Consider the following 57,671-nt stretch of genomic DNA (forward strand, 5'->3'; position numbering starts at 1 on the left):
GTATCTTCTGAAGAAAACGCTGGATTTAATGTAAAACCTAATTTTTCATAAAACGCTGTTGATGCTTTCACATCTTTCACTGGAAAATTTACAAAGACCATTGTTGCCATACATCATCATTCCTTTTCTTTAAGATAATTCATTATAATACATCTTTATCTTTTTAGGTTAATAAAAAACACTTAAGACTTAGATTAGCCTCAAGTGTCTCAGTTTATTCAAATGTTAAGATCTCTTTTTTCTCTGCTGCTTCAAACATTGTTTCAATTAAGCATAAGACACGATAAACCTCTTCATTTTTAACAATTGGTTCTGCATTGTTTCTTACCACATCATAAAAATTATGATAGAAGCTATCGAAATCAGCTGCCACTTCTTTAATGTCTAGTGTTGTTGTCGCGTCTTCTGAAGGTGGCGCCATGGTTTTAGTTAAACCCTGACCTGCTTGAATTGGTACTAAATTATGATGATCAATGGTTCCAGTTTGTTTCACAATTTCACCAGACAAATCCCAATCCTTAATCACTGCTGCTCCTTCAAATCCTCGAACATACCATCTAGGGAGTTTAACAAAGTTAGTTGTTCCGACTTCAACAACAGCCTTCACACCATTTTCAAAAGTTAAGTAGCTGATAAAGCCATCATCCACTTCATCTCCTAAAACAAAGCTCAAATCACACGCCACTGTTTTTAACGGACTATCCACCATAAACAACATCTGATCCAGTAAGTGAACGCCCCAATCAAGTAGCATGCCACCACCATGTTGTTTTAAATGACGCCAGTCCCCTGGAATGCCGTTAGCTCCTTGAACACGTGATTCAATTTGGAATAATTCTCCCACTTGTTTCTCTTTGTATAAATCACGAATAATCAGGAAATCGTTGTCCCAACGTCTGTTTTGATGCACCATAAAGATTTTATCTTCCACTTTAGCTGTAACCATCACTTCTTCTAATTCAGCCGTATTCATCATTACTGGTTTCTCACATACTACATGTTTTCCTGCTTTGATGGCTTTAATCGCAAGTTCTTTGTGACTATCGTTTGGTGTGGCAATCAGTACCGCTTCAACTGTTTTATCTTCTAAAACACTTTCTAACGTAGGATAGACTGTAAAGTTGTTTTCTTTTGCTAAATCGAGACGCGTTTGATCAATGTCATAAACACCGATAACTTTCACGCCTTCTTTTTCTTGAATTAATTCACGGGCATGGTAACTTCCCATGCCTCCGTAGCCGATTACGACTAAATTAATAACACTCATGTTAATCCTCCTAAATTAAGCCCACCACATACCACCAGGTTGGTCTTTAATCATAATTGATTTTAAGTTAATAACCGCGCGGTCAAATCCTTCGTCAATCGACATAATTGGATCTTCATGCTCAATACTTAAAACATAGTCATAACCATATAAACGTAGGGCACTAATAATATCTGACCACTCTTGAATACTGTGACCACAACCAACGGATCTAAAGGTCCACGCTCGTGTTTGAACGTCGCTATACGGTTGCATATCCGTTAAACCATGCATGTTAATATTATCTTGATCTAAGTAAGTATCTTTAGCGTGGAAATGATTAATCGCATTTTCCTTACCTAAAATTTTAATCGCACCTACTGGATCAATTCCTTGCCACCATAAATGAGAAGGATCTAAGTTACAGCCGATATTTTTACCAGCAGCGTCTCTTAATTTAAGCATTGTGTATGGTGTATGAGCTAAGAAACCACCGTGTAACTCAATACCAATTTTAACACCTGCTGCGTCACATTCTTGATTGATTTCTTTCCAATAAGGAATTAATTTTTGCTCCCATTGGTAGTTATAAATGTCGGTATAGTCAGTTGGCCAAGGTAACACAGGCCAGTTAACACTTGTATCTGTCTCATTCCCACCAGCAACGCCTGAGAAACCATTCACAACAGGAACATTCATCATTGAAGCTAGTTTAATTGTTTTACGTAACAACTCATCTGCTTCAGTTGCTTCTGCTTTATTTGGAGAAATTGGATTATGATGGGCACTAAAAGCACTGATTTCTAATCCTTTATCTTGTAATTTGGCTAAATATTCTTTTCTAGCATCGCCACTAGCTAACAATTTATCAATATCACAATGAGCTGTTCCTGGTGAACCACCTGTGCCAATCTCAACTGTTTGTAATCCTCTTTGAGCCACTGCCTCAATCATTTCATCAAAACTTAAATTATTAAATAAAGGGGTAAATACACCTAATTTCATTGTTTATCATCCTTTCTCTTTCAATTCACGTAATGTTTTAACATTTACTTTCGCACTCTCCATCGGTGTCAGATTTTGGAAGGCTTCCTGTTCAATGACTACCCAATCTAAATCAGCATTCTTCGCCCAGTCTAAGTAAGACGTAATTGGAAGAACACCTTTACCAATTTCAGTGCTTTCTTTTTTATCTTCTGTGACTAACATGTCTTTAAGATGTAGCCAGCTTATATTTTTTTGATGCTTATCTAACCAAGGTATCACGTCAATTCCCGCATAGGACAACCAGTAAGTATCCACTTCTAATTGAATCCTTGGAATCATCTCAATCATTTTTTCTAAGATATTCACATTAGGAATATCCATGATTTCATGGGCGTGATTGTGATAACCTAAAACTAACTCTTCTTTAGCTAGTTTTTCTGATAATTCTTTTAACTGCTTGATTTTAGTTTCCCATTCTTCGACAGAATCTGCCCCAATATGAGGAACAATCACATGTTGATTACCAATTTCTTTCTCAAAAGCAACCACATCATCAAAATTTTCTAATAGTGAATCAAAACTAACATGTGAACCTGAAACGTTTAAAGATAAATCTTCTAATTTTTTTGCCAAGTCAGCAGCCTTATAATCATAATATCCTGCAAACTCAACACCATCATAACCATATTCTTTAACACTATCTAAAACATGTTCAAAATTATCTGCACACGCGTCTTGTACACTCCACAATTGTAAGCTAATTAAAGGTTTCATATTAGAAACTCCTATTTTATATTTTTTCTAAAGGCTGGTGATTACCGTAAGTTGGATAGGTACTATCCGTTGGGGTTGCCCATCTTACTGCATTTTTAATCACTCGTTGCACTTTTGGATGGTAATATGAAGGATAAGTTTCATGTCCCGGTTGGAAATAGAAAATCTTACCATTGCCACGTTTATAGGTCACCCCACCTCGGAAGACTTCTCCTCCTTTGTACCAGTTAATAAAAATTAACTCATCAGGTGCTGGAATATCAAAATGTTCCCCGTACATTTCTTCTTTTTCAAGCTCAATGTACTCACCAATACCATCTACGATTGGATGACTTGGTTTCACATTCCAAATACGACAGGTTTCATCCGCTTCACGCCATTTTAAATCACAACTTGTTCCCATCAACTTAATAAAGATTTTTGACATATGACCTGAGTGTAAAACAATCAAGCCCATGCCTTGTAAGACACGTTCATGCACGCGATTCACAATGTCATCTGAAACCTCATCATGAGCAATGTGTCCCCACCAAACTAAAACATCTGTATCATTTAAGACCTCTTCAGTTAAACCATGTTCTTCTTCGTCAAGAGTCGCTGTTCTGACGTTAAAATCTTCTTGTAAAAAATTTTTAAGTTGTTCGTGAATTCCTTCTGGGTAGACTTCACTCACTTTCTCATCTGTTTTTTCATGTCGATATTCATTCCACACCGTCACATTTATCATTTTTACACGCTCCTATTTGTTTAAGAATACTGGTTCACCAAGTTCTGATGATTTATAGATTGCTTCTAAAATTTCAGTTACCACTAACGCTTGTTCTGGTTTCACCACTGGCTCTGTGTCATTGATAATTGCGTCAATCCATGACTGAGCTTCTACAACTGCCGGATCTGATCCTGCACCGTCATAAAAATCAACGCCACCTGTTTCAAGTTCCACTTTACGTTGGTATAACAAACCACGATCTTCACCGTTAATCGTTAAACCATCCTTCATGTCTGCGCCTGCTTTCGTTCCTGAAAGACTTGTTTTCGCTTCGTCTACCTCTAAGCTGTTAATTGCCCAACTAGCTTCTAATGTGATTGACGCGCCATTTTCCATGGTAATAAATCCAAAGGCTGAATCTTCCACTGTGAATTTTTCTGGATCCCAAGGTCCCCAAGCGTTGGCTGCATTTTTAGTTGAAGATAATTTATGATACGCATTCCCTACCACATATTTTGGTTTGTAGTTATCCATCATCCATAACGTTAAATCTAAAGCATGGGTACCGATATCAATTAATGGTCCCCCGCCCTGAGCTTCTTCATCTAAGAACACACCCCAAGTTGGTACAGCACGACGACGAATCGCATGGGCTTTCCCTACATAAATTTCTCCAAGCTCACCGTCTTGGCAAATCTCATGTAAATATTGAGAATCTGTTCTAAAACGGTTTTGATAACCAATCGTTAACTTTTTGCCTGTTTCTTTCATCGCTTCTAACATACGACGCGCTTCTTCGCTTGTTTTAGCCATTGGTTTTTCACACATCACGTGTTTGTCTGAGTGAAGTCCGGCAATTGAAATTTCAGCATGTGAGTTGTTTGGTGTACACACATGAATCACATCAATCGACTCATCTTTTAATAATTCTTTATAATCTGTATAGACTTTCGCTGAATCTTTTCCAAAATCTTCTTTTGCTTTCACAGCTCTTTCCTCAATAATGTCACAAAAAGCCACCATTTCAGCTTCTGCTACTTGTTTTAAAGCTGGCATATGTTTCCCGTTCGCGATTCCGCCACATCCGATAATCCCAATTTTTAATGTCATTATAAAAACCCCCATCAATGTTTTGTTTGTACGTTCATTCTACAAAACTTTGATAGGGGTTTCTTCCTTGTTTTCTACTTAATTATTCCCGAATATTGACTTGTGAAATTTTAGGGGTGACATTCCCACTTGTTCCTTGAACACATGATGAAAGGTTTTCACACTATTAAAACCCGATTTTTCGGCGACTTCAATCATGGGAATCTTTTCGTGAGATAAAATATACTTGGCTTGATTAATCCGATAATCCGTTAAAAATTGCATAAAGGTTTGTCCGGTATTTTTCTTAAAGAACCTCGCAAAATAATACGGACTAAAACCAACCACTTCTGCCATTTCATCTAAAGTTATCAGCTCATCGTAGTGATTTTCAATGTAAATAAAAATCTCATTGAGGCGCTCCAAAGTTTCATGATTATTAGTCGCATCCACAAAATTAGCCTTTCGGTAAATCTCAGGTTTGATAGGCATGTCACGGTAATAAATCGTCATTAATCTTAGTAAATCACTAATCATGGCATGTTCGTAACCAATCTTCAACTCGTGCATCTCTTTAATTAAATCATGTAAGCAAACTAAAACTTTTTCTTTAACTTCATTTGGCCAGTGAACACTGTGATTTTCAGCTTCTGCAAACAATTTCGCCAGTTCTTTATGACTTTTATCTTTGAATAAAGAATCTCTAAATAAACTTAAGTCAAACTGAAACACGCGCCTAATACTTCCAGGTGATGCCACAAAATAATGACTCTCACCACTTCCAAAGACAAAAATTTCACCTTCATGCACTTGAATAATCTGATCATTGTAACCAATATTAACAGAACCTTTTGTCACATAAATAATCTCGATTTCTTTGTGCCAATGAGGAGGCACAATAATTTCGCCTTCATTTTCAAAGGTGCAAAACGGAAATGACAACGGCCATTCTGGTATCTCTAAAAATAAACTCACGATAAGTCCCCTTCCTGTGGATTTCTCATGAGCTTAGTATAGCAAATTAATAAAAAAAGCAGTAATATCTTTCATTCATTACTTCTGGATTTTTTTAAAAATCAAATCATAATGATGAGGAAATAGATTGGTGAAAATGGTGTTTAGCTCCAGTTGCCGTAGGAGCTGCCATTTGAACCCGGACTATATAAAGTCGCTAAAGATTCAGGTTGACAGTTATTTTATCTCTTCCTAATAAATATCTTTTTTAACCTATGTATTCCCCACCCTTCTACATTAATTTAGGTTTTCACTTTTCAAAAAAGAGTTTAGCTATTCCATTTTGGAATAGCTAGACTCTCCTTGTATCTTTATTTAATATCAAAGAATCCAAACTGCTAAGATAAACACAACTAAATCAAACAGTAACAAAGCACAAATTTTCTTTTTAATTCTCAAAACACTTATTTTCTCAATCTCTGATAAATAGCTTAACGTTCCTTTTCTTTTAAATAAATAAATTGGTAACCCCGAACCATTTTGACTAGACGCTGCTAAAAATGCCCAAAATTTTGGTTTGGCTATTTTTCGACTTGTGGCATCAATTAAAACCAGTTGATACATATAATAAGTCAAAAAAATCGCTGTAACAACAATGATTAAGACTAACAACATTAACAAATAGAAACTATTCATGACACTCACTCCAAACGGTTAGATTTTTTTAACGATTAGATAAAAAATACCTGTTGAGTTGATTCCAATTAAAGAGAATAAAAAATACAGAAAAGTTGTGTTTTTTACAAACATGCAAGAAACAATTAACACAATATTAATCACTAACAACAAACAAAAACGTTTAAAAAATTGATTCTCCTCAGCTATTTTTTGTAAATGATCCACCATCACACCATCCTCCTTCAATAACTTATCTAAGGAGATGTCATAGATATCACTGAGCATGACCAAACTTTTAATATCAGGTAAGGTTCTACCTGTTTCCCAATTAGAGATAGTTTGTCTTGAAACATGAATTTTTTCAGCCACACTCTCTTGAGTTAACTCCATTTCTTTTCTTCTGTGTTGTAATCGTTGTGATATTTCCATGATAGTCTCCTTCGTTATGATAGATTTAGTGTAACGTGAGTTGAATCATTATTCCTCCAAAACTCTTTATAAATCCTATTATATCTGAGTATAAAAGTCTTTGACATCCTTTTCTACAGTTAATTTAACAACTAAAAAAGCTTGGTCACTCCACTACGGAATAACCAAACTTTTATTTGATACGTTTTTCTTAATTAATGCCCCTTGCGCTTTTCCAGTTTTTTTAACTGAGCTTTATCAAACTTTTCTTGCTTCAAACGCTCTTTTTCAGCTTTAGAAATTTGTTTTCTTTCAATCTTCAAACTGTCTTGAATTTCTTTCATTGCGTCTTGGGACTTGGTTGAAATAACCGCTTGATTTTTTTGACGATTAATTAATCGTTGCATCCGTTTTGGATTAATCTTTTTAGTTTCTTCCACTGTTTCAGTGATATCACTAAACCGACTATTAGCCAAAATAGATGTCATTTCTTGATTAATAAAGTCGAACACTTCCGCATCTTTTGGTGCTCTACCAAATAGATGCTTATAAACAAGCAATTTATTCCTTTCCTGATATTCAATCAAACCGTACCAAAAACTACCATCAAAATAAATTGTTAATTTCATGATAGCCCTCCTTTATAAAAAATTACAATGGACGACCTGGAGGGAAGGATACTAACACGCTGTTACGTGCTTACGGACTACCAACCGTAACGTGATTTTATGTGAACTCAGTATATACGCATTTGTTTTAGAAAGCAAACAAAAAAAGAAGATAAGATTTTTAGCATCTTACCTTCCTTAATATAATTGCTTATTTAGCGTAATCAACTGCTCGCACTTCACGAACAACGGTTACTTTAATGTGTCCTGGATATTCCAATTCACTTTCGATACGTTTTCTAACGTCTCTCACTAATAATGTTGCTTCGTCATCAGTTACTTCGTCTGGTTTAACCATGACACGAATCTCGCGACCAGCTTGGATAGCAAAACTTGTATCCACACCAGGGAAGTCGTTAGCGATGTTTTCTAAGCGTTCTAAGCGTTTAATGTAGTTTTCTAAAGATTCACTTCTAGCTCCTGGTCTAGCTGCTGACAACGCGTCTGCGGCTGCCACAAGAACAGATATAACTGAAGTTGCTTCCACGTCACCATGATGTGAGGCAACAGCGTTAATAACCACTGAGTTTTCCTTATACTTACTTACTAATTCAGTTCCGATTTCAACGTGAGAACCATCCACTTCATGATCAAGTGCTTTACCAATATCGTGTAGTAAACCAGCACGTCTTGCTAAGACTGGATCTTCACCCAACTCTTCAGCTAGAACACCTGCTAATTTCGCCACTTCAATCGAGTGATTCAATACATTTTGACCATAACTGGTTCTAAAACGCATACGACCTAAAATTTTAATCAAATCTGGATGTAATGAGTGAACACCTACATCAAATGCGGCATTTTCACCATACTCACGAATTCTTTCATCCATCTCTTTACGAGATTTCTCAACCATCTCTTCAATACGAGCTGGGTGAATCCGTCCATCTTGAATTAATTTTTCTAAGGTCATTCTTGCTACTTCACGTCTGATTGGATCAAAACCTGAAAGCACCACTGCTTCTGGTGTATCATCAATGATCAAATCAATTCCTGTTAATGTTTCTAGAGTTCGAATGTTTCGACCTTCACGACCAATAATACGGCCCTTCATGTCATCGTTTGGTAAATTAACCACTGTTACTGTTAGTTCTGATACTTGATCAGCAGCACAACGTTGAATCGCTAGAGAAAGTAAATTTTTAGCTTTTCTATCGGCTTCTTCTTTGGCTCTTTGATCACTATCTTTAACAAGCATTGCTCTTTCATGAGTTAACTCTTTTTCAGTTTCATCCATGATAATATCTTTTGCTTCGTCTTTCGTTAATGAAGCAACTTTTTCAAGCTCATCTTTTTGCTTGTCGATTAATTCTGATACCTCTTGTTCTCGCTCATCAATCAATTGTCTCTTAGAATCAATCTTTTCCTCTTTTTCCTCAAGTGTGCGTTCGCGCTTTTCTAAAGAGTCATCTTTGCGATCAAGATTATTTTCTTTTTGTAATAGTCTATTCTCTTGATTTTTTATTTCTACTCTTTCTTCCTTCAGCTCACTTTCGATTTTAAGTCGGTAATCCTGATTCTGTTCCTTAGCCTCCAACAAATACTCCTTTTTCAGAGTCTCGGCATCTTTTTTAGCTTGTCCAACAATGCCAGCAGCTGTATTGTTAGCTCCTGCGATTTCCTTACTATGTTGAGACTTCGCAAAAAAGTAGCCAAGTGTTAAACCTACAATTAATCCGATGATAGTGAGGAGTATCAAATTCATAAAAACACCTCCATACTATCCTTTAATTATTTTTTTATGTGTAGATTAAAAGTAAAATATTTCTAAATCATGCTCTACAGGCATGAGTGTATAAAACAAAACTATACAACCTTCATTTTAAGCTTTGTTAAATGGAGTGTCAACTGAAATAATAGCTTATTAAAAACATAAAAAAACTGCTAAATGAAGTTTACGTTCATTTAACAGTTAATAAATTTATTTTATTCTTCTAATTCTAAAGGAATATCCTCTGATGGCTTACTTTTTTCAGGTGTTTCTGGTTCTTCTGGAGCTCCGTCAATGTTATATGCGACTCTAACTTTTTGGTAGATTTCTTCCATCATCTCTGGATGTTCAGCAAAATATTTCTTCGCATTTTCACGACCTTGACCAATTCGCTCTTCATTGTATGAATACCACGCACCACTTTTATTAACGATATCTTTCTCAGCAGCCATATCAAGTAGTTCACCTTCTTGTGAAATACCTACTCCGTACATAATATCAACTTCTGCTAATTTAAATGGTGGTGCTACTTTATTCTTAACTACTTTAATTTTTGTACGGTTACCTACAATGTCTGTTCCTTGTTTTAATTGTTCGGCACGTCTCACTTCTAATCTGACAGTAGCATAGAATTTCAAGGCACGTCCACCAGGAGTGATTTCTGGATTACCAAACATTACCCCAACTTTTTCACGAATTTGGTTAATAAAGATCGCGATTGTTTTTGTTTTATTAATCGTTCCTGATAATTTTCTTAAAGCTTGAGACATTAAACGAGCTTGAAGACCAACGTGGCTATCTCCCATTTCTCCATCAATCTCAGCACGTGGTACTAAAGCAGCTACTGAATCGACAACAACAATGTCAATCGCCCCACTTGAAACAAGTGCTTCAGCAATACTTAGTCCTTGTTCTCCTGTATCTGGTTGAGAAAGAAGTAAGTCATCAATGTTAACCCCTAATGCTTGGGCATATTTAGGATCTAAGGCATGCTCAGCATCGATAAACGCTGCTGTACCACCTTCTTTTTGAACAGATGCAATCGCATGTAAAGCAACTGTTGTTTTACCAGAACTTTCTGGTCCGTAAACTTCAACAATTCTTCCTCGAGGGTAGCCACCTACACCTAAAGCTGAATCTAATGCTAACGAGCCACTAGAAACTGTAGATATCTGTGTATCTACCTTTTCTCCTAGCTTCATAACTGATCCTTTACCAAAATCTTTTTCTATTTTTTTTAATGCTGCATCTAGTGCGGCTTTACGATTATCTGACATCAATGTGCCTCCTTCAATTTCTCTCTTCATAAGTATAATACTGTCTTTTTTATAAAAAAGCAAGATAAAAGCGAACAGATATTCGCTATTTTTTTATTACTAATTTTCTTAAGTAATTTAAACTGTGTTTCACTGCACCATCTTTAACATACTCAAAATCACGGTTAATTATCATTTTATCAAAGTAGGTTTTATCACCTACCACTAAACTGAGCAATATTGTTCCCTTTGGAAAATAACTTGTAGCATGACTTTCATCAACAACCATCACACATAAACCGTAAGTTGTTTTCATCTCTTCTTTGATTTTTTGAGCCAACAAGCGAGTCGTTTCCTCAGTATACACGCGTTTATCCTCTGTCTCTAAATAAGAACAGATAGCTTCATCAGAATACAATACTCGTCCACCTGCAAAAACTTTAGCACTATCCACTACTTTACTTAAACGACTTTGACATAATCCACCTGTTGTCGTTTCAATAATCGCTAAGGTTTTATTTTTTTCAGATAATAAAGAAATCACTGTTTCTTCTATTGTTAGGTTTTCACCATAGCCATAAAAATATTCTCCAACTTTTACTTTAATCTTTTCTTCTATTGAATCAAGTAATGCGTATCCTTCTGATTCCTTTTCACATTTCGCTGCAATTCTTAACATGACTTCATTTGATTTAGCGTAAGGTGCTATCGTTGGATTAGTTTGTGCTTCAATCAACTCACTTAACTCAGTCACCAAAAGAGATTCTCCAATTCCCATAAACCTTAAATACCTAGAAACCAATTTTGTTTTATTAGGCAATAATTGACTTAATAAGGATAATACGCCTACTTCTACCATTTTTTTCATTTCTCTAGGTGGTCCAGGTAATAATAGGAAATGAGTTTTTTCTTTTTCAATCAACAAACCACAGGCAAGTCCAGCAGGATTTTGAATCGTTGTCGCGCCCTTGATGGTTAGTGCTTGTTGCTTATTATTTTCGGTCATGGGTCTATCTGAATAAACAAAATAGTCTGTCACATGTTTCAATGCTACCTCATCATACATCAATTCAGAGTCAACATATTTAGCCACTGTTTGTTTGGTTAAGTCGTCCTCCGTTGGGCCTAAACCACCACATAATACAACTAAATCAGCTCTACTACTTGCTTCATCAATGCTACTTAACAATCTTGCTTCATTATCTCCTACCACTTGTTGATGATATAAATCAAACCCTAACTCTGTTAATACTTGTGATAAATAAGTGGCATTGGTGTTAACAATCTCACCTAATAAAATTTCTGTACCTACTGCGATAATCTCTGCTTTCATCTTTCACCCTCACAATCAATATACGATATTTTTTCTTATTTTATTTTATCACAATCAATCCCCAATCCATTTTTTTACGCCTAATTAAATATTAATAATATTCAAGGTCTAAATATAGACAAAGACGTACTTCATGATAAAATAAGTGGTAAGTAAAATACTAACATAAGGAGAATTTTTATGGCTCAATATAAAAGCGTCTTTGATATTATCGGACCTATCATGATCGGACCTAGTAGCTCTCATACAGCAGGTGCCGCACGTATTGGTAAAGTGGTTCGCCAAATCTTTGGGGAACAACCAGAAAAAGTTGATTTATATCTATACGAATCTTTCGCAAAAACATATCGTGGTCACGGAACCGATATCGCTCTTGTCGGTGGGTTACTTGATATGGAACCAGATGATGAACGTCTGTCTAATTCTTTAAAGATTGCTCATGAAGTCGGTATGGAAGTAGCTTTTGTTCCAAAAAAAGAAAAAGCTGATCATCCTAACTCTGTTAAAATTGTTGTAAAATCAGGTGAGCGTACCTTAACCTGTTTAGGTATTTCAATTGGTGGTGGTGCCATTCAAATTTCCGAATTAAACGGCTTTAAAATTAACTTGGATTTATCAACGCCAACCTATTTAACAGTTCATCAAGACAAACCAGGAATTATTGCGAAAGTAACTGGCATCTTATCTGAACATGACATTAATATTAGTACCATGACCGTCACTCGTGAAGCTAAAGGTGACAAAGCGATTATGATTATTGAAGTAGATGAACGTATTGAAGGCTTAACAGAAAAATTGAAGACCATTGATTACATAGATGAAGTAAGTTTCTTTGGCTAAGGAGGAAAATAAATGTTTCAATCAATTGAAGAATTAGTTGCTTTGGCTAATCAATGTGGATCAATTCATGAAGCAATGATTCAAACCGAAATCGAGACATCTCAACATTCTAGAGAAGTTATATTAGAACATATGGGAAAAAATTTAGATGTTATGATGGCTTCGATTGAAAAAGGCGTGAAAGGCGTAACTTCTGTTACTGGATTAACTGGAGGAGACGCGACTAAAATGAATGATTACCTTAATAAAGGTGATTTTTTAAGCGGTAAAACGATTTTAACAGCTGTTCAAAATGCTGTAGCCGTTAATGAAGTCAATGCAGAAATGGGCGTTATCTGTGCCACACCAACAGCTGGAAGTGCGGGCGTTGCGGCGGGTGTTTTATCTGCTTTAACTGAAGAACGCGGCTTAACTCGTGAACAACAAATTAATTTTCTATTTACAGCAGGCGCTTTTGGTTTAGTAATTGCTAATAACGCTTCTATCAGTGGCGCCGCTGGTGGTTGCCAAGCTGAGATTGGTTCAGCGAGTGCCATGGCGAGTGCTGCCTTAGTTGAATTTTGTGGTGGAACACCTGAACAATCAGCCCAAGCGGTTGCTATTACGATTAAAAATATGATGGGACTCATTTGTGATCCTGTGGCAGGACTTGTGGAAGTCCCTTGCGTGAAACGAAACGCTTTAGGCGCCTCACAAGCTTACGTTTCAGCTGATATGGCTTTAGCTGGTATTACAAGTGTGATTCCACCAGATGAAGTGGTAGAAGCAATGCACCGTGTGGGAATGCAAATGCCAAGTATCTTTAAAGAAACAGCTGAAGGCGGATTGGCAACTACCAAAACTGGTCTTGCCATTTCTAACAAGTTATATCCGAAAGATTAAAAAAAGTCATTGAAAATCTTTTTGATTTTCAATGACTTTTTAATTTTCATATCAAATTGTTCCTATTTTAATTCCTTTACGTTCTTTTTCCCAACGTAACAGCGTCTCTTTTTTATTACTATTTCTTGGTCTTTGACGTCCGGATAAGCCTTTGAATTCCTCATTAATTTTTTTATCATCTACTTTTATAGCTAAGTCAGCTAATGTTCCTTCAAAATCAAACATAGTCATCAACGCTCCCTTTTTTATTTCACTGCTTCTTCTTTGTACAACACACCAATACCTGTCACAGCACTCAATATAGAAAAGACTGGTGACAATAAACTGAAAAATACAAATGGTAGGTAAGTTAAAGTTGGTACACCAAAGGTACTAGCAACAAAGCTTCCTGCTATCCCCCAAGGAATTAAGTAGTTAATTACAGTTCCACCATCTTCTAAAGTTCGACTTAAGACAACTGGATCAATGTTACGTTCGTTGTAAGCATCTTTAAAAGCATTTCCTGGTAAAATCACTGATAAAAATTGTTCCCCAATAAAAATGTTAACCCCAATACTTGAAAGAAGTGTGACTACAATTAATTGCCATGTTGAATTTAATTTTTTAACTAATGATTCAATCACTGTTGTCACTAAACCAATCTCCATTAAAATCCCACCAAGTGATAACGTTAAAATAATCAAAGCAACCGTTGGCATCATACTATCAATGCCACCTCTTGAAAGCAGTAAATCAATTTGTTGATTCCCTGTTTCAGAAATGAATCCCTTTTCCACAACGGTGGCAATACTTGCGATATCTGTAGAAGGTTTTTGGATAAAAATCATGACAATTCCCACAATGACATTAAGTAAAATCGTAATAATCGCTGGAATTTTTTTCCATGCACAAATCAACATTAAAGCAATTGGAATCACTGACCAGAAAGAAATTGAAAAGTTAGATTCTAACACACTAACCACAGTGTCGATTTCACTTAAGTCTGCATTCGTGTTGCTCATTCCAAACACTGCGAATAAAATCAGCGAAATAACAAAAGCTGGAATGGTTGACCACATTAAATGTTTAATGTGTTTAAATAAATCAGCACCCACAATAGCAGAAGCTAAGTTCGTTGATTCAGATAAAGGCGACATCTTATCTCCAAAGACTGAACCAGAAACAATGGCACCCACAACAAGGGCTGGATTTAAACCAATCGTTGCACCAATTCCGAAAAAGGCAATCCCAATCGTTGACATAACTGTAAAGGCACTGCCTACAGCACTACCAACAATAGCACACACAAGGAAAACTGATGGAACGAACCATTTCACACTAATTAATTTAAAACCAACCACCATGAGTGTCGGGATAATCCCTGCTTGAATCCAAACCGCAATTAACGCTCCAACTAGTAAAAAGATAAAGATGGGGATAATCCCTGGTTTAAGTCCTGAAACAATTCCGTTATTGATAATTTCCATGGGCATTCTTTTGATTAAAACGTAAAATATACTCACACTAATCGCAAATAAAATCGTAATGTTAGGTGATAATTTTAACCCAATAACCCCAACTGAAATACTTAATATAATTAAACTTAATACAATGCTCGCTTCTAATAATCCAATTTTTTTATTCATTATTATTTTCTCCTCTATTTTTTTTCTTTCAAAAAACAGATCGACGATAACGAATAATTCCTCCACAACTTTCTTTCATGATAATTCCTCCTAAGTATATAAAAAAAAGCCACCCAAATAGCTCTACGCTATAAGGGCGACTTTGATATCGCGGTACCACCTTAAATTCAAAAACAATATGTTTTTATCTCATTAATTGTTATATTTATATGTCTTTTTTAGTGTAATTCAACAATAAGGCGGATCGATTTTCAGCAACCATCGATTTTCTTAGGCTCGACACTTATCATCTACTAGGTTAAAAAAGTAAAGCTTGTTTCATATCCTAAACGGTAACATAAAAAAAGTCAAGAAACTTTTACTGCCATAAAAATTCTGCCACGTAATCATCAACTTCTTCGTTCTTACGAAGTGAGCTATGATCTGCGTTAACGCCGTAGATAACCTCTGATTGAACCTCGATTTTTTTCTCTTTCAGTAAAGCATAAATTCCTAAAGAACTATTTAATGGAACCGTCCCATCACTCTTATCATTTTCAGAAATCTGTCCTGCTATTAGTAAAAATTTTAGTTCAGGATCTAAATTTGTCACAAGCTCTTGATAATTCGTTAATTGGGGGCTAATTTGGCGAGGTCCATTTGCTTCTATATCTTCTCTTGTTTGCTCTTTATCTTCAATAAATTCATTAAATGGTGCCCCAATCGACACGACTTTATTCACTTTAGGTTGAGTTTGATCTGAGGGATAACTTTCTAAATATAAAAAGCTACTAATCCCCCCCATTGAAAAACCAACAAGATTAACTTCTTCGACACCGTAATCTTTTTTCAACACTGCTAAAGCTTCTTTAAGCCAACTTGCTTGATCCCATTGATGAGTTTTATTCTCATCATAGGCCAAACGAATCATCGGATTATTTGCCTCAAATGTTACTTTTTTGTTACCAGAAATCGAAACCTCGCCTTCTGATGAGACAGTCATTTCCATAACATTTTTAGCGTGATTTGATTTTTCAAAGCGGTTAGTCATACTTTTCATTGTGTTATTATTTCCACTGTAACCATGAATAAACACTGTGGGAATTTTTTCTTTTTTTATCTTTTGAGTAACTGCGGCTACTTTACTTGTCTGTCCCACAATTTCGCTTCCTTTTTTACACCCTACCAAAAAAAGGCAGAGGCTCAGAAGAAGCACTATTGTTATGGATTGTTTCAATTTCATCTACGTCGCCTCTTTCCTAGTTAATAAAAAAAGGCAGAATAAAATAATCATTTTATTCTTGCCTAAAACATTTTTATAGTTTATCGATTTGTTCAAAATCTAACTCTGTACTTGTTTCACGACCGAACATGTCAATATTAACTTTTAATTTTTGTTTTTCATTATCAATTTCTGTGATTTCACCAGTTAAACCTGAGAAAGCTCCTTCGATAATCGTTACTGTTTCGCCAACTTCAACATCTAAATCAACAAGACGTTTGCTGATGCCAAGTTTGCGTAAAATGTGCTCGATTTCTTCATCTAATAAAGGCGCTGGCTTGCTTCCGGCACCGTGTGAACCAACAAAACCAGTCACACCAGGTGTATTACGAACAACATACCAAGAGTCATCAGTCATAATCATTTCAACTAAAACATAACCTGGAAAAGTTTTCTTAGCAGATACTTTTTCTTTTCCATTTTTTATTTCTCTTTCTTCTTCCTCTGGTACAACTACGCGGTAAATAAATTCATCCATTCCCATGCTTTGAGCACGTGATTCGATGTTTGTTTTAACTTTATTTTCGTAGCCTGAATATGTATGTAAAACATACCAATGTCTTTCAAATGATTCCATTAGGTTTCCCGCCTTTTCTTGATAAAATAAAAAAACCTCAGCTTTTTTGCGAAGTTTTTTCCTTTCGTACATTATAGCACTCAAACGCTGTAATTACTAGAAATTTGTTGACTAGACGAACATTTGCATAATAGCGCCAATGACTGTATCAGCTGCCCAAAAGAACGCTGCAAAAAGTAATGTTGATTGAAGAACTGTAATCACATCTTTTGTTAACTTAGTTTTTGTTGGCCATGTAACGATCTTCATTTCATCGATAACACTTTTTAAAAATTTCATTTTCTTTACTCCTTTTTCAACTAGATAATTGACTGTTTATATTTGTTTTTTACTTCTTATAAATCCGATTAGACATCTTTTATTATAACGTTAATAAGTAAAGCTTTCAAGTGAAACATTAACAAAAAAACCATCGTCATCTATCCAAACAATGGTCTATCCTGACTTATTTAGTTTCGCTATGTAACGTGTGTTTTCCGCAATATTTACAGAATTTTTTTACTTCTAATCGTTCTGTACGGTTTGTATCACTTACGGCTTTCGAGTAGTTTCTTGAACCACAAACTGTACAAGCTAAAGCTGATCTTCTTTGTCCCAACTTGGTATCCTCCTACCATTTTAATCGTTAAGTCAATTTATCATCATTTATCCTTTGTGTCAAATTTTAATAAAATGAAAAGCCCCCTCTTTCCCTGTTAAAACGTGGTTTGTTTATCAAAATAGTTGTGTTATTATTACTATGTAATGAAAAAATGAAGGGAGACTTTTATTATGTTAATCGAATCAGTTTGTATTCCAAAAAGACAGTTAACAACTGTTAATGAATCTTGTTCATTAGAAGAAGCACTAGTAATCCTTGAAGAATCAGGATTTCGTTGTGTGCCTGTTTTAGATGAAGCAGGACGTATTTTTAGAGGTAACATCTATAAAATGCACATCTATCGTCACAAAGCGAATGGCGGAGATATGACTTTACCTGTGACTCACCTAATTAAGAATGCCACAAAATTTATTCCATTAAATTCATCATTCTTTAAAATTTTCTTTACCATCAAGGAGCTCCCATATATTGCCGTTTTAGACAATGACAATATGTTTTATGGGATTTTGACTCACAGTGGCTTATTAGGAATTTTATCACAGTCATGGAATGGTAATGAAGGACGCTTCGCATTAACTGTGGCTTCAACCGGTAAAAAAGGCGACTTAGCTAGTATGACTAAAATTATTTCTAAACATTCAGATATCGCAAGTTGTATTACTTTAGATGTTGGTAAAGATGAGTACATTAGAAGAACCATCATTACTCTTCCAGCTAACACTGATAAAGAAACGTGCGACATTATTATTAAAGCCTTAGAGAAAAAAGATTTCTTTGTGGCACAAGTCGAAGATTTAAGTACAGGCATTAATTAAAAAAGGTTATCCGTGTTTGCGGATAACCTTTTTAGTTTGGATAAAAATGATAACGATTTTTTATTCACTCTATTTAGTATCGATCAAAGTGAACGACTTTATTCATGTAATAAATGACTGGTGCTGAGATACTCATGATGATGGCTTCACTTAAAAATAGTGTGCCGTAAGTTGCCCAGAAAAAAGTTGATCCAATTGCTTGGTTACTTAAAATTGAAATCATAAGAGCAATTAAAACCATACTAATTGAAAAGACGATGGTATTAAAAATCATTCTCTTCTTCGTGTCTTTGATCCATTTTTCAGAATTGGCTGTTAATAACAGTGCCATTAAGGTTTGTGAACCTCCAAATAGGACGTCCATCATGCCTCCCTGTGAAAATAATAAATTAAAGACCACTACACCTAAAAAGACACCCCACATTAATTTCTTGTTAAAAACTACGATATGATTCAAGCTTTCTGAAATTCTAAATTGAATTGGACCTTGCGCAATCGGTGCAATCGCTAAAGTTATTGCAATATATAACCCTGCTATTAGTCCATTCAAAATCAGTATTCGGGTGTTTGTTTGTACCCCTTGTTTTTCCATTCTTTCTTTCTCCTTCCTAGTTTTTGTATCGCAGGATGGTATCAACGAACTGCGGATCGTAAAATCACGAACGTTCCTATCCTACTCCCTTCCCCAACTTTTGTCAAAGCAATTTATATCTTACACACTTTCCTTTATACTAGTAATTAAAGGAGTGAAAAACATGACACTTATTTTTAAAGAAATCACTAAACTAACCCCTCAACACTTTGAATTGTTACTAGATGCCGATCCCTCACAAAATATTGTGGAAGATTACGCTAAAAGGGGAAATGCTTTTGAAGCGATAAAAGTAAATAAGTTAGTGGGAATTGTCGTACTACTTCCAACACGACCTGAAACGATCGAAATTGTTAATATCGCCGTTCATCAAGATTTTCAAAATCAAGGGATTGGACAAGATATCCTTAAGTTTGCGATACAAACTGCTAAAAAACAAAACTATGTAACACTTGAAATTGGAACAGGTTCAACAAGTTTTGGACAACTTTATCTTTATCAAAAATTGAATTTTAGAATCACTGGGATTGACCCTGATTTCTTCATTCGCCATTACGATGAAGAAATTATTGAAAATGGATTAATTTTGAAAGACATGCTTCGCTTGCAACAAGATTTATAAAAAAGGAGAGGACAGCTTTTTATAGCACATCCTCTCCTCTATTTTATTCGTGGACTTTCAATGCTTGTCCTTCATAAATAGAATCATTTTCAAGTTGATTTAATTTTTGTAAATCAGCTAATGATACTTTATTTTTCTCCGCAATTAGAGAGAGTCAATCTCCAGGTGAAACCGTATATGTTTTACCTGTCTCAACAGTTTGATCAACAACTTCATTTTCAGACAGATTATTGCTGACGTTCTCTTCCTGACCGTCAATTTTCTTAGTTATGACTTCTTTTTTAGTAGCTGTATTTGAATTGCTACTAATATTTTCTATTTTTTCTCTTATATCCAAATAAATATATGTATTGATACTAACACTTAAAAACATACACACAACCACTGCTAATATAATCCCTGTTCCCTTCGAACGATTTTTATTTGTTTTTTTATATGCCTTCCTTAAAACTAATACATCCTCTTCATCATTCGTTTTTCTCTCTCCATATCTAACAATTGATCAAAAATAACTACAAAATGCCTAAAAAGTCTATTTTAGTTAATTACGTATAATACTAACCTATTTGCAATTAATTTCAAACATATTAATTTTAAATATTTTTTTAATCATTTTTCCACATTTAAAACCCATAACTAAGTATATTACTAAAAATCATAGGATATAAGAAACAAATCAAAACTAATCAATCCTTTTATTCTTTAATCCGAACAATAAATATCCTTTAAAATAAAAAATTACTAAAATCGAAATTATTCTTTTGCTAGTTACTTATATTTTTTGGTATATTACTATTATTGGTTAAAAAGGAGATTCACTACATGAAAAAACTTACTTTACACCTCATTGTAAATAGCCAAGCAGGTGCAGGTAACGCTAAAAAAATATATAACATTTCAAAAGACTATTTAAATAAAAAAAATATCGAATTTATTCCCTATTTTACTGAATACGCAGGACACGAGAAAAAAATCACTCGCTACTTACTCAAAAAAATATTAGTTGATTGGCAACCAAACATTGATAACTTCCCACTTTTAGTTGTTTTAGGTGGTGACGGGACCCTTCACGAAGTCATTAATATCCTTCAAAATCATCCAAATATTCCTATTGGTTACATCCCTGGGGGCTCTGGTAATGACTTTGCCCGTGCTGTCTCTTTATCGAGAAAAACAGAGGTTGCCTTAGAACGTTTGACGTCGATTACTCAACCAACAACGATTAAAGTAATGGAAGCTCACTTTAAAGAAACAAATGAAACACGGTTAATTTTAAATAATATTGGTGTTGGATTAGATGCTAATATTGTGACGACTGCCAATCATTCAAAATCTAAAAAATTCTTGAATCAGCTTCGCCTCGGTTCATTAACTTATCTAGCCGCTGTCTTTAAAGTCCTTCATAAACAAGAAGCCTTTCCAATTTCTTTCAAAACAGACACTCATTATCATAGTTTTGAGAGAGCTTATCTCTGCTCAATTACCAATCATCCTTACTTTGGTGGTGGCGTTGCGATTGATCCGACAGCTAGTCCTTACGAAGATGAAATTAGTGTGGTTTTGATTGAAAAAGTCAATATCTTTAAAATTTTATACTTAGCTGTTAAAATATTAAGCAAGAAGCACTTAACTTCAAAATATGTTCATCATTTTAAATCTAGACAGTTAGAAATCACCTCAAGCACCGACCAATTTGGACAAACAGACGGTGAAATCATTGGCAAAGAACCTTATCACGTTAAGTGCCACTTAACAAATCATCTCTTTTGGTTGTAAGAGATATTGGGAGTGAAAACAAATGGATAAATTGAGAATGATTCCTTAATAACACATTATTTATTAAGGAGGAAAAAACATGATTACTTATAAAAAAGATAAAAACATTTCATCTCAACATTTAGACACCCTTTATTCAAGCGTTGGCTGGATTAGCTATACACATGATTTAGATCAGTTAAAAAGAGCTGTGGCTTATTCCCTGTTTGTTTTAAGCGCTTGGGAGGACAACACTTTAATTGGCTTAATTAGAACTGTGGGAGACGGAGAAACGATTCTTTATATTCAAGATATTTTAGTCCATCCTGATTATCAGAATAAAAAAATTGGCTCTGAATTAATGTCACAAACACTAGAAGAGTTTAAAGCAATTCGACAAAAAGTTTTACTCACAGAAGAAGCTCCTGATACACGTTATTTTTATGAAAAATTTGGATTTAACAGTTGTGATCAAGGACAATCCGTAGCCTTTTTTAAAGCTTTTTGATATTCGACTTTAACTAAATATTTAGCATAAAAAATGAGGCGACTGTCTAAGTTCGCCTCATTTTTTATGGATTGTTTTTAATTTCCTCCAGTTACTCGGAGCTAAGCGATTTTTTATTCACTCTTTATAGTCCGGGTTCAAATGGCAGATCCTGCGGCAACTTCACCACTCTTTAGTCCGGAATAAAAAATCTGCTCCTTCGGTAACTTCAAAAACTAAAATCAATCCCAAAACCATGGATTGTTTTTAGTTTCCTCCAGTTACTCGGAGCAAAACGATTTTTTATTCACTCTATTCTTAAAAGTTTAAATAATTCGTTGGGTCTAAGTACCCTTGCCATTCTTCTGTACTCACACCAAAGTGTAAATGGCTACCTGTTGAATGTCCCGTACTTCCTACTAAGCCAATTAATTGACCAGCTTTGACTGTATCTCCCACTTGTGTTTCGATCCCATTTAAATGAAAGTAATTAGTAAACAAATGATCCTCATGTTGGATAATCACATAATTCCCTGCTGATTCGTCAAAACCAGTTCCTACAACGACACCATTTTTCGCCGCTTTAACTGGTGAATTTTCAGCAATGGCTAAATCAATTCCGTCATGATGTTCTTCCCCTCTGTGACCAAAAGGACTGCTTATACTATAACCTTCCACAGGTAAAACAAATTCGTTGGTTTCTACAACTGGAGATTCTTCTTTTTCCTCTTCTTGAGGTGCTACTTCTTTTACTTCTTCAACCTTAACTTCTACTTCGTCAAAGCGCGTTAAATTGTAAGACTCGATAATACTATTTAATTTTTGATCATAGTTTTCATCTGTTGAATAAGTACTGGTTAAAGCTTTTGTTGCCTCTTCATAAGATTTGGCTTCTTTCTTATGAGCTCCTTTAAATAAATTTTTATTTTCTGCCGTGCCATTCTTTAATATTGTTACATAATCTTCCATCGCCGCTTGATGACTTGGGTATTTTCTAAATTCTGTTTGTTTTAATTTTCCAGAAACATCAGAAGCATAATAAGTAACAGACAATTGTTCATAAGACCCCTTTGTTCCAAACAAATTAAAATTAGGTGATTTAGCCAAATCACTTTGACCATTTCCAGATTCTAAAATAGCTTGAGCAATCATAACAGAAGCATACAAATTATTTTCTTGACCTAATGCACGAGCTCGCTCTCCTATTGAATCAATCAAGTCTAAAGCATCTTGATTTTTAGTTGCTTGTTCATAAGATTGACTACTATCTATTTCACTTGCCAAAGTTGTTGTATTCATCATACCTAACTGTGCGACCAATAAAGTTAATAAAAAATAAGTTTTTAATTTTTTCAAAATAATTCTCCTTTAAGGTTAAGCAACAATTTGCTTTTTATTCGTTTCAATAACCATAGTTTACAGAGTTTTTCATGAAAAAATTTATCTCTTCTGTCGTTTCATAGACACATTTATCAAAAAAAGAGTTTAAAACCAACCAAAAAAGTTAGTTCCAAACTCGTTTACATATAATCATAAGGACTTACGTCGTCCATCCCAATCATCGGATCCACCTGCTGTTTTGTCACTAACTCAATCGTTAAATCAAAACTTTTAGGTTTTTCTGACACAGGTTCTTCCTCAAATAAAGAAATTGGCTCTTCTTTAACACTGTCCTTCTCTTCAAAGGATAATTCTTTTTTTACTTCCTCAGTTTTTTCTTCTTCGTATAATTTCAACTGATTTTCTTGTTCTTCTAATTGCTCTTCTGCCTCAACTAACCGTTCTTTTAACGTCGTCTGCCTCGGAATCATTTCACTTTCAATGGCCAACTTAAAAGCTTCTTCTTCCCCTAGTAAAATCAAAAAGTCTTTACTTCTTGTGACTGCCGTATAAATTAATTTTCTTTGAAGCATACGACCGTACTGTTTAACTAGTGGTAGAATCACCATTTTAAACTCGCTACCTTGAGATTTATGGATAGAACAAGCATAAGCTAAGGTAAATTTATTCCATTCTTGACGCTTATAAACCACTTCTGTCTCATCAAATAAAAGTGTCATCTCATCAATCTTATCGTCTGTATCTTTTCCGTAGGTAATCCCGGTAATTTCACCCATATCCCCATTAAAGACATTGAATTCAGGACTATTAACAAGGTGAAGGACCTTATCGCCGATTCGGTAAACTTTATCTAACCACTTAACTTCTTTTCTAGTGCCATCTTCGTTATCATTTAAAATTTCTTGCATGAGTTGATTCAGTTGATCAATCCCCGCTTTACCACGATACATCGGGGCTAAAACTTGCATCTCTTGAGGACTGAATTTTTTATCTTTTGCCCGCAGAACCACTTGCTTCACAACAGACTCAATTTGATTAACGGAACACGGAATAAAGGAGCGATCCTTTTGATTCTTCATCAAGTCTTGAGGCATCTTCCCATTCTTTATACTATGGGCTAAAGAAATAATGGTTGACCCATCTTCTTGACGATAAATATCTGTTAATTCTCGCTTAGGTATTTCTTTAACGGCTAGTAAATCTGTTAACACTTGGCCAGGACCAACAGAAGGTAACTGATCTTTATCCCCAACGAAAATAACTTGCATGTTATTAGGGATTGATTTGAGTAAGGTATTAGCTAACCATGAATCCACCATGGACATTTCATCCACAATCAATAAGCCACCCTCAAGCTCCTTAGCTTCATCTAACACTTCTTTTTCTCGACCTGTTAAACCTAACAAACGATGAATGGTGCTTGCTGGTAACCCAGTCATCTCATTCATTCTCTTGGCTGCTCGTCCAGTTGGCGCAGCTAAAAGAATTGGAAAGACTTCTTGTGTATACTCATTTGGATCAAGAGAGAGTCCATTCAGTTCAGCAAATAACGTAACAATTCCGTTCACTACCGTTGTTTTCCCTGTACCAGGACCACCTGTTAAAATAAAAAAAGGCGAAGTGATTGCTTCTTTAATCGCTTGGGTTTGTGACTCTCCGTAGCTAATATTAAATAATTTTTCAATTACTTTAAGCTGGTTTTCTATTTCTTTTTTCGGATAAGAAATTTCTTTTTTACGCTTTAACAATCGTTTAATCGACGTCGTAATCCCCACTTCTGAAAAGTACAATGATTTTTCATACAGTTTAGTTCCTTCTTGAATAATCACGCCCTCTTCTGCTAGGTGAATAATCTCTTCTGCCACAAGAGTTGGATTTATCTCAAAAGGACGGCTACTCTCTAATGTCATTAAAGCAACTTCTAACAATTGCTTCGCTTCCATATAGGTGTTCCCTGTATTTAAACAACTTTGAAACAACTCATGAACAATCGCTGCTCGAAGTCTTTGGGGAGAATCCGCCTTAATTCCAATTTGTTCTGCTAAGGCATCAGCTTTTTTAAAACCAACACCCTCAATATCTTCCACTAATTGGTAAGGATTTTCATCGATAATTTTCAACGTTTCTTCTTTATAAAATTGATAAATAGAAAAAGCCAATTGATTCCCGAAACCGTATTGATTCAGACCAACAATAATTTGTTCCATCCCGTAATTTGCTTTTAGGGTTTCCACAATCATTTTGCGCTTTTTCTCATTTAGTCCCTTAATCTCAAGAAGGTACTCAGGGTCTTCGATAATCTTATCAATCGCATTCTCACCTAATAAATCAACCATACTCTCTGCTGTTTTCTTTCCAATCCCTGGAAATTTATCACTTGATAAATAGCTAATCAAGCCTGAAAGTGAGGTTGGTTTATCTTGTTGATAACTATCAACTTTTAATTGTTCCCCGTATCTTGGATGATTGACAATGTCCCCGTAAAAACGGTACAACTCATCTTCCTGAATTTGACCAAATGTCCCTGTGACAACAATTTCTTGCGCCGTATAAGAAGTATTAGTATCTTTAACATTGACCAAAAGAACTTTATAAAAATTAGTAGCATTCTCAAAAAAAGTGGTCACTACTTGACCCACAATATAATTTTTTTCAACGGTTTCTTCTTCAAAAATAAAAACCAACCTCCTTTCTTTATTATTTATTTAGGAAAGAATCATCATTCCATAACTCTAAAGTAAATTGACCATCTGAATAATCGATGATACTTAAACTATTATTAGAAAGACCACCTTGCTTGCGTAAATCCGCTAAAGGTGTACCTATCAGTGTTTGAATACAGGCACCTAAAGTAACTCCGTGGCTGACAAATAAAAGAGGGCCTACCTCATTTTCTGAAATTGCTTTTTTAACCAGTTCGGTACTTCTTTTAATCATCTCTTCAAATGGTTCACCCTTAAATTTTTCATGAGAATATTGACTCGGTTCATTTCTTAACGCCCACATCTCTTCTCCAAATTTTTCTCGGCTATCCACAATTTTTGTTCCTTCGAGTTCGCCTAAACCTAACTCTTTTAACGCATCTGAATAAATAATTTCAGGACAATTAGTAAGTTCCTGACAGATACCTTCTGCCGTTTTTTGCGCTCTGGTCATCGGGCTTGAATAAATCGCTTCAAAAGAAACATCCTTCAAATGTTTACCTAGTTCTTCAATTTCGAGGTAGCTCTCAGGTAATAAAGGAGAATCACCTTCTCTACCTTGGAATCTCATCTCTTTATTCCACTGAGTTTTACCATGTCTTGTAAAATATAATTTCATCTGCTGACACCTCTTTTAACTAAGTTTGTCGTTATCGTAGATATGCGTCTTTTCTAAATTAGGGAAACCTTGTTGTTTTAGTGCTTCATAAATAATTAAAGCTGCTGTATTAGATAGATTTAGTGAACGAACATGCTCATCATTCATGGGAATACGAATACAGTTTTCCTCATACTCTCGCATAAAATCTTCTGGTAAACCTGTTGTCTCTTTACCAAAAATAAAGTAATGATCAGAGCCATCATTATAGTCAACATCACTGTAAGTTTTACGAGCAAATTTACTCACCAAATGAAGATTTTCTCCTTTAATACTCTCTAAAAAGGCCTCTAAATTAGGATAGTACTTAATATTAACATCATGCCAATAATCAAGTCCGGCTCTTTTTAATTGTTTGTCATCTGTTGAAAATCCAAGAGGTTCAATCAAATGTAGCGGGGTATTAGTCGCTGCACATGTTCTGGCAATGTTCCCTGTGTTAGCTGGAATTTGAGGTTCAAATAATACGATATGGTTCATTTATTTAACTTCTTTCTCTATTAAATTTATGTCTATTAATTGTCATTTTTACGTAAAAAAAAACGTATCGCCTCGGTGTCAATTCACTGCGAGTCGTTACGTTGATGGGAGCCATCCCTCAACACCTTTTATCAGAACAGGAATCTGATAAAAAACTTTGAAAATGACTTGAACACAGTATAGCACCTATTTCAGATTAAAACAACTTAGAATGTGAAAATGACTATTTTTTTCCAACCAAAATTTTCACATCTATAGTCAATTCACTAAAAGGATGTGCTTTGGCATAGGCTTTTGCCTGTTCTGACGCGCCCCAGTGAATAGGTGACATCATCAAAATATCCTCATAATCAGCTGCGTTAACAGGGAATTGATATGTCAGATGTTTTTCTTTCACTAAATTGACGTCTTTTTTGAATTTTTCATAAACATTTTCATTCGAGTAACTTTGTTTTTCTGGATTATCATGATAAAACACTTCACGCATTTCTTTTAAATAAAAAGACTCAGGAATCACTTTAATCATTTGACCACCAGGTTTCAAAACGCGTAACATCTCATCATAATGACTTGGGGAGAAAATATTAAGTAAAGTTGTGATACTATCATTTCTAAATGGCATGTTCGTCACGTCCCCGATAAAGAAAAAGCCTTCTTCAGAAAAATCACTACCAAGTTGTACCCCTTCTTTAGATAAATCGAAGCCTAAATAATTAGGTTGGTCATTAAAATCGTGAATCAAGCGGTCAATAAAACTCCCTTCACCACATCCCATATCAACAATATAATCGTGACTTGTCTCTTGCTCAATTAATAAACTTATTTCTTCCATGATTGGTAAATATAAATCTTTCTGAATCATTTTACGACGACTCACTAGCATCTCTTTGTCATAATCACTTGTCATATGATGATCAGGAAAATGAATCGTTCCCTTTTTAGATAAATCAAAGCGATGGTTATTTTGACAAATCATCGTGTTCCCAATCACTTCTATAAAGCCTTTATGACATTTAGGACATTGAAAAACAGTTAGATGTGTTTCAATAAACTCTCGTCCATAATCAATTTTTTTCTTTAGCATCCTTTTTTGACTCCCTCGTTAAATATTATTCTTATTCTATCATAAAAAAAAGAAATCAGTACTAGCTTTATGCTATACTATTCTTAAATTAACTTAGATATATTGGAGGATTAGTTCGTGATTATAAAAGAATTTTGTGCCGAAAACTTTACTAATATCCCAAGTGCCATTGCTTCTGGTGCGGGTCGTATTGAACTTTGCGACAACTTAAGTGTGGGTGGAACAACGGTTAGTAAAGGTGTAATGACTGAAACCTTAGCTTATTGCGAGGAAAAATCAGTCCCAGTTATGGCGATTATTCGTCCTCGTGGTGGCAACTTTATTTATACAGATACTGAAATTAAAATTATGGAAAACGATATTTATGAAGCGAAAAATTTAGGAGCTGACGGGATTGTTGTTGGTTGCTTAAATGAATCTAACTGGATTGACGAAGAAGCGATGAACATTTTGTTAGATGCAGCAGACGGTATGCAAGTAACTTTCCACATGGCATTTGACGCAATGAGTCGTGACAATCAATTTTTAGCCATTGATTGGTTATCAGAGCGTAAAGTAGACCGTATTTTAACACATGGTGGCATGAGTGGAACACCGATTGAACAAAATCTTGAGTACATTAGCGATTTAATCTCATATGCTAACAATCGCATCACCATCTTACCTGGCGGCGGAATTAATCACAAAAACGTCGACTCAATCGTGAATTTCTTACAAGTCAAAGAAATCCACGGCACACAAATAGTAGATTTTAAGTTTTAAAAAACATAGTGGTGAAAAAGGCGCTGAGCTCCAAGCAACTGGAAGAAATGAAAAACAATTCGTGCTTTTTGAATTGATTTTCATTTCTGAAGTTGTCGTAGGAGCTGCCTTTTGAACCCGGATTAACAGCGTGAATAAAAAATCGTTCTGCTCTGAGTAACTGGAGGTAATATCTAATAATCCACGCTTTTAGGATTATTAGATATTAGTGAAGTTACCGAAGGAGCAGAATTTTTATTCCGAACTAAAACATAGTGGTAAAAAAGGCGCTGAGCTCCAAGCAACTGGAAAAGCAAAACAAAAATAAACCATCTCACACAGAATTTGTAACATTTCTGTGTGAGATGGTTTATTTTTGTTTAAAGGATATCTCTGTCCAACCTAGTTTAAATCCTGCATTGATTGCCACATTCATCGATTTAATATGTGAAAACGATGTACTATAAACAATTAGTATTTCTGGATTTTCAGCTATTATTTTAGAGGTCAATCGATGAACTAATTCAGTTGCAATTCCTCGACTTTCAAATTGAGCATCTAAGATTTCAATTCCAATCTCCCATGTGTACTTGCCGTTCCAATTCGCTCCACAAATAGCTTTTAACTCCCCATCCTCATAATAACCTAATCCTATTTGATCTGGGTCTTTCTCTAAGTAGCAAAAAGCTTCTGTTATCCTCTTATCTTCTTTAAATGTTAAAATGTCTTCTTTCTCAATAAAAACAAACCGTTCATCTAACACAGTCGAAGTAAATTTTTCTCTAATTGGAATAAAAAAAGGATTAATATCTGCTATTTCTAAATCAAAAGAAGTTAACTCTTCACTTAGAATTTTTAAATTATCCATTTCAAGAAACCAATCTGCTTTTTTATTTGCATATGTCTCTTCAAGTTTTTTAGTTAACTTCTCATTTTCAGTTCGTACATATACCTTTCCATCATAACAAACAATATTTCCCTTAGCTCTGGCTTTATACCTTGAATTCTCGCTACTTGGCTCAGTTACAAACAAATTTTCAGCTAAGTCTTTTTCAGAGCAACTGAAATCCACACAAAATTGCTTATTCACTAATACTCTCATTACGGTTTTCTCCTAACATCACATCTTCCGATTTCGTTTCAATCCAAGTATCAACCAACCTATCAAAATCACAGACAAAATAATCAAATATATCCAACCATACTTACTATCTAGTTCAGGTAAATGAATATTCATTCCAAAAAACCCTGTAATCAATGTTGGAATCGTTAGTGCTAGTGACCACACTGTTAAAAATTTCATCGTATCATTCAAATTATTATTCATAATACTATCAAAAATTTGGGAAATTTTATTCACGATTTTAGCTTCCAAATTTGTCATATGATCAATTTGTTCCGCTTCTATTAATGCGTCTTCCAAACGTTCTTTTTCTTCAGCCGAAAAAGATTGCCCATACTTAGATTTCATTAATAAATTCAACACATCCACATTACTTTCTGTAGCACTCACAAAAAAAGTTAAGGTTTGTTGTAAATATGATAATTTAATCAAGTCACGATTCGTTAATTTCTTCGTTAATAAATCATCTAGTTTATGGCGTTCTTTGGTCACTTCTCTTAAAACTGGAATGTAACTATCAATCACATCATTCACACCCTCTAACACAAAAGAAGTTGGCGTTTGATCTCTGTCACCATTAACTAAGTCATGTAACCCTTTGTGCTCCACCTTGCTTTCGCCCTCATTAAACGTAAAAATCGTCTGATGACTGATCAAAAAACTAACTGGTCTTGAACCATAGCGATTCGGTTTATCTAATTTAGTCGGTATATGGATAATGATTAAATCTAAATCTTCCACTGGATCATGAATATAATTACTTTGCTCATAGATATCTGTCACATAATCTAAAATTTCTAAAGGAATGTCATAATCTGTTAAAATAACATTTTTCTCATGTTCGGTAATTTGACTCGTTTCAATCCATTTTAAATTCTCGTTTATTTTATGTTCGCGTAACATTTCAGACGCTCCTCTCACTATTTATTATCTATATTTTAGCATAAAAAAATAGAAGGTAATTTATAAAAATTAAACCTTCTACACTTTTTTAAGTTCCGATGAAAAATCCCATAAATAATTGGGCAATATTAAAATAAATCAAAACACTGGTTAAATCACTTAACGTTGTAATAAACGGCCCACTTGCTACAGCTGGGTCAAAACCTAATTTCTCCATTAACATGGGAATAAAACTTCCTGCTAAGTTCGCCACAGTGATAGCACATAACATGGCAACACCAATCACAAATCCTAAAATAAAGTTATGTTTCCAAAAACCAACCACTAAGAAAATAACCAACCCTGTCACACATCCTGTGATGAGTCCTGTCATAATTTCTCCTAAAATCAGTTTAAAGAATTTTTCGTCTTTGTCATCAGATATCGCCAATCTTCTTACCGCAACCGCCAACGACTGAGTTCCAGCGTTCCCCGCTGTACCTGTAATCAGTGAAATAAAGACAGCCAAAATGCTTGCTTCCGTAATCAGCGACTCATAATGACTAATCAAAGTAGCGGTAGACATACCTAAAAATAAAAGGGTAATCAACCATGGTAATCTTTTTAGAGAGGCTTTCATAGGTGTTTCTGCAATGGCTTCAACGTTTACCCCTGCAAGACCTGAATAATCACTAGCTGCCTCATCATCAATAACATCAATGATATCATCAACGGTAATGATTCCTAACAACCGATCATGATCATCCACAACAGGCACGGCTAAGAAGTCATAATCTCTGATGGTTTTAGCCACATCTTCTTGGTCATCTGCGACATTTACTGAGATAATCCGCTCTTCCTTCATATCTGAAATCAGCGTATCGTCATCATTAACAATCAAGTCTCTTAAGGAGATAACCCCCACTAAACAATTGGCCTCACTCACCACATACACATAATAAATAATTTCTGCTTCTTGCGCTTTTTTTCTTAAAAGGGTTAGTGCAGAACGAACTGTTTGATTAGCAACAATCGAAACATATTCTGTTGCCATTATCGAACCGGCTGTTTTATCTTCATAACCTAAAAGTTGTTTGATTTTACGAACATCTTCGGATTTCATTAAGCTTAAATAACGAGTAACTTCTGATTTATCCAACTGATTCAACAAATCGACGGCATTATCCGTATACATCTCATTTAACATATCAGCCACGTAACGCGGAGACATCTCTGACAAGTAATCTTTCATGTCTTGGTGATCTTCTTCAATCGTATCAAACATGTCAGCCATTTCTTTTGGGGATAAATATGTGTATAAACGATGACGCTCTTGCTCGTCTAAAGAAGAGTAGAACTGACCTTGTTCATAGATATGCCAATCCAAAAACATCTCCCTAAATTCATTCATCTTATCTTCTTGGAGTAAGTGCCTTAAAAATTCAAATTGTCTTTCTAGTTCTTCGTTTTCATTCATAAGGGTTACCTCCTATTTAATCATTTATAATAATTTCCATATCATTTGGTAAGTGTTGTTCCAAAATCAAAGGTTCTCCTGTAAAGGGATGTTTCATTTCTAATCTAGTACAATGAAGTGCTTGTCGGTCAATACCTAAGTCCATGTTACCATCATACATGCTATCCCCTAAAAGAGGACAACCAATTGCTGAAAAATGGACTCTAATTTGATGGGTTCTTCCTGTATGAAGCTGAATTCGAATAAGCGCAACTTGCTTCGTTTTTTTCTCTAACCAATAATCAGTCACCGCTTTTTGTCCTGTTTCAATGACTTGTCTTTTAACAATTGAGGTCACATCTCGACCGATAGGCAAATCAATTCTATCCGACTCTTTTAACTGCTCTATGTTGCCACTAACTAAAGCTGTGTAATACTTTTTCAAATCGCCACTTCTTAACTGCTTATCTAGCATCGCATGAGCAAACCCGTGTTTTGCAAATAACATTAATCCTGTGGTATCTCTATCTAATCTTGTCACCACATGAACCACACGATTTACATAATTATTTTTATTATAATGATGCTTCACTCGGTTCGCCATGGTTCCTTTGGGATGATACTGAGCTGGAATAGAAGCCACACCACTTGGTTTATTAACAACTAGTATGTGCTCATCCTCATAAACAACATCAATCCCACTATCGTCAGGAAGTAAGGTTTCATGTTCTCCCTCATCTGGAACAATCATTGACACCTTGTCTCCTTTAGACACTTCAAAAAGAGCGTTTCTGACTTCATTATTCACGTAAAGCGTTCCACCTTGAAACTTGACTTTTGCGAGTAATTTTCTAGAAACTCCCTGCTCTTTTAGGAAGGATTTTAACTTCATCGACTCTGTGTCCACACACCATGTAAATTCCATATTTTCTCAACTTTCTCCAATAAAGGCATCATTTACTCGACGCCAAAAATGTGTATGACGGTATGAAGCAAACTGTATTTTTTTATCTGATAATTTTAATGTCATTGAGGACAAATTGTCTTGAGGAATCACAAAATGATCCACATGAAGTTGGTAGTTGTCTCCTCTTTTTAACTCTAAACGAATCCACTCATCTTTAGCAATAATCATAGGTGAACCCAATGATCTATAAACACGATTATTAATCGATGCTACTTCATTTAATTGGATAGCATTCACTCGAGGATGAATCACCGCTCCACCAATACTTTTACTGTAGGCTGTTGACCCTGTTGGTGTTGATACTGATAAGCCGTCTCCTCTAAAGGTTTCAAATAATTCATCCTTGATATAAACTTCGGCCACCATGGTTTTGTCTAAATTTTTGACGGTTGCTTCATTTAAAGCTAAGAAATGAGTTGTCTCCTCTGTATCAGAATAATTCAACTCCACATCTAGTAAAGGATAATAAACACCTTTACTCACTTCATCTTTCAAGCTTTTAACAAGTAAATCTAACTCATAATCACGCCAATCAGTATAAAATCCTAAATGACCTGTGTGAACACCAATAAATTTAATTAAATCGATCCGCTCAATATAAGTATGAAAGGCATTTAGTAAGGTACCGTCTCCACCAATTGTAATCACAACATCCGGTGTTTCAGTTTCCAAAATAAAGCCAGCTGAAACTAATTTTTCTTTTAATTCTTTTGCAACATTTACTGATTTTTCTGCTGTATTAGCAACAACTGCAATATTCATTTTTCCACTTAACCTTCCTTTGCTTCATTTTCCTCTTCCTGCTCTAAACCTTTTTTTCTAGGTCCACGATAAGAAAACAGGTGCTGTGCTTCTTGAATTTCATCTCTAATTTTCGACATTTCTTCGTCTAATAAGTAAGCCGCTTCTGCTGTTAACTCAAGACGTGTGTTAATTTCTTCTGGAAATTCCCCTTGATATTTGTAATTAAGAGAATGTTCTATGGTTGCCCAAAAATTCATAGCCAGCGTTCTAATTTGAATTTCTACTAAAATTTTCTTTTCACCAGAAATCAGTTGAACGGGATACTCTATCACTAAATGATATGATCGGTAACCGCTCGCCTTTTTATTAGCTATATAGTCTCTTTCTTGAATAATTTTAAAATCGTTTCGTTGCCTTAATAAACCAACCACCTCATAGATATCTTCTACAAATTGGCACATAATTCTTAAGCCAGCAATATCTTGAACATCACTATCTACTCGGTCTAAATCAATGTTTCTAATTTTAGATTTGGTTAAAATACTATCCAACGTTTTCACACGACCTGTAACAAATTCGATCGGTGTGTGTAAATTATTTTCTTTATATTGTGTTCTAATGCTTCTCAGTTTTACTTTAAGTTCTGAGACCGCTTGTTCATACGGTGCTAAAAATAACTTCCATTCACTATCCATCATTTTCCAATCCCCGCCCTTATTCTTAAGCATACATCGTATATTTTATCATAATTAGACGCAAAACGTTAGATATTTAAGTAGATAAAAGGTGTTATAAATTGTTTTTATTTTAATAAACAGGTAAAATAATTAATTGAGGTGTTCATATGGCAAAAGAGTTAGAAATAGAATTTAAAAACCTATTAAGTGAAAAAGAATATGATACATTACTAGCCGAGTATCAATTAACTGACCTTCATACACAAACTAACATTTACTTTGACACAGAAGACTATCAGTTAAAACAAAAGAAAATGGGACTCAGAATTAGACGAACTAATGACTATACTGAGTTAACATTAAAAGCACCTACTTCTAATCAAAACACATTATTAGAAGTAACCGATCAACTTAATACTTATTTGGATGGTATGCCTTTAAACAAGCAAGAATTACCTGAAATAAGTGAAGTTGCTATTTTTTTGCAAGATCAAGGGATTACATTGTCAGAACTAAGAACAATTGGTGAGTTAACTACGACTCGAGGGGAAATTAACGTAAGGTCAAACGTTTTACTTGTTTTAGATAAAAGTGTCTATTATGGTAAAACGGATTATGAATTAGAAATGGAAGTGGCTGACGCGACAGACGGAGAAGTTTTCTTCTTTGATTTTTTAAAGCATCACACTATTCCAGTACGTGTAGCCGATAAAAAAATAGCACGTATGATGGCTCATAAAAATAGCTTTATGGTATAACAAATTTCACAAGCCTTTTCCTTTAATTTCTATATCTTTTTTGCTAGATTATAGGTAATTAAAGGCATTTAGGTTTTTGGTTAGGAGGCACATGCTAATGATTGAGATCTATCTTTTTATCAATCCTTTAGATGAACAAAGCTTAGCAGCAGAAAAAAAATATTTAGATATTATTAAACAAGAAACAGAAAAAATCCATTTTAGACTGATTCCAGTTCTAAACCCACGGGTGATTCAAAATTATTTAGTCGCAAACAATATTACGACACATAATTTAAGTTACCGTAATGAGTTATTTAGTACCATCTACTCAGCATGTTTAGACCTAAAAGCAGTCCAACTCCAAGGAAAACAAATTGGACGCGCCTTTTTATTTGAACTACAAAAAAGAGTTGGCGGTGAACAACACGTTTATTCAAAAGAGTTAGTCACTGATATTTTACAATCAATAGATGTGGATTTAGATCTTTATGAGGCTGATCGTGCCTCTGATTTAGTGGTAGATTTCTTTAAAATTGATCAACAAATCGCTCAAGAGATGAATGTGGATTCATTTGCGGATGCGGTTATCTTCAACTATCGCTGTGATCGCGATTTCGGTGTTTTGGTTGATGACAACACACCTAATGAAATTATTTATCAATTATTTGAAACAGACTGTGGGTTTGAAAAATACTACGGCACAGATGATGATAATCGTCTGCATTTATATTAAAAAGGTTGTCACAGAACGATTCTGTGACAACCTTTTCTTATTCTATAACGTTTCAATCAACGCTTCAAATTCATTTAATCTTGCTTCAAAGACTTTCATCGCATCACGAATGTAATCAGCTTGAGTCATGTCAACACCAGCTTTTTTCATTACTTCGATTGGATAATCGCTACTTCCAGCTTTTAAGAAACCTAAATAGTTTTCTAAGGCATTTTCTTCGCCTTTAATGATCTTATCAGATAAAGCTGAGGCTGCAGAGAAACCTGTCGCATATTGGAAGACATAATAGTTATAGTAGAAATGAGGAATACGGCTCCACTCAAATGCTATCTCACGGTCTTTTTCCACTTCTGAACCATAATATTTCGTATTTAATTCAGCGTAATATTCGCTTAAGTACTCACTTGTTAACGGTGTTCCTTTCGCGTCTTCTGTGTGAATAAAGTGCTCAAATTCAGCAAATTGAGTTTGTCTAAAGATTGTTCCTTTAAACCCATCTAAATAGTGGTTTAAAACAAAGGCACGGACTTTAGGATCTGTTTCTGTTTTTAACAAGTATTCTGTTAAAAGATTTTCATTAGTTGTTGAGGCAATCTCGGCTAAGAAAATTGAATAATCTCCGTAAACATAAGGTTGGGTTTTACGCGTGTAATAACTATGAACACTATGTCCCATCTCATGAACCAAGGTATATAAGTGATTGATACTATCATGCCAGTTTAATAAGATGTAAGGTTTTGTGTCATAAGCGCCAGAAGAATAAGCACCACTGCGTTTTCCTTTATTTTCAACCACATCAATCCAACGATCCGCATAAGCTTCTTTAACGATTTCTTGATACTCTTCACCTAAAGGCATTAATCCTTTTAATGAAATATCCTTAGCTTCATCATAAGAATACTTAATTGGGGCATCACCAAGAACCGGTGTGTACATATCATACATGTGTAAAGTGTCTACATTAAGTAATTTTTTACGTAAACCAACGTAGCGATGTAATAAATGTAAATTCTCGCCAACAACTTCAAGCAATGTATCATAAACCGCTTCTGGAATATGGTTCGCGCTTAAAGCAGCTTCTCTAGCTGAAGAATAGTTTCTAACTTTCGCACTAAAGTTATGTTTTTTTACATTTGTTCCTAATGTGCTGGCAAATGTATTTCTAAATTGCTCATAGACACTATATAATGCTTCAAAGGCTTCCTTGCGAACTTCACGATTCGTACTTTCCATTAATTGACCAAATAAACCACTTGATAATTCCACATTGTGTCCTTCATCGTCTTTAACGATTGGGAATTTTAAATCTGCATTGTTTAAAACAGAGAAAGTATCTCCTGCAGCTGATAAAATTTCACTAGCATTCGCTAATAATTCTTCTTCTTTAGCTGATAAAACATGAGCTCTTTCATCTGTCATTTCTTTAATGAAGTAACGGTAGATTTCTAAATTTTTATTTTCTTCAAAGTACGCATTGATTTCTTCATCTGTTAGACTTAATAACTCCGGTTGGAACCAAGAAAGTGCTGCTCCAGATTGTGCTGCTAATGTACTGGCACGAGCATAAAGAGCTTGATAGGTTGTATTACCTGTATCTTGATCATTTTTTAAATGTGAGTACACATAGATTTTTTCCACTTCACGATGAACAGCTAATAAATATTCAATGGCACTTAAAAAAGCATCTGCTCCTTTGTTTAGTGTCCCTTGGAAGTTACCCGCTTCTTTTAACTTTTCACTTAAAGCATTATAAGCCACATCAAAGGCAGCATCATCTTTAAAAATAGGGGTTAAATCCCATGTATCCTCAACTTTTAATTCCGAACGATTTGGTAATTGTTTTGCTTCACTCATTATTTAATAACTCCCCTCTCATAATTTACTTATTAATCATACCATATTTTAATGGAATTCCTAAAAATTCCTGACTTGTTTTTTTTAAGGTGAATTTTTTATTCGTTGGATAATAATAACCTTCTTTTTCTATAATTAATTTATTTTGAAGTAAAAAACACAAATACAACGAGAGATGATACTTAATCAACTGACAATCAGAAATTAACGGATAATTTTTATCAAAATTTTGTTTAAGCATACGATAAAGACTTTGGTAAGACATCTTCTTATCTCTTTGAATCCTTTGGTAAATTTGAAATCGCCAAATAAGCTCTTGCTCTTTTAAAAGCACGCTTTGAAAACTAGGTAGCATAATTTCTACTGGCAACTCTCGTAAATTTAAGCCTTCTTGATAGAAAAATTCTTGAAGTTGCAAGCTACTTTTACTTTTCTGATTAAGTTGCTGATTCCAACAATGGATTCGTTTTTCACAGGCAACCTTTGACGCAATTTCATAACTCACTTCTTCATGATTTTTTAAAGGAAACTGCAAAATATCTATCACACTTTCCTTTTCCAAAGAAAATAGTTGGGTCTGATAAAATTTTTTCCAAATACTCGAAACTAAAAAATAGTTGTTTCTAATCTCTTTTTTAGAAATATCCAACTCCCAAACATAAAAACCGATGTTCTTCGATAAATACACAAACTGTCTCTGCATAGAACTACATGAATCTTTCCATTGTAATTTAGTGCCTAAAATCCAAAGCACTTGATAACCAAATGCTTGATAATTAATAGTTCTCTCTTTAAAACGCGCAATACTAAGCGGGCTACACTGAAATTCAACTGCTATCTTGCGGTTAATTAAAACATCTGGTCGTTGTTGTAATTCAGGTAAAAAAGCTTCTAATTCATAATCAATCCCATATTTTTCACAATTAGCTGCGATTAATTTTTTCCCCACTAAATGTTCTTCTGACTCATTCTCTGAAAAAAAGAAACACTGACTATTTTTCTTATGAGCAAAGTGAGGCATTATTACCGTCCCATTCTTTACAATGATTTCACTTTTACAGCCAGGACAATAATGTTTCTTCTTTTTTAGCCCTGTGATTTCTTCTCGACTCAACTGGCTTAGGTTAACTCTTTTCCCTTCACTTGTTTCAGCAATCAACATATCCTCTTCACTCCCTTAAATAAACATTCGAATTCTAATGGAGTTTCAGTTGAATTTTCAGCAGATATATCAGATACTAATAAAAAAAGAAGGGATCAAAAAAATGTATAACACACTCAAAGAACAAATCATCGCAGGAAGTAAAGAAATTGGTATTGATAAAATCGGCTTCACTTCCGCAGATCCTTTCGATCACTTGAAACCAAGTTTATTGGAACAAAAAGAAAATAATCATACCACTGGCTTTGAACATCAAAATATCGATGAACGAGTTTATCCAGAGTTAATATTTGATCAGCCAAAATCGATAATCTCCATTGCCTTAGCCTATCCTTCTCGCATGACTACACGACCTGAAAAAGTCCGTGGTGAAAAACGAGGGAAATTTGCGAGAGCCTCTTGGGGAACAGACTATCATGACGTATTAAAGGACCGAATGGCAAAATTAATTGCTTACATTCAAGAAATCAGTCAAGATGATCCTGATATTACCTTTAAGCCCATGGTGGATACTGGAGAATTAATTGATGTCGCCGTTGCTCAGCGCGCTGGTCTTGGCTTTATCGGAAAAAATGGCTTACTTATCACAGAAGAATTCGGCTCTTATGTTTATTTAGGTGAAATCATCACTAATATTCCTTTTGAACCTGACACACCAAAAGAAAATCAGTGTGGTAGTTGTACAAAATGTGTGGATTATTGCCCGACGTCGGCTTTACTTGGTGACGGGCGGATGAATGCGACGCGCTGCCTTTCTTATCAAACCCAAACAAAAGGGATGATGCCTGAAGAATTCCGTCCAAAAATTAGAACCATTATTTATGGCTGTGATATTTGTCAGGAAGTTTGCCCCTTTAACAAAGGAAAAGATAGCCATTTTCATGATGAAATGGAACCAGACCCAGAAATTGTCCAACCATTACTCAAGCCTTTATTAACTATTTCAAATAAAGAATTTAAAACTAAATTTGGGATTTTAGCAGGCTCTTGGCGTGGAAAGAAACCGATTCAACGAAATGTCATTATCGCTTTGGCTAACTCAAGAGATAAAACAGCTATCCCAAATTTACTGCAATGCATTGAAGAGGATCCAAGACCCGTGATTCGTGGAACGGCTGCTTGGGCCTTAGGAATATTAGGTCAAGGAAATGACGCCATCAAAGAATTTTTAATCGATTCCCTTGAAAAAGAAGATGATCAAGAAATAAAAATTGAGTTCGTCAATGCCATAAATAAGATAGATACTAACTAAAAACAGCTTCCCTATATTTTATAACAAGCGTATAATGAAAATAAACGTTAAATGTTAGGAGTTTGATGTATGGCAGATTTAGGTTTTATCATTGCTATTGTTGGTTTTTGTTTACTTAGTTTTCGTTTCACCGATTACTTACCTTACCTATCTAAATGGCAAAAGTTAGGGTTAGTTTTACTATTTATTGGACTCATTGTTCTTATGTTCTTCAACAGTGCCATCGATTTCTATAATAGTTTCTTCCATGGATTTAAAGATGGGGTTAAAAACGGACCAAATTAGCATAAATAACAACACTTAATGTCATTTTTATTTGTTTTTCAATTAAAAATAAACGTAATAACTTAAAAAGTTTAATTATATTTCTGAATACCATTGAAACTCTTACTTTTTTATAATAAACTATTAATATGTTCAATAAAAAAGGAGAGTTACTTATTTATGTATGAAAATTTCAATTATTTAGATGATCGAGTGGATAAACAACTTAAACACTACAAAAAGAAAACCACTTGGTTAAAAATCAGCTATTCACTACTTTTCTTCATCCAAGTGTTCGCTGCTGCAGCATTACCTTTAGTGACTTTGTTATCTGACGAGATAGCTAAAAATGTCATTATTAGTTTAGTTGGGGTGACTATTCTAATTTGTCAGCTATTATTTAGCACCATTAATTTTAAGGAGCAAATCCAAGAATCAAAAGATATTATTTATTATATGGAAACAGAAAAATATTTATATCTAAATCATAGTGGGAAATACGCTCAAAAAAATACTGAAGAAATCACTGATTTATTTGTTGGTGAAATTGAAAGAACCTTTAATAATTTTACTAAAAAAAATATTCGACCAAAAAGAAAAAGAGACATTGAGTTTAGTTAAAAACAAAATAGAGAGGAAGACCTAATAAAGGCCTCCTCTCTATTTTTGTTTATTCCTTTAAAAACGCCTGTGTCATTTCTGAGATTTCTTTTGCTTTTGTGTGGTGTAAATAATGCCCACCTTCTAAAATTTTGATTTCTGATTTTTGACTGTTTTTTATCATATCTTTGTGTATCTTTAACCAATCGGCATCGGGTTCAGTACTTTCTGTTGCTAAGAAGTACATAACAGGTAACGCTTCTGGATAGTTGATCGCTTTTGTTTTTTTGAAATTTTCTGGCATTGCTTTAGCCTCATTCATCGTGCCATTAGATGCTATATTTTTAAATGAAAGGTATTTATATTGTTCTTTTAACCCTGGTGTCACATTAGGTAAATTCAGCATTCCTTCATCTGTGTCAGCAAATAATCTGAACAATCCAGAGTGACTCAAAAAACTAATAACTCCCTCTTGATTATCGTCACCTTTCCCTTGGGATGGTAAACTGCTATCGATTCCTACAAATGCTTCGACTTCATTTGGATATTTTTGAATATATTCCAATGAATAAACACCTGAAATTGAATGAGCCATTAACGTATATTTTTTTATTCCTTTACTTTCCAGAACTGCATGAACTTCTTCGACTAAATTATCCACAGATCGTTCTTTTTTCGTATCATCACTTAAACCATATCCTAATGGCTCTACCACTACAACTTGATATGTTTTTTCAAGTTCGTCGGTAAGTTGTTTGAAATCAATGACTGGAGAAGCTGTCATAAAGCCTGGCAGAAGAACGATTGTTTCTTTCCCTTTTCCAGAAATACTCACTCGCATGTTTTCCCCGTTTACATCCACTGCCTCACCGTAATTAGCTATTTTATCCTTCTCATTATGTAATTTGATTTTATTAGTTACAAATAATCCTGCAAAAAATAAGATAATGATGGTTAGCATCCCTAATATAATAAATCCTATAATTTTCATTGCTTTTTTCATTTTACACTCTCCTTTTTTATTTAAGACACTGCTTTTAATATTGTATTCATGGTAGCTTCGTTTAGCACATCGATTCCACTTGCTTTTAAAACAAATTGGGCTGTCTGCAATTTATCAATAAACGTCTCTTGTGTATTAGGAAACATTGAATAGATAAACCATGTACTTGTCAAAAGAATAACCACTTCTGACATTTGTTTAGGTGGCACGTTTTGGATGGAACCATCTATAATTCCCTCTTCGATACATCTCTCAATTTCTGGTCCAAGATAACTAAGGATTTGACGATTATAAAGAGCTGAAAAGGTCGGATCTGTTAATAGGCCTAAAGATACTCTAGTCGTCTCCAAAAGCTCTTGATTAAACATACTTTCTAAAAAAATCCTTTGAATTTTTTCTAAACCATTTAGAAAGGTGTTGTTTTCTATTTCTTTTAATATTTCTTTTTTTAAGATAAATCGTTTCGATATTTCTACAATAATGTCGTATTTTGACTCAAAATGATGATAGATCGCCCCACGAGTCAAACCGTCTAAACCAGAGACAATATCACTAATTGAAGTTTGTTCGTATCCTTTTTCAATAAAAAGGTTAGATGCTGCGTCTAAAATCATTGTTTTGGCTTGTTCTGCTGTATATTTCTTGCCCAAAGTTAACTCCTCCTAAAAAACATTCAATCGTTATGTTTTTAATTTAATTCATTTTTAAAATAAAGTCAAAAAAAAAGCACTAAAAGTTATTTAAGCCACTCATAACTTTTAATGCTCTTGTCTATTCAAACTCTTCTAATTCAATCGAAATTGTTTCCCACTCTTCAAGAATATGTTCTTGTTTTTCAAAAGATTTATTTAGCTTATCGTTCAGTTCTCTTAAAGCTTCATGATCCTCTAAATTACTCGGTAACTCCATTTCTTTTTGAATAGTCTCAATCACTTCTTCAATCTCATGGAGTTCAACTTCTAATTTTTCGACTTGTCTTTCTAGTTGACGTTTCTCTTTTTGTTTTTGTTTATCCAATACAAAATTTTTCTTTGTATCCGTAACTGATTCACTAACCTCTGCTGTTTCTTCTTCACGAAGTTCTTTTAATTGTGCCTCTTCCAACTTTTTCTCCAAGTAGTAATCATAGTTACCATGATACAACTTGCTGCCATCCTCGGATAACTCTAAAACACTGGTAGCGATTCGGTTAATAAAATATCTATCATGAGAAACAAATAACAGCGTTCCTTCATAATCAATCAAGGCATTCTCTAAAACCTCTTTACTATCAATATCCAAATGGTTGGTCGGCTCATCTAAAATCAAGAAATTATCACGATTCATCGACAATTTCGCTAAAGCAACACGCGCTTTTTCCCCACCACTTAATAAAGGAATCGTCTTTTTTACATCATCTCCAGAAAAGAGGAAACTACCCAATATGGTTCGAATATCTTTTTCTGGTGTGGTTCGGTGCTCAGACCACAATTCTTCTAGTACAGATTGATGAGAGGTTAAATTAGCTTGTTCTTGATCATAGTATCCCACAGTGACGTGATGACCTAGTTTTTTAGAGCCTTTAATTAAGGGAATATCTTCTATGATTGATTTTAATAAGGTCGACTTCCCTACACCATTAGGACCAACTAAAGCAATCGCTTCTTGTTTTCTCACTTGGAAATCAATTGGCTCACACAGAATAGTTTCTTCGTAACCAATCGCCGCTTGTGCGACATCCAATACTTCACGACCTGATTGTCTTTCAATACCAAACAAGAATTTTGCTGATTTTTCATCCCCTTGTGGTTTATCCATTCGGTCCATTTTCTCTAACTGTTTTCTTCGACTTTGAGCTCGTTTTGTTGTCGATGCTCGGACTAAATTTCGCGCTACAAAATCTTCTAATTTTGAAATCTCCACTTGTTGTTTTTCAAATTCTTTCCATTCTCGCTCTAAACGTTCTGCCTTTTGATCCAAATAACGGCTATAATTTCCTTTATAATGACTCATTTTCATGCGGCTAATTTCATACACTTCTTGAACGATTTTATCTAGGAAATAACGGTCATGAGAAACCATTAATAAAGCCCCTCGATAATTTTGAAGATAATTTTCTAACCAACCCAATGTTTCAATGTCCAAGTGGTTGGTCGGCTCATCTAAAATCAATAATGAAGGTTTTTCCAGTAATAACTTAGCCAAAGCTAGACGTGTTTTTTGCCCACCAGATAAGTTACTAATCAAGTGATCTAAATAACTTTCATCAAATCTAAAACCATGGAGCACAGATTTAATTTCCGATTCATAACCGTAGCCATTTAAATCATTAAATTCATGCTGAAGACGATCGTATTCATTTAAAACTTGCTCATATTGTTTCGCATTTTCTTGTACAGTGATATCTGATATTTGAGCTTCAAGGGCTCTTAAACGACGTTCCATTTTTTGAATCGGTTCAAAAACAGTTAACATCTCTTCCCAAATTGTTTTGGTTGATTCAAGACCAGTATGTTGATCTAAATATCCGATTGTTAAGTCTTTCGTTTTAGAAATTGATCCTTGATCAGCTTCCTCAATGCCAGCTAATATTTTTAATAATGTTGATTTACCTGCCCCATTACGACCGACTAAAGCAATTCGACTTCTATCTTGAACTTCTAATTGTATATTTTGAAATAGCACCTCGTCACCAAAAAGACGCGCTACCTGATTTGCTTGTAATAAAATCATCTCATTCTCCACCTTTAGTATTCTTTGCTTAGTTTATCATATAATTTACGCTAGATGCTCATTCAATTGTGATTATTGTCATCTTTTCCAAGCGTAAAAATTGCATTTAATTAATGGAGACTGTATTCTATTAACGTGAAGATTATAACAATGCTTAATGTTTATTATAATAAGTGAGGGAAAAAATATGAAAGAAGCTGTCATTCCAAAGGCAACAGCAAAACGCTTGCCTTTATACTATCGATATTTAAAATTTTTATTTGATTCAGGAAAGAACAAAGTTTCATCTACTGAATTAAGTGAAGCTGTGAAAGTGGATAGCGCTACTATCCGTCGTGATTTTTCATACTTTGGAGAATTAGGAAAACGTGGCTATGGTTACGATGTAGAAAGTTTAATGAACTTTTTTGCTAAAACATTAAACGAAGATAAATTAACGAACGTTGCTTTAGTTGGTGTGGGTAATTTAGGTCACGCTCTAATTAACTACCGTTTCCACCAAAGCGACAGCATCCGTATTAGTGCTGCTTTTGAAATCGACGAAGATATCGTTGGTCGCATTTTGGACGGTGTGCCTGTTTATTCTTCTAGCGAGTTAGTTCAACAAGTGAAAGAACAACACATTGAAGTTGCTATTTTAACTGTTCCAACACACTCTGCTCAAGAAAACGCAGATCGTTTAGTTGAAGCTGGCGTTAAAGGGATTATGAACTTTACACCTGTTCGTCTTAATGTTCCTGATCACGTTCAAGTTCAAAATGTGGACTTAACAAACGAAATGCAAACATTAATTTACTTCTTATCACACTACAAAGAAAACAAAGAAGATTAAATAAAAAACATTCATTTATCCTAAATTTTAGGATAAATGAATGCTTTTTTTATTATTCAAAAGGCAATACTTCTAAATACATTTTTTAATTCATCGTCAATTGCAATAAAATCACCAGCGTATTCATTCCAGCATGGGCTATTATCGTCGTTAAAATTGAACCTGTTTTTTTATATAGTAGAAAGAAGAAAAAGCCTAAACCGCCATACAGTAAAAAATGACCATCTCCGTGCATCACAGAAAAGATTGCCGAACTGATAATAGCACTCCACCACACATTCAACTTTTGATTCAAAAAATTAATCAAACTAAAGCGAAAGATAAATTCTTCCATAATCGGTCCTGCTATTGTCACTGCCAAAATAAAAAATGGCGAAGCTCGTACCATGTTAGCTATATCTTGCGTATTTTGTGATCCTGTCGTTTGTTTTAAGACAATCATCTCAAACATTCCTATAATAATTTGTAAAAACCAACTCATGATAATTCCAAGTAAGCCGATCAAGATAATTTTAGAAAGCGGCATGTTTCTTTCTGACATCGTGCTTTCTTTTTTAGTCTTCATATTTATTATGGTTAGCACAACTGCCCCCAATAGATACATCACAGCGGTTAAGTTAGTCAGCATACCTTTTGGTACAGTTAAAGCAGAAAATAAAAGTGGACTATTTAAAACGCCTAAAAAAATAAAAACACTTAATAGCGTATTTTTATTAATATTCATAAAACCATCTCCAGATATTTTTCTTCATCATACCATAGAAAAAAGCCACAACTCATCAAAATTCTTGCAAAAATATTTTTTTATAGGTATGATGTAAGAGTAGTTTAGCACTCCGTATTGACGAGTGCTAAAGAAGTAAAAATTATCTTTTATATTCGGAGGGATATCAATTGTTAAAACCATTAGGCGATCGCGTCATTATCGAAGTTAAAGAAGAAGAAGAAAAATCTGTAGGTGGCATTGTTTTAACATCTGCATCAAAAGAAAAATCACAATCAGGTGTGATTGTAGCTGTTGGACAAGGACGTACTTTAGACAACGGAACAACATTACCCGTAACAGTAGCAGTTAACCAAACTGTTTTATTTGAAAAATATACTGGTCAAGAAGTAAAACATGATGGAAAAGAATACCTAATCCTTCATGAAAAAGATATTATCGCAATCGTAGAATAAAAAATAATTTATGAGGTGAATGATTAATCATGGCAAAAGATATTAAATTTTCAGAAGACGCACGTAGTTCAATGATGCGTGGTGTTGATACATTAGCTGATATTGTTAAAGTAACATTAGGACCTAAAGGACGTAACGTTGTTTTAGACAAATCATTTGGTTCTCCATTAATTACAAATGACGGCGTTACAATCGCTAAGGAAGTTGAATTAGAAGACCGTTTTGAAAACATGGGTGCTCAATTAGTAGCCGAAGTTGCTTCTAAAACAAACGACATCGCAGGTGACGGTACAACAACTGCCACTGTCTTAACTCAAGCTATCGTTCGTGAAGGACTTAAAAACGTGACTGCTGGCGCTAACCCAATTGGGATTCGTCGCGGGATTGAACTTGCAACTAAAAAGGCTGTTGAAGAATTACACGCCATTTCTAAACAAGTTGATTCAAAAGAAGCTATCGCACAAGTTGCGGCAGTCTCTTCAGGAAGTGACACAATCGGTGACTTAATTTCTCAAGCAATGGCAAAAGTTGGTAACGACGGCGTTATTACGATTGAAGAATCAAAAGGAATCGAAACAGAATTAGACGTGGTTGAAGGAATGCAATTTGATCGTGGTTACTTATCACAATACATGGTAACTGATAACGATAAAATGGAAGCTGTCTTAGAAAATCCATACCTTTTAATTACAGATAAAAAAATCTCAAGTATTCAAGATATCTTGCCTTTACTTGAACAAATTTTACAACAAAACAAACCGTTATTAATTATTGCTGATGACGTTGATGGGGAAGCTTTACCAACACTTGTATTAAATAAAATCCGTGGAACATTTAACGTAGCGGCTGTTAAAGCTCCTGGGTTTGGTGATCGCCGTAAAGAAATGCTTGAAGATATCGCAACACTTACTGGCGCAACAGTAATTACTGACGAATTAGGCTTAGACTTGAAAGAAACAACAATCGAAGCTTTAGGTACAGCAAGTAAAGTGGTTATCGATAAAGATAGCACTGTTATCGTTGAAGGTGGCGGAAACAAAGAAGTCATCAGCAACCGAGTAGCGTTAATCCGTTCTCAAATCGCTGAAACAACTTCTGATTTTGACCGTGAAAAACTACAGGAACGTTTAGCTAAATTAGCTGGCGGAGTTGCCGTGGTTAAAGTTGGTGCTGCAACAGAAACAGAATTAAAAGAATTAAAACTACGCATTGAAGATGCTTTAAACGCTACTCGTGCAGCCGTTGAAGAAGGTATCGTTTCTGGTGGTGGTACAGCATTCGTTAATGTTTTACCTAAATTAGCTGAAATCGATGTTACTGGGGACGAAGCTACTGGTGTGAAAATTGTTTTACGTGCTTTAGAAGAACCAGTTCGTCAAATCGCTGAAAACGCTGGATTAGAAGGTTCAGTGATTGTTGATAAATTAAAACAAGCTGATCACGGTGTTGGTTACAACGCTAAAACAGATGAGTGGGTAAACATGATCGAAGCTGGAATTGTTGATCCAACTAAAGTAACTCGTTCTGCTCTACAAAATGCAGCAAGCGTATCTGCTTTGTTATTAACAACAGAAGGCGTTATCGCTGACAAACCATCTAAGGATATGCCTATGATGCCTGGTGGCGGAATGGACCCATCAATGATGGGCGGTATGATGTAATTCAAAATTTAGATAAGCCTTGATATAAAAGGAACCACATGAGTAATTTAGGCTCATGTGGTTTTTTTGATGTGGATTGTGATGTTGAAATTTCATATGTGCTCTCCTCACTCAGAAATATACTTTTCTATTATTTTTTCAACTTCATTTATTTCAACAATATTAAGGGCATCAAATAAAAAATATTTTCCATTTATTTTCTTTCAAAAGAAGAGTTAATAGGAGGAAAAAGGAACAGAAAGATTAATCTTGATGATTATTAACATTTTGAAATCAGGTTACTATATGGTATCATGAAGGTATAAAAAAGAGGCATACGCTAATATGCCCCTCGTAGTAGAATTACAGCCGTTTCAAAGACGGTGACAGCTCTAAAATGATTTGGTAACCATCTTAACTCTCGTCAAAGTGTTAAAAGATGGTTACTTTTTTTGATTCTTATCGTCATAAAGCTTTAGTACTAACATTGCAAAAGCAATCATTAGCGACAGTGCTTCAAAAACAGACACGCAATTATTCCTTTCTAGGGAAAATGCTTTTATTACGAATCATCATAAGGCATCACCCCTCTCTCAAGAGACTAGCCACTATCTTTTCACTTCTATATTCTACTGACGACAGTATAACACAATCCTACTAATAATCAGTAATCATTTTATTAAAAAGTAAATTCCTAAAAAAATTATTTATTAAAGTCATTTAAAAAAGATTGGAAAGAACTATTTTGTATTTCTAATAATTCTGTTTTTGTTCCTCGTAACTTTCTTTTTGGTTCTTTTTTCTTCTGATTTTTAGTTGGCAATTTTTCTGAGTTTAGTATACAAGTAGGTTTGAAATTATTTTCATTTGCTAACACATTATAATAAGCAACTAATTTAATTTGAACTGCCTTCACTAAACTTGTGACATCTTTATAATTTATTATATACAAATAAATATAGGTAGCTTTTTTATCTTTAACAAAATGAGTACGAATTGAAATAGTTACCAACTTATTCAAATGTTTCATTTCTACTTCAAAATAAAAAGAATCTGTGGTATTCGAAATATTAGATTTCACTTGTTGAACAGCTGATATTTTTTTAAGGTCAGTTCTTACTTGTTGCACAATAATTTCATAATATCGTTCTGAAGCACCATTTTTTTTGAAAAAAATTAATTTCTTACCCATCTACAATCAATCTATTAACACCTCTTTACTTTTTTATATTCACTAATGTGGATATTTTCCTATTAGACTAATAATATTTTGATTTTATCATTTTTTTATATTTGTTGAATTTTGTTAACCACTTTATCTAACAATTCCAAAACTAAAAAGTGCAGCCTAAACTGAAAATCGTCAGATAAAAATTACATTTTTTCCGTTCACACAACCTTAATATATTAACTTATCCAGAGCCTATTAATCACTCATAGACTTTGTTAGACGTGGATTGCGATGCGAACGTTATTTTATTTATCCCTACCTCTATAACCTTCAATCTCTAACAAATATGGATACTCTACAGAAATTGTACATGTAATATGAGATACTCTACTACATCACATAACACTGATCAATATTTTATTTTTGGCAAAAATCAATTTAATAATTATTCAACTAACTTTTAGTTCCTATGTTAAAATTAAAAGTATAAAAGAAAAGGAGCATTAAAATGAAAAAGAATCCCTTAAAAAAATTAATCATTACTGGCACTTTGGCTCTAGTTTTTTCTATCGGAACAAAAGCAGAGGCAGCTAATCAAGGTCCATATATTAAAGATGGTAGTCTCGTTCAGATCACCAAACAAAATTATGATATTTGGCAAAATTTTAATTGGCAATTAAAAAATAATACAAATAATATCTATAACCAAACCTTCGAAGCCAAAGGAAGATACCTACATGAAAATGGTCAGACTTACTATTCTTTATTTGATAATAAAGGAACTTGGCAAGGTTATCTAAACGCTAAGGCCACTAAAAAAACAAGCAAACAAGGTGGTTATATTTCTGATGGAAGTTATGTGAAAATTTCTAAAAAAAATTATGAAGTTTGGCAAAATTTTAATTGGCAATTAAAAAACAATACAAATAACTTATATGGTCAAACATTACAAGCTAGAGGCCGTTACCAACATTTTAATGGCTCCACCTATTACTCTCTGTTTGATGGAAAAGGAAATTGGCAGGGCTATTTAAACTCTGGAGCAACTAAAAAAACTAATGCACAAGGTGATTACATAGCAGATGGTCGCTATATTCAAATCACCAAAAATTATGATTTATGGCAAAACTTCAATTGGAAGAAAAAAGGCGATGGCTCAAACCATTACAACAAGCCTCTTCAAGCCAAAGGTCGATATCAACATTTTAACGGAAACACGTACTATTCTCTATTTGAAGAAAACGGTAATTGGTTAGGGTATATCAATGCGTCGGCAACGTCACCTTATAAGCCTAAAGAAACTGAGTCAATAAAAACCATTAATAAAGATACAAACGGAAACATCTTGAAGTCAACAAATGGATATACCTATGTATCAGAATCAAAAGATAAAGGTAAAACAACAACATCTCCAAATGGTGATATTCATACAACTTACACAATTACTAAGATATGGAGAAAAAATAAAGAAAATGAGTTAAAATTAGGTATACCAACGTATTCATTAAGTATGACTGCTAAGTTTGAAGAGTCTATTAATAATTATAGACAATCACAAAATGTATATAATTTAGAAATAAATAAAAATTCTCGAATGAAATCTGATAATACTGCATCAAAGAATGTTTCTTCAGATTGGACACAATGGAGGGCCCAACATTCTGAAGAACAAATCGGTACTACCTGGTCAAGTGTAACCTATTACTCTGAAGATGAAGCTGTTTCGCAAGCTATGGCTAATTTTATTAATAGTCCTGGACATAGAAATAATTTATTAGAAGATGATCCTAATTTTGCTGAATTTTTAGGGGCCAGTGTTTATTCAATGAGAAGTTTAGATGCTAAGACAGGTGCTATTATGTATTCGTATTTATTTATTGCGACAATTGATGCTTCTTGGTAATTTGATAGTTTATTTTACTAAAATTCTTGTTCAATTGTTATTAGTAGAATATAAGTATATCATTTACAAGGAATTATGATGTTAAGAATGAATAAAATTTTACTACCTTGTTAGCTTGAAGTTTCATCGAGTGAGTATTCTGTAAATAATTTAGGTAAAATTGATATTGTAACTACATAGAAAGAGTAAAAAGGTTCAGATATCGGCTAAAATATCTGAACCTTTTATTTACCTTATTTTATTTTTATCAATCATAAACCATCTACGCCAAATAATTAGACAAAGCCTCATACGCCTCTAATATTTTCAAATCGTCTATGTTCAAAACGACTTTTTTCTTATTTAATTTATTACCTCGAGCCGTGTTTAATACTTCAGCTACAATAACATCCACATCGTCAACATATGTTGAAAATGTTTTTTGAAATTTATTTTGATTACTTTCTAACTGGTTGCTACTATACTTCTGCCAGCGTAAATTCAAATATTTTATATTATTTATATAATGGTTGTACTGTCTTCTATCGATTGAAACTGTTTTATTCGTTCTACTTGAATCAAAATTTAAAAATAAATCTTCTATCGTTGCTTCTTCTCTTGTTAAGGGCTGAGCCACTTTATTTTTTGGTGCGATTTTACTGACTGGTTGAGTTTTTATATTTTTTTCGTCATCAGTACCTTTTACTTTATGATAATTATTCTGCGAATTTTCATAAAATTTCTCCCATGTATTCGTTCTAACTTCTGCTTGGTCACTGATTTTTTCAACACTCCATTGATCCGATTCATCCATAGCTAGCGAACTATACAAATATTCCTTAGTCAGTACTTTTTGATCGACCTCTATATCATTTGACGCTTCTTGGTCCTTATTCAATAACTCTTCATCAGCTTGTACTTCTTGTTCTTCTAAGGAGTTTATTTCAACCTCGATGACTTCTTCCTGATTTTCATCAACTTCTTTTTCGCTGTATAAATCCTCATCATGTAGTAATTGACTACCAACATTTCCTAATTCCGTTTCTAATCTAACTCTCTCTTTTTGACTCTGCTCTTCTAACATTTTTCCTTCTAGTAACTGTGCATTAGCTTTTTCTAATTTTATTTCTAATTTTATTATTTCCTTTTGATTCTCATTTTGTTTTTTTTCATTTTCTAACAACTGAGTATCAGTCTTTTCTAATTCTGTTTCTAATTCTATTAACTCTTTTTGATTTTGATTTTTTAATTTTTCATCCTCTAATAATTGAGCGTTTGCCTCTTCTAACCGAGCTTCTAGTCTCATTAAAGCCTTTTGATTTTCAGTTTGTAGTTTTTTATCAGCTAGTAATTGACGGTTCACTTCATCTAGTTGTGTTTCTAATTCATTTAATTCTTTTTGATTCTCACCTTGCGACTTCTCATTTGATATCAGTTGCGCATTGGCCTCATCTATTTGTTCATCCAATTCACTTAGTTCTTGTTCATTCTCACTTTGTAATTTCGCATCTGATACTAGCTGAACAGTGGCCTCATCTAATCTTGTTTCTAATTCTACCAACTTTATTTCATTTTCATTTTGCAGTGTTTCATTTGCAACAAGCTGAGAATTCACTTCATTTAATTGTTCTTCTAATGCAGTTATTTCCTTTTGATTCTTATATTTAAGTTCTTCACTCATTGTCAGTTGATTATTTGCTTCACTTAATTGTCTTTTTAATTCATTTAACTCTTTTTGGTTGTCACTTTGGCTTTTTCCATCAATTATTAGCTGGCTGTTTGCTTTTTCTAACCGCTCTTCTAATTCTATTAACTCTTCTTGAGTCTTTTCTTGTAAAATTTCGCCAGTCAATAGCTGAGTGCTTGCTTCTTGTAGCTGTTTCTCTAGTTTTATTAATTCTTTTTGGTTGTCTTTTTTTATTCTTTCGCTAGATAATAATTGATAGTTCATCTCTTCTATTTTTATTTCTAACCTGACTATTTCTTTTTTGCTTTCCTTCTGTTCTTTTTCATCAGCTAGCAGTAGCTCTTGCTTATCTTCTAAAATGACTTCTAAATTAAGGATTTCTTTTCGTTTTTCACTCTTTTTTGTTTCATTCAAGAGTAAGTCACTATCTACCTCTTGAATCCTTCCTTTTAAATCAGTCACTTCTTTATTAGCTTTAACTTGTGGCAGTCCATGAAATTTTTCTAATATTGTCCCTTGAGTAATCGAAGTAAAAGAGTAATCCATATCATGCTCTTTTTCCTTACTGAAATCTAATACTTGTTGTTCATCTTGCTGGCTTAATAAATCATCAAAATTCACTTCATTGGTCTGAACAGTATAAGCATTTACTTCTAAAATATCATTAAAGAGCCGCACTGCTTCACCTAAAATCACTTGTCCCTCTTCTTGAGTTAATCTACAAGTTGAACTAAAACTGATAAAAATTCTAACACCTGTTCCTTCTAACTCATCATAAAAAGCTCTATATAAAACACTGTCCGCTGAGACTTCTTTCCATCTACTAAGTAATGAAAGGATACAAACCAAAAGTGATTCCTTAGATATATTATTATTATATAAAGATAATTTAATTTGAGAACTTCCATCCTGCTGACTATTTTTAGGCATTATGATAATGCTTGATTTTTTTGAACGAACTCGCTCTCTACTATAAAACTTTCCCTGAATGTCAAAATAACTATTTATATTCATACTATCTCCTTAAAAAACAAAATATACACATAGTAAATATAGCATTTTGTTTTCACATATAGCAATGTTTTTTAGACGATTATTATTACTTATCACCAATACAGTTATTTTATCTGTAAATATATAACTTTATTACGTTATTTTATAAGTTAAGACGATAAAATCAATCCACTTTTTTAACCAACGATTAATAATAACCCCATTTTTCATATGTTCTAGTAAAAAATATTTTTCACGTGTTGTAATGAATCAATTTATATAGTAATTAGAATAAAGTTAGCTTCAACAATATTTATCTCTCACAAAAATCTTTATTTCTTCTGAAATTTCTTTTGCTTGATGATTGTGAATGTAATGAGGACAATCATAATAAATTATTTTCCCGTACTTACTTTTCTTGGATAAATTCTGTTGGATACTTAACCATCTTTTTTTTGCAATACCTGTTCCTTTCCCATTAGAAACTAATACTAGGATGGGTAAATTTTCAATATTCACATCCCTTATCAATAGACTATTTTCTTTTATTTTTTTAACCTCGTTAAGGGTAGCTTTTGAAGTAAAGTTCTTATGAAACAATTGGTTATATATATCTTTTTCAATTTGATTTAAATTACCATATTTTACTGCATCTGATTCTACAGTTTTAGGAAACAATTTAGTCAAACCGACCTTTATTAGTAATCGATTCATCTTTAATCCAAGTAAATTTATTTTTAACATTTCATATGCTTCATACATTGCCATGTCTAATCCAATAATAGCTGATACTTCTTCTGGGTACTTTTGATGCCAATACAAAGCTTCGATTCCTGACATAGAATGTGGAACTAATACATATGGTGATTGTATTCCTTTTATCTTTAATAATTCCCTAGTTTCCTCTAACATCACATCGATATCTCTCGACATGTCTGTGTCACTGCTGAACCCATAGCCAAATTTTTCAACGACAATAATTTTAAAATCATCTTTTAAACAGTCGTATAGCATCTTAAAATCTAGTATTGGACTTGCTGTTAACCCACCTGATAGAAAAACAAGTGTTTGATCACCATTTCCGATTTCATAAACGCTCATCACTCCATCATCGATAGGTATTAAATTCTTTAATTCTTTAATATTTAACACCTCTTTTTATGAGTTCTTCTTTTATTGCTAATTGGATAGAAGGATACGTGTATTCCCTAGGTTCTCCATCAATACATAAAACTTCTTCCATCTCATATTCTAACTCACTCGCAAATTCTTCAACTTCTGCTATAAATAGCTGCCCATAATCTTCTATACCGTTCTCTTCGATTCCTAATGTAAATATAGGTTTAATTACAAACTCCGTCGCACCTGTTTCTTCCATTAATTCCCTTTTCGCACAATCTTCTATTGATTCATTCAATTCCCGATGTCCACCAGGGACTTCATATGTTTTTCTTTCTCTATGACGTACATAAACATTTTTTTGATTACACTTGGTAACAATCATCGCAATAATTAGTAGCTCGTCAGCTATTTCATCAAGTTCATACGTTTTTATTTTCATATATTTTCCTCTATCTTTTCATAGTTTGTTTTTTAATTTCTTTTTAGCATTAATTAAGGCTATTTTTTCATTACTCAATCTCTCTAATTCGATTTCTATTTTTACTAATTCAGAGTCAATAATATTAAGATTAGATTCCCATTGTTTTTTAGTATCGCAAAACTCTTTATTCTTTTTGATTTCTTTAATCACTCTGATAGATAATCCCATTTCCCTAAGCTCTCTAATACTTTTAAAATCCTTTTTATCTTTTTCAGTAAACTCATACCTTCCATCTACCTTTTTAGGTGTCATTAGTTTCTCATCTATATAATATCTGATGGTTTCCTTAGTTGTTTTCATTTCTTCAATAAATTGACCTATTCGCATTTTTTTCCTCCCATCGACTTGACGTGTTGTACACCCCACATTGTTTAATAAATTTATAACAAAAAAGGAGTGATTCACTTTTGAAAATCTTATTAATAACTTTCTCTTCTTTATATTCTGGTTTAATGCTTTTCGTGTCTCTAAAATCTATCTCATTTTTTAAACATCCAATAATTCTTTCGTGTAACGTTCTAGGTTCAACACTCGTCTTATTATCTATTATAGACTATCGTTTTTTATACTCTGGTGTCATCCTTTTGTTCCTTTCAGCACTTTTGAATGGGTACTTTATACTACATAAAATTACTCTTTCACATGTTCTTATCCGTTTATTACTTTCGATAACTCTGATGCTTTTAAATTATTGTATACATAGAAGTTAACTTTCATCATATTCGATAAAAATTTAGCATCTATCAAGAATAAGTTATAATATAAAAAACGATCATTTAAAAATATTTATAATTATAAGGAGCTGATCTTTATTTTAAAAAATAAACCATTAAAAATTACCTTAATCACCCTAATATCCATAGGTTTTATTTATGCTAGTATTGTTCTTTTCTTAATATTTAGTGGCACCCGAGACACGCCTTCCACCTCGCCTGACACAGTGTTGATTTTAGGCGCTCAAGTTAAAGGCAAAACAAAAGAAGATGCTTATCCTAGTGTTGTTTTAAGAGAACGATTAGACACTGCTGCAGCCTACTTAGAAGAATACCCAGAGGCAGTCGTGATTGTTTGTGGTGGTCAAGGAGCCGATGAACCAGATAGTGAAGCAAATGTCATGAAAAATTATCTCATCAAACAAGGTATTCCTAAAAATAAGATTATTATGGAAGACACTTCTACTCGAACAAAGGAAAATATTCTAAACGCCCAAAAGAAGCAACCTCTCAACAATACTGTTATTGTGACAAGTGATTTTCATGTCTTTCGCGCTAAATTACTGGCTAAACGATTAGGTATCGAGTCTGTTAGTGGCTTACCTGCTGTCTCAAATAATTCTGCTATTTTTAAGAGCTACACACGGGAGATTATCGCCTTAGCTTACGGCTTACTTTTTGATTGGTAACTTCATAATCCCTCTCTATATTTTGAATTTTTTCAAAAATCATGATATTATGGGTATATAAAAAGAGGCATACGTCAATATGCCCCTTCTTTCGTAAAATAAAACCGTTAAAAAGACGGTGACTTAGTTTTTAATGTTTTTTAACCATCTTAACCTGCCAAAGTTAGAAGATGGTTATTTTTTTTGATTCTTATCGTCTTTTATCATTAACACTAAAGTTGTGAAAGCAATCATTAG

At 33.9% G+C, this 57,671-nt stretch carries 60 protein-coding genes (1 of these 60 running past the window's edge); 17 read left to right on the forward strand and 43 right to left on the reverse strand.

Annotated features, from left to right (window positions below; translation table 11 throughout):
* From G7082_RS03030 to G7082_RS03090, 13 genes are all read right to left on the reverse strand, one after another.
* A protein-coding gene (locus G7082_RS03030) for a VOC family protein (RefSeq protein ID WP_166033753.1) crosses the window boundary here: on the reverse strand, positions 1–110 show its 5' portion. Its footprint begins 292 nt before the window's first position; the window shows 110 of its 402 coding nt (coding positions 1–110); the start codon lies at positions 108–110; its stop codon lies beyond the left edge, outside the window.
* A gap of 104 nt (positions 111–214) precedes the next feature.
* A complete protein-coding gene (locus G7082_RS03035) occupies positions 215–1,267 on the reverse strand; it encodes a Gfo/Idh/MocA family protein (RefSeq protein ID WP_166033754.1) in 1,053 nt (350 codons plus the stop codon).
* A gap of 15 nt (positions 1,268–1,282) precedes the next feature.
* Positions 1,283–2,251 carry a sugar phosphate isomerase/epimerase family protein gene (locus G7082_RS03040; protein ID WP_166033755.1) on the reverse strand — a complete coding sequence of 323 codons (969 nt, stop codon included), beginning with the start codon at positions 2,249–2,251 and terminating at the stop codon, positions 1,283–1,285.
* A 6-nt stretch (positions 2,252–2,257) separates the two neighbouring features.
* Entirely contained in the window at positions 2,258–3,007 is a 750-nt protein-coding gene (locus G7082_RS03045) for a sugar phosphate isomerase/epimerase family protein (protein ID WP_166033756.1), read from the reverse strand.
* A 16-nt stretch (positions 3,008–3,023) separates the two neighbouring features.
* Complete coding sequence (locus tag G7082_RS03050) at positions 3,024–3,734, reverse strand: ThuA domain-containing protein (RefSeq protein ID WP_166033757.1); 711 nt, start codon at positions 3,732–3,734, stop codon at positions 3,024–3,026.
* A 12-nt stretch (positions 3,735–3,746) separates the two neighbouring features.
* A complete protein-coding gene (locus G7082_RS03055; protein ID WP_166033758.1) occupies positions 3,747–4,826 on the reverse strand; it encodes a Gfo/Idh/MocA family protein in 1,080 nt (359 codons plus the stop codon).
* 78 nt (positions 4,827–4,904) lie between these two features.
* Entirely contained in the window at positions 4,905–5,780 is an 876-nt protein-coding gene (locus G7082_RS03060) for a helix-turn-helix transcriptional regulator (RefSeq protein ID WP_166033759.1), read from the reverse strand.
* A 360-nt stretch (positions 5,781–6,140) separates the two neighbouring features.
* A complete protein-coding gene (locus G7082_RS03065) occupies positions 6,141–6,455 on the reverse strand; it encodes a hypothetical protein (protein WP_166033760.1) in 315 nt (104 codons plus the stop codon).
* 18 nt (positions 6,456–6,473) lie between these two features.
* The gene (locus tag G7082_RS03070) at positions 6,474–6,866 is read right to left on the reverse strand and encodes a helix-turn-helix domain-containing protein (RefSeq protein WP_166033761.1); all 393 of its coding nucleotides are present in this window, start codon (positions 6,864–6,866) and stop codon (positions 6,474–6,476) included.
* A gap of 194 nt (positions 6,867–7,060) precedes the next feature.
* Complete coding sequence (locus tag G7082_RS03075; protein ID WP_166033762.1) at positions 7,061–7,474, reverse strand: YjdF family protein; 414 nt, start codon at positions 7,472–7,474, stop codon at positions 7,061–7,063.
* Between the two features lie 190 nt (positions 7,475–7,664).
* Positions 7,665–9,218, reverse strand: coding sequence for a ribonuclease Y (gene rny / locus G7082_RS03080; protein WP_166033763.1), 1,554 nt, complete (start codon positions 9,216–9,218; stop codon positions 7,665–7,667).
* A gap of 221 nt (positions 9,219–9,439) precedes the next feature.
* Positions 9,440–10,501, reverse strand: a complete 1,062-nt coding sequence (gene recA, locus G7082_RS03085) for a recombinase RecA (RefSeq protein WP_166033764.1) — start codon at positions 10,499–10,501, stop codon at positions 9,440–9,442.
* An 85-nt stretch (positions 10,502–10,586) separates the two neighbouring features.
* Positions 10,587–11,813, reverse strand: coding sequence for a competence/damage-inducible protein A (locus tag G7082_RS03090; protein ID WP_166033765.1), 1,227 nt, complete (start codon positions 11,811–11,813; stop codon positions 10,587–10,589).
* Between the two features lie 180 nt (positions 11,814–11,993).
* Between G7082_RS03090 and sdaAB the strand changes: the two genes are divergently transcribed.
* Together sdaAB and sdaAA are read left to right on the forward strand one after the other, a co-directional pair.
* A complete protein-coding gene (sdaAB, locus tag G7082_RS03095; RefSeq protein ID WP_202983125.1) occupies positions 11,994–12,653 on the forward strand; it encodes an L-serine ammonia-lyase, iron-sulfur-dependent subunit beta in 660 nt (219 codons plus the stop codon).
* A 12-nt stretch (positions 12,654–12,665) separates the two neighbouring features.
* Positions 12,666–13,535, forward strand: coding sequence for an L-serine ammonia-lyase, iron-sulfur-dependent, subunit alpha (gene sdaAA, locus G7082_RS03100; protein ID WP_166033766.1), 870 nt, complete (start codon positions 12,666–12,668; stop codon positions 13,533–13,535).
* 51 nt (positions 13,536–13,586) lie between these two features.
* Here sdaAA and G7082_RS03105 read toward each other — a convergent pair whose 3' ends face one another.
* From G7082_RS03105 to rpmG, 6 genes are all read right to left on the reverse strand, one after another.
* Complete coding sequence (locus G7082_RS03105) at positions 13,587–13,766, reverse strand: hypothetical protein (RefSeq protein ID WP_166033767.1); 180 nt, start codon at positions 13,764–13,766, stop codon at positions 13,587–13,589.
* Positions 13,767–13,780: 14 nt separating this feature from the next.
* Positions 13,781–15,160, reverse strand: a complete 1,380-nt coding sequence (nhaC, locus tag G7082_RS03110) for a Na+/H+ antiporter NhaC (protein WP_166033768.1) — start codon at positions 15,158–15,160, stop codon at positions 13,781–13,783.
* Between the two features lie 358 nt (positions 15,161–15,518).
* The gene (locus tag G7082_RS03115; protein WP_166033769.1) at positions 15,519–16,298 is read right to left on the reverse strand and encodes an alpha/beta fold hydrolase; all 780 of its coding nucleotides are present in this window, start codon (positions 16,296–16,298) and stop codon (positions 15,519–15,521) included.
* Positions 16,299–16,455: 157 nt separating this feature from the next.
* On the reverse strand, positions 16,456–16,998 hold the full coding sequence (gene nusG, locus G7082_RS03120) for a transcription termination/antitermination protein NusG (RefSeq protein ID WP_166033770.1): 543 nt from the start codon (positions 16,996–16,998) through the stop codon (positions 16,456–16,458).
* Positions 16,999–17,109: 111 nt separating this feature from the next.
* The gene (gene secE, locus G7082_RS03125) at positions 17,110–17,277 is read right to left on the reverse strand and encodes a preprotein translocase subunit SecE (protein WP_166033771.1); all 168 of its coding nucleotides are present in this window, start codon (positions 17,275–17,277) and stop codon (positions 17,110–17,112) included.
* Between the two features lie 166 nt (positions 17,278–17,443).
* Positions 17,444–17,596 (reverse strand): 50S ribosomal protein L33, encoded by a 153-nt coding sequence (gene rpmG / locus G7082_RS03130; protein ID WP_166033772.1) that lies wholly within the window; start codon positions 17,594–17,596, stop codon positions 17,444–17,446.
* Positions 17,597–17,769: 173 nt separating this feature from the next.
* Between rpmG and cbpA the strand changes: the two genes are divergently transcribed.
* Complete coding sequence (gene cbpA, locus G7082_RS03135) at positions 17,770–18,414, forward strand: cyclic di-AMP binding protein CbpA (RefSeq protein ID WP_166033773.1); 645 nt, start codon at positions 17,770–17,772, stop codon at positions 18,412–18,414.
* A 73-nt stretch (positions 18,415–18,487) separates the two neighbouring features.
* Here the strand turns inward: cbpA and G7082_RS03140 are convergent, their stop codons facing one another.
* A complete protein-coding gene (locus G7082_RS03140) occupies positions 18,488–19,006 on the reverse strand; it encodes a QueT transporter family protein (RefSeq protein ID WP_166033774.1) in 519 nt (172 codons plus the stop codon).
* A 172-nt stretch (positions 19,007–19,178) separates the two neighbouring features.
* On the opposite strand from G7082_RS03140, the gene G7082_RS03145 reads away from it, so the two are divergent.
* Positions 19,179–19,628 carry a GNAT family N-acetyltransferase gene (locus tag G7082_RS03145; RefSeq protein WP_202983144.1) on the forward strand — a complete coding sequence of 150 codons (450 nt, stop codon included), beginning with the start codon at positions 19,179–19,181 and terminating at the stop codon, positions 19,626–19,628.
* Positions 19,629–19,782: 154 nt separating this feature from the next.
* On the opposite strand, the gene G7082_RS03150 is transcribed toward G7082_RS03145, so the two are convergent.
* On the reverse strand, positions 19,783–20,001 hold the full coding sequence (locus G7082_RS03150; protein WP_202983126.1) for a hypothetical protein: 219 nt from the start codon (positions 19,999–20,001) through the stop codon (positions 19,783–19,785).
* A 449-nt stretch (positions 20,002–20,450) separates the two neighbouring features.
* Here G7082_RS03150 and G7082_RS03155 point away from each other — a divergent pair, with 449 nt between their 5' ends.
* Together G7082_RS03155 and G7082_RS03160 are read left to right on the forward strand one after the other, a co-directional pair.
* On the forward strand, positions 20,451–21,404 hold the full coding sequence (locus tag G7082_RS03155) for a diacylglycerol/lipid kinase family protein (RefSeq protein ID WP_166033776.1): 954 nt from the start codon (positions 20,451–20,453) through the stop codon (positions 21,402–21,404).
* Between the two features lie 79 nt (positions 21,405–21,483).
* Complete coding sequence (locus G7082_RS03160; protein ID WP_166033777.1) at positions 21,484–21,891, forward strand: GNAT family N-acetyltransferase; 408 nt, start codon at positions 21,484–21,486, stop codon at positions 21,889–21,891.
* A 297-nt stretch (positions 21,892–22,188) separates the two neighbouring features.
* Here G7082_RS03160 and G7082_RS03165 read toward each other — a convergent pair whose 3' ends face one another.
* The 5 genes from G7082_RS03165 to G7082_RS03185 form a co-directional block, all read right to left on the reverse strand.
* Entirely contained in the window at positions 22,189–23,226 is a 1,038-nt protein-coding gene (locus tag G7082_RS03165; RefSeq protein ID WP_166033778.1) for a peptidoglycan DD-metalloendopeptidase family protein, read from the reverse strand.
* A 164-nt stretch (positions 23,227–23,390) separates the two neighbouring features.
* Positions 23,391–25,895, reverse strand: a complete 2,505-nt coding sequence (gene recD2 / locus G7082_RS03170; protein ID WP_166033779.1) for an SF1B family DNA helicase RecD2 — start codon at positions 25,893–25,895, stop codon at positions 23,391–23,393.
* Positions 25,896–25,908: 13 nt separating this feature from the next.
* Positions 25,909–26,532, reverse strand: coding sequence for a histidine phosphatase family protein (locus tag G7082_RS03175; RefSeq protein ID WP_166033780.1), 624 nt, complete (start codon positions 26,530–26,532; stop codon positions 25,909–25,911).
* A 15-nt stretch (positions 26,533–26,547) separates the two neighbouring features.
* Positions 26,548–27,051 carry a tRNA (uridine(34)/cytosine(34)/5-carboxymethylaminomethyluridine(34)-2'-O)-methyltransferase TrmL gene (gene trmL / locus G7082_RS03180; RefSeq protein WP_166033781.1) on the reverse strand — a complete coding sequence of 168 codons (504 nt, stop codon included), beginning with the start codon at positions 27,049–27,051 and terminating at the stop codon, positions 26,548–26,550.
* Between the two features lie 223 nt (positions 27,052–27,274).
* On the reverse strand, positions 27,275–28,135 hold the full coding sequence (locus G7082_RS03185) for a methyltransferase domain-containing protein (RefSeq protein ID WP_166033782.1): 861 nt from the start codon (positions 28,133–28,135) through the stop codon (positions 27,275–27,277).
* A 120-nt stretch (positions 28,136–28,255) separates the two neighbouring features.
* Here G7082_RS03185 and G7082_RS03190 point away from each other — a divergent pair, with 120 nt between their 5' ends.
* The gene (locus tag G7082_RS03190; protein WP_166036005.1) at positions 28,256–28,897 is read left to right on the forward strand and encodes a copper homeostasis protein CutC; all 642 of its coding nucleotides are present in this window, start codon (positions 28,256–28,258) and stop codon (positions 28,895–28,897) included.
* Between the two features lie 349 nt (positions 28,898–29,246).
* On the opposite strand, the gene G7082_RS03195 is transcribed toward G7082_RS03190, so the two are convergent.
* The 6 genes from G7082_RS03195 to yjbM form a co-directional block, all read right to left on the reverse strand.
* Complete coding sequence (locus tag G7082_RS03195) at positions 29,247–29,978, reverse strand: GNAT family N-acetyltransferase (protein ID WP_166033783.1); 732 nt, start codon at positions 29,976–29,978, stop codon at positions 29,247–29,249.
* A gap of 18 nt (positions 29,979–29,996) precedes the next feature.
* Complete coding sequence (locus G7082_RS03200) at positions 29,997–30,902, reverse strand: magnesium transporter CorA family protein (protein ID WP_166033784.1); 906 nt, start codon at positions 30,900–30,902, stop codon at positions 29,997–29,999.
* 88 nt (positions 30,903–30,990) lie between these two features.
* Complete coding sequence (mgtE, locus tag G7082_RS03205; RefSeq protein WP_166033785.1) at positions 30,991–32,358, reverse strand: magnesium transporter; 1,368 nt, start codon at positions 32,356–32,358, stop codon at positions 30,991–30,993.
* Between the two features lie 16 nt (positions 32,359–32,374).
* Positions 32,375–33,262 (reverse strand): RluA family pseudouridine synthase, encoded by an 888-nt coding sequence (locus tag G7082_RS03210; RefSeq protein WP_166033786.1) that lies wholly within the window; start codon positions 33,260–33,262, stop codon positions 32,375–32,377.
* A 6-nt stretch (positions 33,263–33,268) separates the two neighbouring features.
* Complete coding sequence (locus G7082_RS03215) at positions 33,269–34,066, reverse strand: NAD kinase (RefSeq protein ID WP_166033787.1); 798 nt, start codon at positions 34,064–34,066, stop codon at positions 33,269–33,271.
* Between the two features lie 8 nt (positions 34,067–34,074).
* A complete protein-coding gene (gene yjbM / locus G7082_RS03220) occupies positions 34,075–34,743 on the reverse strand; it encodes a GTP diphosphokinase (protein ID WP_166036006.1) in 669 nt (222 codons plus the stop codon).
* Positions 34,744–34,892: 149 nt separating this feature from the next.
* Between yjbM and G7082_RS03225 the strand changes: the two genes are divergently transcribed.
* Positions 34,893–35,483, forward strand: coding sequence for a CYTH domain-containing protein (locus G7082_RS03225; protein WP_166033788.1), 591 nt, complete (start codon positions 34,893–34,895; stop codon positions 35,481–35,483).
* A gap of 97 nt (positions 35,484–35,580) precedes the next feature.
* Complete coding sequence (locus tag G7082_RS03230) at positions 35,581–36,198, forward strand: DsbA family protein (protein WP_166033789.1); 618 nt, start codon at positions 35,581–35,583, stop codon at positions 36,196–36,198.
* Between the two features lie 42 nt (positions 36,199–36,240).
* Here G7082_RS03230 and pepF read toward each other — a convergent pair whose 3' ends face one another.
* Positions 36,241–38,052 (reverse strand): oligoendopeptidase F, encoded by a 1,812-nt coding sequence (pepF, locus tag G7082_RS03235; RefSeq protein WP_166033790.1) that lies wholly within the window; start codon positions 38,050–38,052, stop codon positions 36,241–36,243.
* Between the two features lie 25 nt (positions 38,053–38,077).
* Positions 38,078–39,214, reverse strand: a complete 1,137-nt coding sequence (locus G7082_RS03240) for a competence protein CoiA (RefSeq protein ID WP_166033791.1) — start codon at positions 39,212–39,214, stop codon at positions 38,078–38,080.
* Positions 39,215–39,317: 103 nt separating this feature from the next.
* Here G7082_RS03240 and queG point away from each other — a divergent pair, with 103 nt between their 5' ends.
* The 3 genes from queG to G7082_RS03255 all read left to right on the forward strand — a co-directional run bounded on the left by queG (position 39,318) and on the right by G7082_RS03255 (position 41,351).
* Positions 39,318–40,466 carry a tRNA epoxyqueuosine(34) reductase QueG gene (queG, locus tag G7082_RS03245; protein WP_166033792.1) on the forward strand — a complete coding sequence of 383 codons (1,149 nt, stop codon included), beginning with the start codon at positions 39,318–39,320 and terminating at the stop codon, positions 40,464–40,466.
* Positions 40,467–40,535: 69 nt separating this feature from the next.
* Positions 40,536–40,751, forward strand: a complete 216-nt coding sequence (locus G7082_RS03250) for a hypothetical protein (protein ID WP_166033793.1) — start codon at positions 40,536–40,538, stop codon at positions 40,749–40,751.
* A 159-nt stretch (positions 40,752–40,910) separates the two neighbouring features.
* Positions 40,911–41,351 (forward strand): DUF4231 domain-containing protein, encoded by a 441-nt coding sequence (locus G7082_RS03255; protein WP_166033794.1) that lies wholly within the window; start codon positions 40,911–40,913, stop codon positions 41,349–41,351.
* Between the two features lie 49 nt (positions 41,352–41,400).
* Here G7082_RS03255 and G7082_RS03260 read toward each other — a convergent pair whose 3' ends face one another.
* From G7082_RS03260 to G7082_RS03270, 3 genes are all read right to left on the reverse strand, one after another.
* Entirely contained in the window at positions 41,401–42,333 is a 933-nt protein-coding gene (locus G7082_RS03260; protein WP_166033795.1) for an alpha/beta fold hydrolase, read from the reverse strand.
* Positions 42,334–42,353: 20 nt separating this feature from the next.
* Entirely contained in the window at positions 42,354–42,983 is a 630-nt protein-coding gene (locus G7082_RS03265) for a TetR/AcrR family transcriptional regulator (protein WP_166033796.1), read from the reverse strand.
* A 121-nt stretch (positions 42,984–43,104) separates the two neighbouring features.
* Positions 43,105–45,045: an ABC-F family ATP-binding cassette domain-containing protein gene (locus G7082_RS03270; protein WP_166033797.1), complete on the reverse strand. Its 1,941-nt coding sequence runs from the start codon at positions 45,043–45,045 to the stop codon at positions 43,105–43,107.
* Between the two features lie 187 nt (positions 45,046–45,232).
* On the opposite strand from G7082_RS03270, the gene G7082_RS03275 reads away from it, so the two are divergent.
* Positions 45,233–45,877: a redox-sensing transcriptional repressor Rex gene (locus tag G7082_RS03275; protein ID WP_166033798.1), complete on the forward strand. Its 645-nt coding sequence runs from the start codon at positions 45,233–45,235 to the stop codon at positions 45,875–45,877.
* 85 nt (positions 45,878–45,962) lie between these two features.
* On the opposite strand, the gene G7082_RS03280 is transcribed toward G7082_RS03275, so the two are convergent.
* Positions 45,963–46,601, reverse strand: a complete 639-nt coding sequence (locus G7082_RS03280; RefSeq protein ID WP_166033799.1) for a CPBP family intramembrane glutamic endopeptidase — start codon at positions 46,599–46,601, stop codon at positions 45,963–45,965.
* Positions 46,602–46,771: 170 nt separating this feature from the next.
* Between G7082_RS03280 and groES the strand changes: the two genes are divergently transcribed.
* Together groES and groL are read left to right on the forward strand one after the other, a co-directional pair.
* Entirely contained in the window at positions 46,772–47,056 is a 285-nt protein-coding gene (gene groES / locus G7082_RS03285; protein WP_166033800.1) for a co-chaperone GroES, read from the forward strand.
* Between the two features lie 29 nt (positions 47,057–47,085).
* The gene (groL, locus tag G7082_RS03290) at positions 47,086–48,717 is read left to right on the forward strand and encodes a chaperonin GroEL (protein ID WP_166033801.1); all 1,632 of its coding nucleotides are present in this window, start codon (positions 47,086–47,088) and stop codon (positions 48,715–48,717) included.
* Between the two features lie 682 nt (positions 48,718–49,399).
* Here the strand turns inward: groL and G7082_RS03295 are convergent.
* On the reverse strand, positions 49,400–49,888 hold the full coding sequence (locus G7082_RS03295; RefSeq protein WP_166033802.1) for a hypothetical protein: 489 nt from the start codon (positions 49,886–49,888) through the stop codon (positions 49,400–49,402).
* A gap of 487 nt (positions 49,889–50,375) precedes the next feature.
* On the opposite strand from G7082_RS03295, the gene G7082_RS03300 reads away from it, so the two are divergent.
* Positions 50,376–51,770 carry a CAP domain-containing protein gene (locus G7082_RS03300; RefSeq protein ID WP_166033803.1) on the forward strand — a complete coding sequence of 465 codons (1,395 nt, stop codon included), beginning with the start codon at positions 50,376–50,378 and terminating at the stop codon, positions 51,768–51,770.
* A gap of 262 nt (positions 51,771–52,032) precedes the next feature.
* On the opposite strand, the gene G7082_RS03305 is transcribed toward G7082_RS03300, so the two are convergent.
* From G7082_RS03305 to G7082_RS03320, 4 genes are all read right to left on the reverse strand, one after another.
* Entirely contained in the window at positions 52,033–54,450 is a 2,418-nt protein-coding gene (locus G7082_RS03305; protein WP_166033804.1) for a coiled-coil domain-containing protein, read from the reverse strand.
* A gap of 282 nt (positions 54,451–54,732) precedes the next feature.
* Positions 54,733–55,530, reverse strand: coding sequence for an alpha/beta hydrolase (locus tag G7082_RS03310; protein WP_166033805.1), 798 nt, complete (start codon positions 55,528–55,530; stop codon positions 54,733–54,735).
* A gap of 37 nt (positions 55,531–55,567) precedes the next feature.
* Positions 55,568–55,990 (reverse strand): NUDIX domain-containing protein, encoded by a 423-nt coding sequence (locus G7082_RS03315; protein ID WP_166033806.1) that lies wholly within the window; start codon positions 55,988–55,990, stop codon positions 55,568–55,570.
* 18 nt (positions 55,991–56,008) lie between these two features.
* A complete protein-coding gene (locus G7082_RS03320) occupies positions 56,009–56,359 on the reverse strand; it encodes a MerR family transcriptional regulator (protein ID WP_166033807.1) in 351 nt (116 codons plus the stop codon).
* A gap of 613 nt (positions 56,360–56,972) precedes the next feature.
* On the opposite strand from G7082_RS03320, the gene G7082_RS03325 reads away from it, so the two are divergent.
* Positions 56,973–57,434 (forward strand): YdcF family protein, encoded by a 462-nt coding sequence (locus tag G7082_RS03325; RefSeq protein WP_238842686.1) that lies wholly within the window; start codon positions 56,973–56,975, stop codon positions 57,432–57,434.
* The last annotated feature ends 237 nt before the right edge of the window (positions 57,435–57,671 follow it).

The organism is Vagococcus hydrophili (assembly GCF_011304195.1).
Classification (GTDB): domain Bacteria; phylum Bacillota; class Bacilli; order Lactobacillales; family Vagococcaceae; genus Vagococcus; species Vagococcus hydrophili.

Bases quoted from the DNA above. Each gene is read 5' to 3' on its own strand.
- G7082_RS03035 (WP_166033754.1), bottom strand. From the start codon at position 1,267: ATGAGTGTTATTAATTTAGTCGTAATCGGCTACGGAGGCATGGGAAGT.
- G7082_RS03040 (WP_166033755.1), bottom strand. From the start codon at position 2,251: ATGAAATTAGGTGTATTTACCCCTTTATTTAATAATTTAAGTTTTGAT.
- G7082_RS03045 (WP_166033756.1), bottom strand. From the start codon at position 3,007: ATGAAACCTTTAATTAGCTTACAATTGTGGAGTGTACAAGACGCGTGT.
- G7082_RS03050 (WP_166033757.1), bottom strand. From the start codon at position 3,734: ATGATAAATGTGACGGTGTGGAATGAATATCGACATGAAAAAACAGAT.
- G7082_RS03055 (WP_166033758.1), bottom strand. From the start codon at position 4,826: ATGACATTAAAAATTGGGATTATCGGATGTGGCGGAATCGCGAACGGG.
- G7082_RS03065 (WP_166033760.1), bottom strand. From the start codon at position 6,455: ATGAATAGTTTCTATTTGTTAATGTTGTTAGTCTTAATCATTGTTGTT.
- G7082_RS03070 (WP_166033761.1), bottom strand. From the start codon at position 6,866: ATGGAAATATCACAACGATTACAACACAGAAGAAAAGAAATGGAGTTA.
- G7082_RS03075 (WP_166033762.1), bottom strand. From the start codon at position 7,474: ATGAAATTAACAATTTATTTTGATGGTAGTTTTTGGTACGGTTTGATT.
- rny (WP_166033763.1), bottom strand. From the start codon at position 9,218: ATGAATTTGATACTCCTCACTATCATCGGATTAATTGTAGGTTTAACA.
- recA (WP_166033764.1), bottom strand. From the start codon at position 10,501: ATGTCAGATAATCGTAAAGCCGCACTAGATGCAGCATTAAAAAAAATA.
- G7082_RS03090 (WP_166033765.1), bottom strand. From the start codon at position 11,813: ATGAAAGCAGAGATTATCGCAGTAGGTACAGAAATTTTATTAGGTGAG.
- sdaAB (WP_202983125.1), top strand. From the start codon at position 11,994: ATGGCTCAATATAAAAGCGTCTTTGATATTATCGGACCTATCATGATC.
- sdaAA (WP_166033766.1), top strand. From the start codon at position 12,666: ATGTTTCAATCAATTGAAGAATTAGTTGCTTTGGCTAATCAATGTGGA.
- G7082_RS03105 (WP_166033767.1), bottom strand. From the start codon at position 13,766: ATGACTATGTTTGATTTTGAAGGAACATTAGCTGACTTAGCTATAAAA.
- nhaC (WP_166033768.1), bottom strand. From the start codon at position 15,160: ATGAATAAAAAAATTGGATTATTAGAAGCGAGCATTGTATTAAGTTTA.
- nusG (WP_166033770.1), bottom strand. From the start codon at position 16,998: ATGGAATCATTTGAAAGACATTGGTATGTTTTACATACATATTCAGGC.
- secE (WP_166033771.1), bottom strand. From the start codon at position 17,277: ATGAAATTTTTAAAAAGTGTTATCGATGAAATGAAGATCGTTACATGG.
- cbpA (WP_166033773.1), top strand. From the start codon at position 17,770: ATGTTAATCGAATCAGTTTGTATTCCAAAAAGACAGTTAACAACTGTT.
- G7082_RS03140 (WP_166033774.1), bottom strand. From the start codon at position 19,006: ATGGAAAAACAAGGGGTACAAACAAACACCCGAATACTGATTTTGAAT.
- G7082_RS03150 (WP_202983126.1), bottom strand. From the start codon at position 20,001: ATGTTTTTAAGTGTTAGTATCAATACATATATTTATTTGGATATAAGA.
- G7082_RS03155 (WP_166033776.1), top strand. From the start codon at position 20,451: ATGAAAAAACTTACTTTACACCTCATTGTAAATAGCCAAGCAGGTGCA.
- G7082_RS03160 (WP_166033777.1), top strand. From the start codon at position 21,484: ATGATTACTTATAAAAAAGATAAAAACATTTCATCTCAACATTTAGAC.
- G7082_RS03175 (WP_166033780.1), bottom strand. From the start codon at position 26,532: ATGAAATTATATTTTACAAGACATGGTAAAACTCAGTGGAATAAAGAG.
- trmL (WP_166033781.1), bottom strand. From the start codon at position 27,051: ATGAACCATATCGTATTATTTGAACCTCAAATTCCAGCTAACACAGGG.
- G7082_RS03185 (WP_166033782.1), bottom strand. From the start codon at position 28,135: ATGCTAAAGAAAAAAATTGATTATGGACGAGAGTTTATTGAAACACAT.
- G7082_RS03195 (WP_166033783.1), bottom strand. From the start codon at position 29,978: ATGAGAGTATTAGTGAATAAGCAATTTTGTGTGGATTTCAGTTGCTCT.
- G7082_RS03200 (WP_166033784.1), bottom strand. From the start codon at position 30,902: ATGTTACGCGAACATAAAATAAACGAGAATTTAAAATGGATTGAAACG.
- mgtE (WP_166033785.1), bottom strand. From the start codon at position 32,358: ATGAATGAAAACGAAGAACTAGAAAGACAATTTGAATTTTTAAGGCAC.
- G7082_RS03210 (WP_166033786.1), bottom strand. From the start codon at position 33,262: ATGGAATTTACATGGTGTGTGGACACAGAGTCGATGAAGTTAAAATCC.
- G7082_RS03215 (WP_166033787.1), bottom strand. From the start codon at position 34,066: ATGAATATTGCAGTTGTTGCTAATACAGCAGAAAAATCAGTAAATGTT.
- yjbM (WP_166036006.1), bottom strand. From the start codon at position 34,743: ATGGATAGTGAATGGAAGTTATTTTTAGCACCGTATGAACAAGCGGTC.
- G7082_RS03225 (WP_166033788.1), top strand. From the start codon at position 34,893: ATGGCAAAAGAGTTAGAAATAGAATTTAAAAACCTATTAAGTGAAAAA.
- G7082_RS03230 (WP_166033789.1), top strand. From the start codon at position 35,581: ATGATTGAGATCTATCTTTTTATCAATCCTTTAGATGAACAAAGCTTA.
- pepF (WP_166033790.1), bottom strand. From the start codon at position 38,052: ATGAGTGAAGCAAAACAATTACCAAATCGTTCGGAATTAAAAGTTGAG.
- G7082_RS03240 (WP_166033791.1), bottom strand. From the start codon at position 39,214: ATGTTGATTGCTGAAACAAGTGAAGGGAAAAGAGTTAACCTAAGCCAG.
- queG (WP_166033792.1), top strand. From the start codon at position 39,318: ATGTATAACACACTCAAAGAACAAATCATCGCAGGAAGTAAAGAAATT.
- G7082_RS03250 (WP_166033793.1), top strand. From the start codon at position 40,536: ATGGCAGATTTAGGTTTTATCATTGCTATTGTTGGTTTTTGTTTACTT.
- G7082_RS03255 (WP_166033794.1), top strand. From the start codon at position 40,911: ATGTATGAAAATTTCAATTATTTAGATGATCGAGTGGATAAACAACTT.
- G7082_RS03260 (WP_166033795.1), bottom strand. From the start codon at position 42,333: ATGAAAAAAGCAATGAAAATTATAGGATTTATTATATTAGGGATGCTA.
- G7082_RS03270 (WP_166033797.1), bottom strand. From the start codon at position 45,045: ATGATTTTATTACAAGCAAATCAGGTAGCGCGTCTTTTTGGTGACGAG.
- G7082_RS03275 (WP_166033798.1), top strand. From the start codon at position 45,233: ATGAAAGAAGCTGTCATTCCAAAGGCAACAGCAAAACGCTTGCCTTTA.
- G7082_RS03280 (WP_166033799.1), bottom strand. From the start codon at position 46,601: ATGAATATTAATAAAAATACGCTATTAAGTGTTTTTATTTTTTTAGGC.
- groL (WP_166033801.1), top strand. From the start codon at position 47,086: ATGGCAAAAGATATTAAATTTTCAGAAGACGCACGTAGTTCAATGATG.
- G7082_RS03295 (WP_166033802.1), bottom strand. From the start codon at position 49,888: ATGGGTAAGAAATTAATTTTTTTCAAAAAAAATGGTGCTTCAGAACGA.
- G7082_RS03300 (WP_166033803.1), top strand. From the start codon at position 50,376: ATGAAAAAGAATCCCTTAAAAAAATTAATCATTACTGGCACTTTGGCT.
- G7082_RS03305 (WP_166033804.1), bottom strand. From the start codon at position 54,450: ATGAATATAAATAGTTATTTTGACATTCAGGGAAAGTTTTATAGTAGA.
- G7082_RS03310 (WP_166033805.1), bottom strand. From the start codon at position 55,530: ATGAGCGTTTATGAAATCGGAAATGGTGATCAAACACTTGTTTTTCTA.
- G7082_RS03315 (WP_166033806.1), bottom strand. From the start codon at position 55,990: ATGAAAATAAAAACGTATGAACTTGATGAAATAGCTGACGAGCTACTA.
- G7082_RS03320 (WP_166033807.1), bottom strand. From the start codon at position 56,359: ATGCGAATAGGTCAATTTATTGAAGAAATGAAAACAACTAAGGAAACC.